This window comes from Streptococcus suis, from assembly GCF_017601095.1.
In the GTDB taxonomy this organism is placed as follows: domain Bacteria; phylum Bacillota; class Bacilli; order Lactobacillales; family Streptococcaceae; genus Streptococcus; species Streptococcus suis_Z.
Map to the genome: position 1 here is coordinate 1 of NZ_JAGFUX010000009.1, position 57,671 is coordinate 57,671.

General features: G+C 44.3%; 49 protein-coding genes and 1 pseudogene (1 of these 50 running past the window's edge). 37 read left to right on the top strand and 13 right to left on the bottom strand.

The genetic code is table 11. The features are described 5' to 3' along the window. The 3 genes and pseudogenes from J5566_RS08140 to J5566_RS08150 all read left to right on the top strand — a co-directional run. A pseudogene (locus tag J5566_RS08140) lies at nucleotides 1-941 on the top strand (hypothetical protein); the annotation flags it as partial. Between the two features lie 195 nt (nucleotides 942-1,136). Then, a complete protein-coding gene (locus J5566_RS08145) occupies nucleotides 1,137-4,916 on the top strand; it encodes a YSIRK-type signal peptide-containing protein (RefSeq protein WP_208562931.1) in 3,780 nt (1,259 codons plus the stop codon). A 318-nt stretch (nucleotides 4,917-5,234) separates the two neighbouring features. Next, nucleotides 5,235-12,101, top strand: coding sequence for a discoidin domain-containing protein (locus tag J5566_RS08150; protein WP_208562872.1), 6,867 nt, complete (start codon nucleotides 5,235-5,237; stop codon nucleotides 12,099-12,101). A gap of 31 nt (nucleotides 12,102-12,132) precedes the next feature. Here the strand turns inward: J5566_RS08150 and J5566_RS08155 are convergent, their stop codons facing one another. From J5566_RS08155 to J5566_RS08175, 5 genes are all read right to left on the bottom strand, one after another. Then, nucleotides 12,133-12,501 carry a DUF956 family protein gene (locus J5566_RS08155; RefSeq protein WP_208562873.1) on the bottom strand — a complete coding sequence of 123 codons (369 nt, stop codon included), beginning with the start codon at nucleotides 12,499-12,501 and terminating at the stop codon, nucleotides 12,133-12,135. Nucleotides 12,502-12,564: 63 nt separating this feature from the next. Then, nucleotides 12,565-13,476, bottom strand: a complete 912-nt coding sequence (locus J5566_RS08160) for a PTS system mannose/fructose/sorbose family transporter subunit IID (RefSeq protein WP_208562874.1) — start codon at nucleotides 13,474-13,476, stop codon at nucleotides 12,565-12,567. A gap of 18 nt (nucleotides 13,477-13,494) precedes the next feature. After that, nucleotides 13,495-14,301 (bottom strand): mannose/fructose/sorbose family PTS transporter subunit IIC, encoded by an 807-nt coding sequence (locus tag J5566_RS08165; RefSeq protein WP_171999765.1) that lies wholly within the window; start codon nucleotides 14,299-14,301, stop codon nucleotides 13,495-13,497. A gap of 29 nt (nucleotides 14,302-14,330) precedes the next feature. Further along, the gene (locus tag J5566_RS08170; protein ID WP_105107246.1) at nucleotides 14,331-15,323 is read right to left on the bottom strand and encodes a PTS sugar transporter subunit IIB; all 993 of its coding nucleotides are present in this window, start codon (nucleotides 15,321-15,323) and stop codon (nucleotides 14,331-14,333) included. A 412-nt stretch (nucleotides 15,324-15,735) separates the two neighbouring features. Next, the gene (locus tag J5566_RS08175; RefSeq protein ID WP_208562875.1) at nucleotides 15,736-16,548 is read right to left on the bottom strand and encodes a Cof-type HAD-IIB family hydrolase; all 813 of its coding nucleotides are present in this window, start codon (nucleotides 16,546-16,548) and stop codon (nucleotides 15,736-15,738) included. 235 nt (nucleotides 16,549-16,783) lie between these two features. Here J5566_RS08175 and J5566_RS08180 point away from each other — a divergent pair, with 235 nt between their 5' ends. The 4 genes from J5566_RS08180 (at nucleotide 16,784) to J5566_RS08195 (ending at nucleotide 20,450) form a co-directional block, all read left to right on the top strand. Next, nucleotides 16,784-18,244, top strand: a complete 1,461-nt coding sequence (locus J5566_RS08180; protein ID WP_208562876.1) for an NCS2 family permease — start codon at nucleotides 16,784-16,786, stop codon at nucleotides 18,242-18,244. 87 nt (nucleotides 18,245-18,331) lie between these two features. Beyond that, nucleotides 18,332-18,772: a tRNA (adenosine(37)-N6)-threonylcarbamoyltransferase complex ATPase subunit type 1 TsaE gene (tsaE, locus tag J5566_RS08185; protein WP_208562877.1), complete on the top strand. Its 441-nt coding sequence runs from the start codon at nucleotides 18,332-18,334 to the stop codon at nucleotides 18,770-18,772. Continuing rightward, entirely contained in the window at nucleotides 18,765-19,283 is a 519-nt protein-coding gene (locus J5566_RS08190; protein WP_208562878.1) for a GNAT family N-acetyltransferase, read from the top strand. Before tsaE ends, J5566_RS08190 begins: the two co-directional genes overlap by 8 nt. 6 nt (nucleotides 19,284-19,289) lie before the next feature. Beyond that, nucleotides 19,290-20,450, top strand: a complete 1,161-nt coding sequence (locus J5566_RS08195; RefSeq protein ID WP_244228995.1) for an LCP family protein — start codon at nucleotides 19,290-19,292, stop codon at nucleotides 20,448-20,450. A 29-nt stretch (nucleotides 20,451-20,479) separates the two neighbouring features. Here J5566_RS08195 and J5566_RS08200 read toward each other — a convergent pair whose 3' ends face one another. Next, nucleotides 20,480-20,770, bottom strand: coding sequence for a chemotaxis protein (locus J5566_RS08200; protein WP_208562879.1), 291 nt, complete (start codon nucleotides 20,768-20,770; stop codon nucleotides 20,480-20,482). Between the two features lies 1 nt (nucleotide 20,771). Beyond that, nucleotides 20,772-21,185, bottom strand: a complete 414-nt coding sequence (locus J5566_RS08205; protein ID WP_208562880.1) for an HIT family protein — start codon at nucleotides 21,183-21,185, stop codon at nucleotides 20,772-20,774. Between the two features lie 61 nt (nucleotides 21,186-21,246). Here J5566_RS08205 and J5566_RS08210 point away from each other — a divergent pair, with 61 nt between their 5' ends. The 17 genes from J5566_RS08210 (at nucleotide 21,247) to J5566_RS08290 (ending at nucleotide 37,752) form a co-directional block, all read left to right on the top strand. After that, entirely contained in the window at nucleotides 21,247-21,981 is a 735-nt protein-coding gene (locus J5566_RS08210; RefSeq protein ID WP_208562881.1) for an ABC transporter ATP-binding protein, read from the top strand. Next, on the top strand, nucleotides 21,978-23,024 hold the full coding sequence (locus J5566_RS08215) for an ABC transporter permease (protein ID WP_208562882.1): 1,047 nt from the start codon (nucleotides 21,978-21,980) through the stop codon (nucleotides 23,022-23,024). Before J5566_RS08210 ends, J5566_RS08215 begins: the two co-directional genes overlap by 4 nt. Before the next feature lie 49 nt (nucleotides 23,025-23,073). Then, complete coding sequence (gene ccrZ / locus J5566_RS08220; RefSeq protein WP_208562883.1) at nucleotides 23,074-23,874, top strand: cell cycle regulator CcrZ; 801 nt, start codon at nucleotides 23,074-23,076, stop codon at nucleotides 23,872-23,874. Further along, nucleotides 23,864-24,502, top strand: a complete 639-nt coding sequence (gene trmB / locus J5566_RS08225) for a tRNA (guanosine(46)-N7)-methyltransferase TrmB (protein WP_172044514.1) — start codon at nucleotides 23,864-23,866, stop codon at nucleotides 24,500-24,502. The genes ccrZ and trmB overlap by 11 nt, the downstream gene beginning before the upstream one ends. Before the next feature lie 55 nt (nucleotides 24,503-24,557). Beyond that, nucleotides 24,558-24,758, top strand: coding sequence for a hypothetical protein (locus J5566_RS08230; protein WP_208562884.1), 201 nt, complete (start codon nucleotides 24,558-24,560; stop codon nucleotides 24,756-24,758). Between the two features lie 16 nt (nucleotides 24,759-24,774). Beyond that, nucleotides 24,775-25,245 carry a ribosome maturation factor RimP gene (rimP, locus tag J5566_RS08235; protein ID WP_208562885.1) on the top strand — a complete coding sequence of 157 codons (471 nt, stop codon included), beginning with the start codon at nucleotides 24,775-24,777 and terminating at the stop codon, nucleotides 25,243-25,245. A gap of 36 nt (nucleotides 25,246-25,281) precedes the next feature. After that, nucleotides 25,282-26,427, top strand: a complete 1,146-nt coding sequence (gene nusA, locus J5566_RS08240; RefSeq protein ID WP_208562886.1) for a transcription termination factor NusA — start codon at nucleotides 25,282-25,284, stop codon at nucleotides 26,425-26,427. An 18-nt stretch (nucleotides 26,428-26,445) separates the two neighbouring features. Then, complete coding sequence (gene rnpM / locus J5566_RS08245; RefSeq protein ID WP_208562887.1) at nucleotides 26,446-26,742, top strand: RNase P modulator RnpM; 297 nt, start codon at nucleotides 26,446-26,448, stop codon at nucleotides 26,740-26,742. Continuing rightward, nucleotides 26,729-27,037 carry a YlxQ-related RNA-binding protein gene (locus tag J5566_RS08250; protein ID WP_208562888.1) on the top strand — a complete coding sequence of 103 codons (309 nt, stop codon included), beginning with the start codon at nucleotides 26,729-26,731 and terminating at the stop codon, nucleotides 27,035-27,037. Before rnpM ends, J5566_RS08250 begins: the two co-directional genes overlap by 14 nt. A 17-nt stretch (nucleotides 27,038-27,054) precedes the next feature. Next, on the top strand, nucleotides 27,055-29,832 hold the full coding sequence (gene infB, locus J5566_RS08255) for a translation initiation factor IF-2 (protein WP_208562889.1): 2,778 nt from the start codon (nucleotides 27,055-27,057) through the stop codon (nucleotides 29,830-29,832). Nucleotides 29,833-29,959: 127 nt separating this feature from the next. Then, entirely contained in the window at nucleotides 29,960-30,310 is a 351-nt protein-coding gene (gene rbfA, locus J5566_RS08260) for a 30S ribosome-binding factor RbfA (RefSeq protein WP_208562890.1), read from the top strand. Between the two features lie 97 nt (nucleotides 30,311-30,407). Beyond that, nucleotides 30,408-32,168: an ABC transporter ATP-binding protein/permease gene (locus J5566_RS08265; protein WP_208562891.1), complete on the top strand. Its 1,761-nt coding sequence runs from the start codon at nucleotides 30,408-30,410 to the stop codon at nucleotides 32,166-32,168. Then, nucleotides 32,161-33,822 carry an amino acid ABC transporter ATP-binding/permease protein gene (locus tag J5566_RS08270; RefSeq protein ID WP_208562892.1) on the top strand — a complete coding sequence of 554 codons (1,662 nt, stop codon included), beginning with the start codon at nucleotides 32,161-32,163 and terminating at the stop codon, nucleotides 33,820-33,822. The genes J5566_RS08265 and J5566_RS08270 overlap by 8 nt, the downstream gene beginning before the upstream one ends. Continuing rightward, nucleotides 33,823-34,416: an MptD family putative ECF transporter S component gene (locus J5566_RS08275; RefSeq protein ID WP_208562893.1), complete on the top strand. Its 594-nt coding sequence runs from the start codon at nucleotides 33,823-33,825 to the stop codon at nucleotides 34,414-34,416. After that, entirely contained in the window at nucleotides 34,413-35,078 is a 666-nt protein-coding gene (locus J5566_RS08280; protein WP_208562894.1) for an energy-coupling factor transporter transmembrane component T family protein, read from the top strand. The genes J5566_RS08275 and J5566_RS08280 overlap by 4 nt, the downstream gene beginning before the upstream one ends. After that, the gene (locus J5566_RS08285; protein WP_208562895.1) at nucleotides 35,036-36,469 is read left to right on the top strand and encodes an ABC transporter ATP-binding protein; all 1,434 of its coding nucleotides are present in this window, start codon (nucleotides 35,036-35,038) and stop codon (nucleotides 36,467-36,469) included. Before J5566_RS08280 ends, J5566_RS08285 begins: the two co-directional genes overlap by 43 nt. Nucleotides 36,470-36,594: 125 nt before the next feature. Beyond that, nucleotides 36,595-37,752: a carbohydrate-binding domain-containing protein gene (locus J5566_RS08290; RefSeq protein ID WP_208562896.1), complete on the top strand. Its 1,158-nt coding sequence runs from the start codon at nucleotides 36,595-36,597 to the stop codon at nucleotides 37,750-37,752. Nucleotides 37,753-37,784: 32 nt separating this feature from the next. On the opposite strand, the gene J5566_RS08295 is transcribed toward J5566_RS08290, so the two are convergent. Beyond that, on the bottom strand, nucleotides 37,785-38,444 hold the full coding sequence (locus J5566_RS08295) for a trimeric intracellular cation channel family protein (RefSeq protein WP_208562897.1): 660 nt from the start codon (nucleotides 38,442-38,444) through the stop codon (nucleotides 37,785-37,787). Nucleotides 38,445-38,673: 229 nt separating this feature from the next. Here J5566_RS08295 and J5566_RS08300 point away from each other — a divergent pair, with 229 nt between their 5' ends. The 4 genes from J5566_RS08300 (at nucleotide 38,674) to lpdA (ending at nucleotide 44,472) form a co-directional block, all read left to right on the top strand. Further along, nucleotides 38,674-39,642, top strand: coding sequence for a thiamine pyrophosphate-dependent dehydrogenase E1 component subunit alpha (locus tag J5566_RS08300; RefSeq protein ID WP_208562898.1), 969 nt, complete (start codon nucleotides 38,674-38,676; stop codon nucleotides 39,640-39,642). Nucleotides 39,643-39,917: 275 nt separating this feature from the next. Beyond that, the gene (locus J5566_RS08305; RefSeq protein ID WP_014638601.1) at nucleotides 39,918-40,913 is read left to right on the top strand and encodes an alpha-ketoacid dehydrogenase subunit beta; all 996 of its coding nucleotides are present in this window, start codon (nucleotides 39,918-39,920) and stop codon (nucleotides 40,911-40,913) included. A 216-nt stretch (nucleotides 40,914-41,129) separates the two neighbouring features. After that, on the top strand, nucleotides 41,130-42,515 hold the full coding sequence (locus J5566_RS08310; RefSeq protein ID WP_208562899.1) for a dihydrolipoamide acetyltransferase: 1,386 nt from the start codon (nucleotides 41,130-41,132) through the stop codon (nucleotides 42,513-42,515). Between the two features lie 196 nt (nucleotides 42,516-42,711). Continuing rightward, on the top strand, nucleotides 42,712-44,472 hold the full coding sequence (lpdA, locus tag J5566_RS08315; protein WP_208562900.1) for a dihydrolipoyl dehydrogenase: 1,761 nt from the start codon (nucleotides 42,712-42,714) through the stop codon (nucleotides 44,470-44,472). Between the two features lie 61 nt (nucleotides 44,473-44,533). Here lpdA and J5566_RS10565 read toward each other — a convergent pair whose 3' ends face one another. After that, a complete protein-coding gene (locus J5566_RS10565) occupies nucleotides 44,534-44,887 on the bottom strand; it encodes a DUF6688 family protein (protein ID WP_348002282.1) in 354 nt (117 codons plus the stop codon). Next, complete coding sequence (locus J5566_RS08320) at nucleotides 44,770-45,717, bottom strand: DUF6688 domain-containing protein (RefSeq protein WP_244228997.1); 948 nt, start codon at nucleotides 45,715-45,717, stop codon at nucleotides 44,770-44,772. The genes J5566_RS10565 and J5566_RS08320 overlap by 118 nt, the downstream gene beginning before the upstream one ends. 129 nt (nucleotides 45,718-45,846) lie before the next feature. Between J5566_RS08320 and J5566_RS08325 the strand changes: the two genes are divergently transcribed. From J5566_RS08325 to J5566_RS08360, 8 genes are all read left to right on the top strand, one after another. Further along, nucleotides 45,847-46,836, top strand: a complete 990-nt coding sequence (locus J5566_RS08325; RefSeq protein ID WP_208562901.1) for a lipoate--protein ligase — start codon at nucleotides 45,847-45,849, stop codon at nucleotides 46,834-46,836. 145 nt (nucleotides 46,837-46,981) lie between these two features. Beyond that, nucleotides 46,982-47,830: an SAM hydrolase/SAM-dependent halogenase family protein gene (locus tag J5566_RS08330; RefSeq protein ID WP_208562902.1), complete on the top strand. Its 849-nt coding sequence runs from the start codon at nucleotides 46,982-46,984 to the stop codon at nucleotides 47,828-47,830. 18 nt (nucleotides 47,831-47,848) lie between these two features. Next, nucleotides 47,849-48,400, top strand: a complete 552-nt coding sequence (locus J5566_RS08335; protein WP_208562903.1) for an ECF-type riboflavin transporter substrate-binding protein — start codon at nucleotides 47,849-47,851, stop codon at nucleotides 48,398-48,400. 96 nt (nucleotides 48,401-48,496) lie between these two features. Next, entirely contained in the window at nucleotides 48,497-49,507 is a 1,011-nt protein-coding gene (locus J5566_RS08340; RefSeq protein WP_208562904.1) for a hypothetical protein, read from the top strand. Between the two features lie 117 nt (nucleotides 49,508-49,624). Next, nucleotides 49,625-50,608 (top strand): rhodanese-related sulfurtransferase, encoded by a 984-nt coding sequence (locus J5566_RS08345; protein ID WP_208562905.1) that lies wholly within the window; start codon nucleotides 49,625-49,627, stop codon nucleotides 50,606-50,608. Between the two features lie 116 nt (nucleotides 50,609-50,724). Next, nucleotides 50,725-51,090, top strand: coding sequence for a VOC family protein (locus J5566_RS08350; protein WP_208562906.1), 366 nt, complete (start codon nucleotides 50,725-50,727; stop codon nucleotides 51,088-51,090). A gap of 129 nt (nucleotides 51,091-51,219) precedes the next feature. Next, complete coding sequence (locus J5566_RS08355) at nucleotides 51,220-52,896, top strand: ABC transporter ATP-binding protein (protein ID WP_208562933.1); 1,677 nt, start codon at nucleotides 51,220-51,222, stop codon at nucleotides 52,894-52,896. Then, nucleotides 52,893-53,723, top strand: a complete 831-nt coding sequence (locus J5566_RS08360; protein WP_208562907.1) for an energy-coupling factor transporter transmembrane component T family protein — start codon at nucleotides 52,893-52,895, stop codon at nucleotides 53,721-53,723. The genes J5566_RS08355 and J5566_RS08360 overlap by 4 nt, the downstream gene beginning before the upstream one ends. Before the next feature lie 28 nt (nucleotides 53,724-53,751). Here J5566_RS08360 and rsmG read toward each other — a convergent pair whose 3' ends face one another. The 3 genes from rsmG to recU form a co-directional block, all read right to left on the bottom strand. Next, nucleotides 53,752-54,465: a 16S rRNA (guanine(527)-N(7))-methyltransferase RsmG gene (rsmG, locus tag J5566_RS08365; protein ID WP_208562908.1), complete on the bottom strand. Its 714-nt coding sequence runs from the start codon at nucleotides 54,463-54,465 to the stop codon at nucleotides 53,752-53,754. A gap of 103 nt (nucleotides 54,466-54,568) precedes the next feature. Continuing rightward, nucleotides 54,569-56,755: a penicillin-binding protein PBP1A gene (gene pbp1a, locus J5566_RS08370; protein ID WP_208562909.1), complete on the bottom strand. Its 2,187-nt coding sequence runs from the start codon at nucleotides 56,753-56,755 to the stop codon at nucleotides 54,569-54,571. Beyond that, nucleotides 56,748-57,356, bottom strand: a complete 609-nt coding sequence (recU, locus tag J5566_RS08375) for a Holliday junction resolvase RecU (protein WP_208562910.1) — start codon at nucleotides 57,354-57,356, stop codon at nucleotides 56,748-56,750. Before recU ends, pbp1a begins: the two co-directional genes overlap by 8 nt. Before the next feature lie 65 nt (nucleotides 57,357-57,421). On the opposite strand from recU, the gene J5566_RS08380 reads away from it, so the two are divergent. Next, nucleotides 57,422-57,671, top strand: partial view of an SLOG family protein gene (locus J5566_RS08380; protein ID WP_208562911.1) — the 5' end (the start) only. Its footprint extends 290 nt past the window's final position; only the first 250 of its 540 coding nucleotides appear in the window; its start codon is at nucleotides 57,422-57,424; the stop codon falls past the right edge of the window.

Consider the following 57,671-nt stretch of genomic DNA (forward strand, 5'->3'; position numbering starts at 1 on the left):
GACCTAAGGGCGAACCAGGTGAACAAGGACCTAAGGGCGAACCAGGTGAACAAGGACCTAAGGGCGAACCAGGTGAACAAGGACCTAAGGGCGAACCAGGTGAACAAGGACCTAAGGGCGAACCAGGTGAACAAGGACCTAAGGGCGAACCAGGCGAACAAGGACCTAAGGGCGAACCAGGCGAACAAGGTCCAGTTGGTCCACGTGGCCCACAAGGTCCGAAAGGAAACAAGGGTGACCGCGGCCCAGCAGGACCGAAAGGCGATAAGGGTGATACAGGAGCTCAAGGCCCACAAGGAGAACGTGGTCCAGTTGGTCCTAAGGGTGAGACCACCGTTCTCTATCAGCCAGTTGTCCTAGTCGATCCGAAGACAAATGTCAGCGTAACTCTTTCAGAAGGTGAAACAAACCGAGCAGTTGCCCTACGTGTCGTTCACAAGGAAACAAATGCTTCAACAACACCTGTTATCCTTTCAAATGTAGACTATGATTTGTTTGACATTGAATTGGTAGATGATGCAGGTGAAATTGTTGACAATAGCATGCCAACAGTTGTACGTTTGCCAGTTGACCCAGGTAAAGAAGTAGCTCGAGTTGTTTACTTGCCAAACTCTGCTTCTGAAGAATCAATTGCATTTAAAGAAATTGCTTCTCCAGATGGAACTGGTGATAAGGAAGTTGAATTTGTAGCAGAACACTTTAGTGAATACGGTATTGTCTATAAAGATGCAACAGTTGCGGATACAAAAGCTGTAGGAACAACTGTTGCTGGACAGTCCGTTAAACCAGTCACTCCTCTTTCTGCATTGGGTGGATTAGCAGAGAAAAAAGCTGAGAAGACCTTGCCAAATACTGGTACTGGAGCAGAATTCCTCCTTCCAAGTTTGGGTGTCCTCAGCCTTGCTGCTGTAGCACGTCTCCGTAGAAAAGAAGAAAAATAAGTATGTTTTAACGAAACAACTTGAAAAAAGGAGCAAAGAAATTTGCTCCTTTTTGTTTGGCTATTAAAAGACAAGCCCAGCCTAGTATAATTTCTTGATTGCCGATTTTGTATATGTTAATATATTGTTAAGCGGATAAAAAAGAAGGAGGTTAATGTGTCGATTGCTATTCATAAAGTAGAAAAGGAGGAAAAAATGAATCGCACCAATCGAAATCATCAATATGCCTTACGGAAAACACGGTTTGGGGTCGGATCAGTCGTAGTCGGAGTCCTGTTAGCTGGTCTCTTACAGGCGCCAGCAGTCCTAGCTTCCGAGACAAGCACTGTTGCTTCCGGAACGGGAATTGTTTCAGAAAGTGAGGCAAGTCGTAGTCTGAGAGAAAAGATTGCAGAATTGACAAGTATAAAAGACCAGATTCGGGATGAGGCAGAACGTACAACAGTTGAACATGCCATTGTCAATGCTCAGGGTGCCTTAGAAACGGATCAGGACGCAGTCATCAATGCTTACTTGAACCATTTACCATCGGTTATCTCACATGCAAGACAGGTCGTAGATGCCCAACCTCCTCTGACCAATACTGAAACTGGGGAAGCGACGCCAGTTGTCCCAGAAGGAAGTGGAGAAACGAGTGGGGCAGCTGAAAGTGGAGAAAGTTCTGAAAACCAAGTGGGAGATGGTGCAGCTAATGATGCTGGGACCGCTCTTCCACCAGCAGATCCCGCTTCAGACAATCCAGTTGAAGACAGCTTTGGTGGTCAGGAAGTTCCTCAAGCTTATTTAGTTGACCGCGATAAGCAGGCTTTGTCTGCAAATCGCGTCATTCATAAAACTGCTCAGAATTTGTCTGAGAGTACAACCTATGAATTTTCAGCTGAGGAAGTGACCACTCTGAAAGATTTGGGTCAGGGTGTTCTCCATCTTGTGGTGAAGATTGATCAGATTGAAGCCGGTCAGCAGGTAGATGTTTTCAAGGTTTTGACAGATGACAATAACTTCTATCGTATTTTTGCCTTCATGGATGGCGAGCAGATGAAGTTTGGTATGGAAGGGAAAAAGAATGGGAATCCCTACCTTGATACGACCTATCTGAACACAGCCCTGCTTCCCAAATTGGGACAATGGTCATCTCTGACTTATTTGAAGACAGCTAACCGTACTCGGTTCTTTGTAAATGGAAGAAACTCGACAACTCGTAACATCTTGCAAGGTGTCAATAAATTGATTGATGCTACGGATCAATCAAGGGTCCTATTTGGTACGACAGATGCCAGCAAGGGTCGGGTGACGATTGGAGAATTGGCAGTTTATAGTAATCCTATTGTTGTGACGGACAGTTCAGGTGTTAGAGATACACCACTATCTATCCGCTATCTAAGAGAATATCCGACTCAGGTTCAGCAACCCTTGACCATTGCTCGCGTAGCACATGCTGGTGAAACCAAGGATAATTTTGTCGAGGTTTTCTTTAATCGTGCGATTGCGGTGATTGGTCAACCAGATTTGGCCTTGGAAAATGGTAGCTATGCTAAGTTTATTTCTCAGACTAGTCATAATTCTGCTATTTATCAGGTCAAAGATACGGATTACGGTCAAAAAATTTCTGGTTTGAGAGAAAAAGATGGGGAACATCTTCTCTACAACTCAAGTGCAGGTACAACACAGTTGGCAGGTGTCTTGCCACGATTGGACAAGGTATCTGTGGATGATAACCATGCAAGTCTGGTATTTACAGGTTCTTGGACCTCGGAGAATGGAACTGGTAAATTTGGAAATACTGGTCGCTACACCTCTGGAACCAATGCACGTGCGGTTACCCTTTATTTTGAAGGAACTGGTGTAGACATGTATGCGGAGCGCCATAATGCCCATGCAGATTTCCTAGTAGAATTAGATGGTAAAGTTGTAGAATACAATGAACAGCTTGGTCTTGGTCGAGAGGGCAAGTTCAGTCTCTATATCCCTGCTGATCAAACGCGACAAAGACAGGAACGGATTTTCACTTTGGATCAGTTGCAAGCAGGCAAGCATGCCTTGACGCTGTCTGTAGATCCTGCCAATGCCAATAAGCAATTGTATCTTGATGTTTTTGATTTGTTCGGCGAAAACGCCCGTATCTTGACCAAGGATGAGTATTTCAGCGATCTTATCGCAGAAAAAGAGCGTTTAGTTGGTCTTGCTGCGGATAGCTCAAAAGTGACCGATGCGGATGCCTTTGGCATCAAACGGACTTCGTTTGAGACAGAGTTAGCTAAGGCTGTCCCATCAATTACCATCGTCAAGCAAACCTTGGCTGAGATGGCAGCCTTGATTGTGGAAGAAAACCAGGATACTCCTGGCTCGACTGAGGGTGGCGAGTCAGGTTCAGGCGAGACTACGACTCCAGCACCAACAGAGGGTGGCGCAGAAGAAATTTCTTCTGCTGAAGCAAGAAGGTTGCTAGCGGAGTATACGGATGAATTAGCAGGTTACTTGGCAGGATTAGATGCAAACAGTCAAGAATGGATTGACTACTTGACGGAATTCAATGACTATTCCCTTGCATTATTGGCAGAAAGTGATAATGATGCAGAAGTGATTGAACAGTATAAGGAAGCCAAAATCAATGTAGATATGTTCAGGGACTTGGTTAATGGTGGTGGAACCAATCAACCAGGCTCTGGTACAGATGCAGGGGCAGGAGAGAACACTACTCCAACGCCAAGTGAAGGTGGTGAGCCAGATACAGGCGAATCTACCACACCAGGTTCAACAGAGGGTGGTGAATCAGGTTCAGGCGACACTTCTACCGTAGCACCAACTGAAGGTGGCGAATCCGGCACTCCATCTGAACAACCAGGACAGGGTGCTGGTTTGGTTCTGGCAGCTCTGGAAGAAGTCATTGCAACAGCCCTAGCTTTGGAAGAGGAAAATCTATCTGAAGCTCAAGCTGGACAACTGGCTGAATTACTCGAAACAGCAGCAGCAGCTCGAACAGCTGAGAGCCAGGAACAAGTAGATGAAGTTGTAGCCTTGTTTGAAGAATGGTTATCAGGCTTGAATACTCTGGAGGAACCAGCAAGCCCAGGTACCTCAGAAGGTACTGGCAGCCAGCCAGGTTCAGGTGCCTCAGAAGGTACTGGCAGCCAGCCAGGTTCAAGTGCCTCAGAAGATACTGGCAGCCAGCTAGGTTCAGGTGCCTCAGACGGCACTGGTAGCCAACCAGGAAGCGGTACCTCAGAGGGTAACGGGATCCAAGATGGATCAGCATCTTCAGACAGTCAATCTGGGAACGAAAATCCGGGAACCGCAGCGGAGCAGCCTAGTCTGGATGCGACTTCAGTCGCTCGCTTACGTGAAATCGTCAGTGAGTTAGAGGGCTATATCCCACGACTAGCTGGGGAAGAATGGCCTGCTTATTTGAATCAATTCCGTGACATTGCCAATCGTATTGTGACATCTGGAACTCCAACTCAGTTGGCGACTCATTTGGCAGAAGGCGAAGAATTGATTGAATTGCTTCGTGGCGTATTTGCAGAAGCGGAGCAAGGCAACCAGCCAGATCTAGTGACTGAAAAAGGGAAGGGACTTCTTAACGAAGGACCGAAAGCCTTCGAAGGTGGCTTGACACTCAATGAAAACCTGACTCATGAGCTTCCAGCTTTCGATGGTGGCTTGAGTTTGAACGAAAATCTGACGTATGAAGTTCCAAGCTTTGGGGGTGGTTTGACACTCAACAAAAACTTGACTCATCAGGTTCCGGCTTTTGAAGGCAGCTTGGTACCAAACTATGCGCCAACTCATCACTTACCAAGTGTGAATCCTGCTATTCTGAAGCCAGCAACAAGTGCCAAGGCGTCAGTCAAAACCGATAAGGTAAAATCAGACGCCAAAGTACTGCCGAATACAGCAGGTACAGAGAGTCTATTGCTAATAGGTATGGGATTGTTGACACTTGGGGCAGCAGTCGCTCTTCGTCGTCGAAAAACATAATCGAATAGTAGAATGTCGTTCGCACTCCAAACTGGTTGAGTTTATTCAGCCCTTGGAGTGCTTTTTACATATTCAAGTCACTAATTGACAAGTATGGTTCAAATTTTTCCTGTTTTTTGATACAAAAATTGAAAAAATCTATTCCGCAATCTTGCAAACGCTTACCTATTCTGTTATTATATTGTTAGGATAATATATAATAAAATATAGTGTGGTGGGAGGTATCATATATCGACAAAAAATACTGATGTAGTTAGAAAAGATGAAGTACATGGTGTACGAAGCTTTATCTTTTCAGAAAAATAAATGGAGGAACATATGAATAGACAAGATAAAAATTATCAAAAACTGTATCATTATTCGATTCGTAAACGGAATTGGGGTGTTGGTTCAGTTGTCGTTGGTGTATTTTTAGCAGGTATCTTGCAAGCACCAACTGTTTTAGCAAACTCTGAGGTAGCTGAAGGAACAGCAAATTCAGTCGTTTTGGAGCAACCACAGTCAAATCCAGATACTGCTGTCTCAGAAACTGCACCGACAGTAACCCCAGAGGCAGTTGCGAATGGAAATGAAGTCCTGCCATCTTCTGATGGAGATGCAAATTCAAGTACAGAAGTCAACAATACAGTTGAGGCTGCTCAAGAGCTGGTTAATGTTCGAGTAGCAGTAGATCAATCTTTTGTAGAGGCAACTTCTACCCAAACTAGTGAAAGTGGAGTAAAAGCCTCCAATGCAGTTGACAATAATGCTGCAACTTTTTGGAGTTCAAATCACTCTCAACCTAACCAAGAGTCATCTCGCCAGACTTTGACTGTAAAACTACAAGAGACAGCAACTGTTTCTAAGGTTTTATATACACCTAGACAGGATGGAGATGCGGCTGTTGGTAATGTTGTTAAAGGTAAGATTCAGTACAGCTTAGACAATGTAGAGTGGCAGGATGCTGCTCCATCAGCTGTGAAGCGCATTGTAGATAGTGTTGCAGAAGGTAGTGTGGATAGTGCAGCCAATACATTTACCTTAAATGCCAACATGTATCCAAAATATATTGAAATCACACCTGTTGAGGCGCTTTATGTCCGCTTGGTTGGTTTAGAAACAAAACACTGGAACTCCAGTGAGGTGAACAAGGTTGTGTCAGCAGCTGAGTTCATGCCTTATGCTGAAAAACAAGTTCCACGTGATAGTGTCGTCTATCTGGACCCAGCCTTGACTTCAGCACCTTCATTCAATGAGACAGATGGTGGCGGGCGTAATGTAGCTTATGCAACAGATGGCAATAAAGCGACACTTTGGGCAAGTGCAGATACCTCTGCGAACTGGAACAGAACAACTATCCAGCCTCTGACCGTGGGCTTGACAGAGGTTGCTCGCGTTAGCAGTATTGATATTACTCCTCGCCAGGATGGGCCAAACTATCGGATTCACTATACTGGTGATTTGATCAGTGGGTATATTGAGTATCTGAATGCAGAAGATGTTTGGACCAGGGTTTCTATCATTGGTGGAAATCAACAAAATGAATTTGTTTTTGGTGGTTCGCATGATACAAAAACAGTGGCATTTACCCCAGTAGAAGCTCAGAAATTCAGAATTGTTGCGACCAACACCCATCATTGGAGTTCTGGCAACAATAATACAGTCGTTGCGATTGCGGAAGTATATCTCACAGGTACTAAGATTGAAACTCCTCCTAGTACCGATCCTGTTGCTCCTCCTTCAGAAGAGCCAATTACTCCACCAGCTCCAGATACTGGTAATCCAGAACAACCAGGTCAACCAGATTTGCCAATTGAAACACCAGAACAACCAGGTCAGCCAGATACACCGATTGAAACTCCAGAAGTACCTGGAACTCCTGCAGAAACTCCACAGACCACCCCTGCAACGGTGGAAGATCAAGAAGTGACACTCGAAAATGATCATTTCAGCCGTCGAATGGTGGTGGAAGATGGAAAACTTCGTACAGTTTCTATTTCCAATAAACTGACAACTAAGGATGACGATATTGTCTTCCTAGAAGATTCCAAAGAGTTTGTCATTCAGTTTAAGCCTTTAGCTGACGATAGTGATCAAGCTCCAACTCGCCCGGCTTATGAAGCAGAAGCTGCAGACCGTGCGGATTGGACTGTTGAAACAAACACACAGGCTAATGCTGGTAGCAGAGAAGGAAATGTCAACTTTGTAGTGGATGGTGATCCAAATACAATCTGGCACAGCAACTACCATAGTGCAGGTAGTGGTCCTCAAAGACACTTGCCAGCCTATGTGGACTTGACCTTCCAAGAGCCAAAAGAAGTTCGGACCTTTATCTATGTTCCACGCCAGGATGGTCCTGCAAATGTTAACGGTTTGACAAAAGGGTATAAAGTCTATGTCAAAGAAGGAGATGCTGCGGAGTTCACCCTCTTAACTCAGGGTACAATTACTGAAAATCCAAAAGCTATCCAATACATTGACTTTGGTGAAGTTAAGCAAAATATCAAGGCCATCCGCTTTGAGACAACTTCTTCACAAAATGGTCAGCCTTTTGCAGCGGCAGCAGAGCTGGATGTATCTAATCTAGCTCCAGATGCGATTAGAGCCAAACAGTTGGCAAGAGAAGCTGACTATCAAAAACGAGTGGAAGCTTTCCTTACTCGCACACAAATCTCACTGGACAAGTTGACGCTAGCTGAAAATGGTATTCAAAAGGTTGTGACTGATACAGATCAAACCATTACCTATACCTTCCAACCATACACATACAAAAACGTACCAGTTACCATCAAGTATGTGATGAATTTGAAAAAAGATGCTAAGTTCAGTCAAAGTCACTTAGTTATTTCAGTTCCTGAAGAGCATCGGGCGACACTTGCTATTGATACCATCGACCTTCAAAACTTCAAGTTGCCAGAAGGTCAAGCCTATGAAGAGTTCTCAAGACAAGAGCCAATCGCTGAAATGGCTAACTTTGACGGCTTCCATGCTGGTCTTGGTCAACCTGTTTACATGGGAAGTTTCTATACAGGTTCTGAATTCCCAATTTCTTGGAACTCAGTTGATGCATCAAGCAACCAACTCTTCTCTCGTTACTACTCTGGTAAAACCCTTGCTGAGTTGGATCTAGATGCAGAAGGCAACTACCATACATGGAACACTGTTATTGGTGTAGCTCGTTCAGAAGATTATAGTGTTGTACAACAAGATTTCTATGACTATATTGCCAAGATTGGTACTAAAACTTACTTCCGTAAACAATACAACTCTTGGTATGACTTGATGAAGACCATTACAGCGGAAAATATTCAATCTAGTTTCAATGAGATTGACCGCGGCTTTACCAATGGTGGAGTTTCACCACTAGATTCATTTGTAGTGGATGATGGTTGGCAAAATATCGAGTCAGTTTGGGATTTCAATGAAAAATTCCCTAACAAGCTATATGATTCAAGTAAACAAGTGAAACGCTTTGGATCAGACTTTGGACTTTGGATGGGTCCTCGTGGTGGTTACGGCACTGAAGGTCGTATGGCGACTCATCTAGCCAACAATGGTTTGGGGTCTAAGACGCCAGCTGGCGATGTTTACATCGGTGATAAACGCTATGTTGATGCGCTGAAAGAATTGTTTGAACACTATGGACAAGAGTTCGACATCAACTACTGGAAACTCGATGGTATGCTTCGTTATCCGCAACATACTACGGATACAGCGGGCAATTATATCGGTGGTGGATACAAAAATATGTATTCCATGACAGAGACTCATGAGCGTTGGATTGAATTGTATAACTTCATCCGAGAAAATGCTCCAACATTGGAAGATGCTTGGATAAACTTGACTTCCTACATCCCGCCATCACCTTGGTTCTTGCAGTGGGTGAATTCAATTTGGATGCAAAATACTGCTGACGTTGATTACCAAGATGGTGTGAAGCGTGCACCATATGACCAGTTGGATTTTGGTAATGATGCCAACGAAGCTCTGTCTTACCGTGATGATTCCTATGAAAAATTGATTCGTCAACGGAAGTGGCAAATTCCATTCTCTAATATCTATAACCATGACCCAGTTTATGGTGCAACAGCACACTCAAGCAAGAGAATTAGCCCACTAGGTCCTGCTCGTAGTCAAATTCAATTTTCAACAGAAGACTTCCGGACCTATCTGTACATGCTGGGAACACGTGGAACTGGTTTCTGGGAATTCTATTACAGTCCAAGCATGTTGGATGATGCCAAGTGGCAAGTCAACGGTGAAGCTGTCAAGTGGATTGAATCTAATTTCGAAACACTTCGTAACTCAGTTTTCCATGGTGGTCAGCCACGTGCAGGTCATGTCTATGGTTACTCTGCCTGGGATGCTGAAAATGGTATCGTGTCCATTCGTAACCCTATTAATACCGTACAAACTTACGAATTGAAATTAGACCGCATTGTTGGTATGCGTGAAGGGACAGAAAATCTCTACCGTGTGACAGTTCTGGGTGATAAACGCCATGATACACATGAAGTTACCAACTATGGTGATACGCTTAGCATTACACTTCAACCGTACGAGGCTGTTGTCTTCCAGTATTCGACCAAACAAGATACACGTGCTGCGGAGGTATTTGAAGCGAAAGCTACCGCAGCTAACACGATTACTGTGGAATTTGATGAACGAGTTATCATCGATGAAGCGACAACATTTACAGTTTCAGGACATACAGTAAGTACTGTTCAATTGAATGATAATTTGAGAACAGTAACCCTTACTTTGGCAGATAATCTGATTGACCGTGAAAAAGTAACCGTTACCTATGCAAATGTCAAAGATAATGCTGGACAAGCTAATCTATCTACCGGAACAGTTGCTCTAACAGCCTATAGTGGTGGAATTATTCAAGATATCAGTCAAGTTGATCCTAGCCAGACCCTTGCAAATGAAGGCGTGGAAGGCCGCGGAGTATTCTCTGTAACTGCAAAAGTATCGCTTGATCGCTTGGAACAAACGATTGCTGAACAAGAAGGCCAATGGAAACTTTCTGTTGATGCTAGTGGTCGTGCTGTCTTCGAAGTGAAGGGTGAAGTTGTTAAATCAGCACCATTTACGAACTTGAGCGAAGAAGACAACGGTCGTCCTGACAAATTGATCGCTGCAAATGAAGAAGTCGTTATTACTGCAGTTCGTGTTCCGAATGGTAGCTTGCGTATCTACATCAACGGTGAACTACATAATAGTCATTACAATCCTGAGAAATTGAATGAACGACTAGAGCGTTCAACCATTAAACTAGCAGAAGGTAATTTTGCAGGTAACTTGGATCGCTTTATCCTTGAAAATGGTGCGAGAGACTTCGAAACAGCTCTTGAATTGGCTAGGGAGTTGTCACCAGTAGAAGAGATGCGTCCAGCTGTCATGAATACCAATGGTACTCAAGCAACCTCACATGATCCAAATGATGGTGGTCCTCGACCAGCAGGTTCAGCAACCGATGGTAATACAAGCTCTTACTGGGCAAGTAGTCCGACAGCCGATAATAGAACTACTCCTCAAACCTTGACCATTGAAATGGCTCAAGCGCAATCAGTAGGAGAAGTTCGTTATGTCCCTCGCTTGCAAAACTTGCAAGCAACTGGCGACATTCGTAGAGCAACTCTTGAATACAGTCTGAATGGTCAAGACTGGACAAGGGTGCCACTGAAACAAGCTACCCCAGATGGGACCATCACCTTTATTCCAGGTAAGCCGTATCATTCTATCTTATTTGAACCAGTTCAGGCCAAGTATTTCCGCCTGACGGCTCATGAAACTTATCATTGGCAAAATGGTAGCAACGGTAACCCAGATAATCGTAATAAGATTGTCGCTGTAGCAGAATTGACACCAGTTGTTCAATTTGTACCAGAAGTAACAGAAAGTTTAACAACTGGCTACTTACTAAATGCAATAGATTTGGCTAACAGTATTGTTCCAACTGAATACTCTGAAGCAGCATTGACAGCGATTGAGAGTGAGTTGAGAGCAGCTCATACAGCATTGGCTGGAGACAGTCAAGAAGCTATTAACCAGGCAAATACACGTTTGCGTGCCTTGTTAGCTGGTGAAGAAGTAGCTCCGGTTGAAAATCCAGATTCTCAACCTGCTGAAGGTAGCTCACTAGATTTAGCAGCCCTGGAAGAAATTCTAGCAACAGCCTTGGCATTGGAAGAAGGTTCATTGTCTGAAGCACAGGCTGGACAATTGGCTGAGTTGGTCGAAGCAGCAAATGTAGCAAAAACTGGTGATAGCCAAGACCAAGTGGATGAAATTGTAGCCTTGTTTGAGGAATGGCTAGCTGCTTTAGATTCTTCTAATAATCAAGAAGGTTCAGGTAGCCAAGAAGGCTCAGGAACAGCAGAAGGTTCAGGTAGTCAAGAAGGCTCAGGAACAACAGAAGGTTCAGGTAGTCAAGAAGGCACAGGAACAACAGAAGGTTCAGGTAGTCAAGAAGGCACAGGAACAACAGAAGGTTCAGGTAGCCAAGAAGGCACAGGAACAACAGAAGGTTCAGGTAGCCAAGAAGGCACAGGAACAACAGAAGGTTCAGGTAGCCAAGAAGGCACAGGAACAGTAGAAGGTTCAGGTAGTCAAGAAGGCACAGGAACAACAGAAGGTTCAGGTAGCCAAGAAGGCACAGGAACAGCAGAAGGTTCAGGTAGTCAAGAAGGCACAGGAACAACAGAAGGTTCTGGTAGCCAAGAAGGCACAGGAACAACAGAAGGTTCAGGTAGCCAAGAAGGCTCAGGAACAGCAGAAGGTTCAGGTAGTCAAGAAGGGACAGGAACAACAGAAGGTTCAGGCACTACAGATGGTACAGATAACCATGAAGGTTCTGGAACAGAAAGTCAACCAGAAGAGGTAACTGCCAAAGGGGAAAGTCTCTTAAATGAAGGACCACCAGCCTTCGAAGGTGGTTTGACACTTAATGAAAACTTGACTCATTACCTTCCAGCTTTTGAGGGAGGCCTCGTACCGAATGATGCACCAACTCTACAACTTCCTAGTCTCAACCCTGCCAGCTTAAAACCAGCAGCAGCTGCTAAGGTTGTGCAGAAAGAAGATGTGACTGACGCCAAGGTACTGCCAAATACTGCGGGTGTGGAGAGTGTCTTGCTGACAGGCATGGGCTTGATGACACTTGGAGCAGCAGTAGCCCTTCGTCGTCGGAAAGAAAAATAATAAAAAAAGAAGAATCAATATGATTCTTCTTTTACTTTTTGAAAATAGAAGTCAGTTTCTGGCTGATTAGTTGTATTAGGGTTGGTAGTTTGACAACACGGTCATTACCAATATGCTGACGAGCTACTTTTAATATTTTCCCTGAGTCTGATGAGGCAAAGAGGAAGCGACTTTTCTCAGTGTAGATTTCAAAATGCCGACTAACTTTTTTTTGGTGTACATTGGCTCCGATAGTTTGGATTGAATCCCAGGGAATCTGAATATAGCGCTCGACGTTGCTATCAGGATAAAATTCGATTGCTTTGTCTCCGACTAAGAATTTTCCAACTTTACCACCAAAGCCCATGTAGGAAACACCGGTTGTTTGAACTTCTACTCGTGAATTTAAGGATTGTGCCATAGTTTTTTCTCTCTTTTCTAGGCTTTATTATACCATAAAACCCCGCGGGTGCGGGGTTATTGATTACATAATTCCGAAGAAACGAGCGATGATACCTACGATGAAGAGACCGATAATCATTGTGATTGGTGTTACTTTCTTCTTAAGCAAGTGCATGCAGAGGAAAGTAAGGAGGAGTCCCATCAAACCTGGAATCAAGCTGTTCAACTGGCCTTGCAAGGTTTGAGCTTGAGTTGGGTAGAGGCTTAGTCCGCTGAGAGCATCACCCAAGATGCCTTGAAGCTCAGTACCTGTTACGGTGCCTTCAGGGAAGACGATGTAAGCACCTTCTGACAATTGTTTTGCAGGAAGATCAACGGTGAAGTTGATAGATACCCAACGTTGAACAAGAACGGCAAGGATGAACATACCAAGGATAGATGCACCTTTAGTAATATCTTGAAGGATACCACCTGACATATCTTTGGTAATTTCGCTACCAGCTTTGTAACCAAATTCTTGAGTGTACCATAGGAAGGCCATACGAATCGCGTTCCAACCAAAGAAGAAGATGATTGGACCTAGGATGTTGCCGCTCATTGCAAGGGATGCACCAAGAGCACCGAGGATTGGACGAACTGTAAACCAGAAGACTGGGTCACCGATACCAGCAAGTGGTCCCATCATACCGATTTTTACACCTTGAATAGCTGTGTCATCGATGGCAGCACCATTTGCGCGCTCTTCTTCAAGGGCAAGTGTTACTCCAAGGATTGGTGAAGCAACATATGGGTGAGTGTTGAAGAATTCCAAGTGACGCTCCAAAGCAGCAGCTTGATCTTCTTTTTTCGTGTAGAGTTTTTTGATGGCTGGAATCATTGCATAAGCCCAACCTAAGTTTTGCATACGCTCGTAGTTCCAAGAACCTTGAAGGAAGGTTGAACGCCACCAAACTTTTTTACGATCGCTTACGGAAAGTTGAATTTTTTCTGACATGGTTAAATCTCCCTTCTCTTAGTAGTCTTCAAGGATGTCGCCGATTGGGTCATTTGAAGAAGCGCTGCTGTTTCCTGAACCACCTTGTTTAGACAAGTTGAGGTAGATAAGAGCGATCGCTACACCGATAACACCAAGAGCGATAAGAGTCAATTCGCTGAGGGCAGCAAAGGCAAATCCGAGGGCGAAGAATGGCCATACTTCACGAGTTGCCATCATGTTGATAACCATAGCGTAACCTACGGCAACAACCATACCACCGCCGACAGCCATACCGCCTTTGAGCCATTCTGGCATTGCTTCAAGAACACCTTGAACAGCTTCAGCTGGCATTGCAAGTAGGAGTGCTGCAGGGATTGCAATACGCAAACCTTGAAGGAGAAGAGCGAACAAGTGGTAACGTTCCACAGCAGCGAAGTCTGCAGATTTTGCTGCATTGTCTGCACCGTGGACCAAACCAACTGAGATAGTACGAACGATCATTGTCAGGAAAAGACCAGCTACGGCAAGAGGGATAGCAGTTGTTGTTGCAACGGCAATACCTTCTGCTGAGAAGTCGCCACCTTTGATCATGATGATAGCAGCAGCTACAGATGCAAGTGCTGCGTCTGGTGCAACGGCTGCACCGATGTTCGCCCAACCAAGAGCGATCATTTGTAGGGAACCACCGAGCATAACGCCTGCAGCCAAGTTACCAGTTACAAGACCGATAAGGGTACAAGCTACCAATGGTTGATGGAATTGAAATTCGTCAAGGATACCTTCAAGACCTGCGAAGAAGGCAACGATGACAACAAGAATTGCGGAAATAAGTGTAATATCCATGTTGAAATCCTTTCTTAAATCAGATTGTATTATTGAACGTTTGCCTTGTTGATTAACTCAAACAAGTCTTTCTTTGAATCGTTTGGTACTTTACGCACATCAAATTCAACGCCAAGGTCACGCAATTTTTCAAAGGTTGCAACATCATCTTTGTCCATTGACAATACGTTGTTAACCATTGTTTTACCAGTTGAGTGAGCCATAGAACCGACGTTCAATTCTTTGATTTCTACGCCACCTTCGATTGCTTCAAGAGCTTCCTGTGGTGTTTCGAAGAGAATCAAGGCATGTGTGTTACCAAAGCGAGGGTCTTTAGAAACCTCAATCAATTTTTTGATTGGGACAACGTTCGCTTTCACGTTACCAGGTGCAGCTTGCTTGATGAGTTGTTTGCGCAATTCATCTTTAGCAACTGTATCTGAAGCAACGATGATACGATCTGCCTTAGAAGCAGGAGTCCAACCAGTCGCAACTTGACCATGCAAGAGACGAGTGTCGATACGAGCCAAGTTGATTTTCAGCTTGCCATCTCCGATAACAGTCCCCGGCGGGATTGCACCTTGTGGAGCGGCTGGTGCTGCTTCAGCTACTGGAGCAGCTTCTGCAGGTTGAAGTTCTTCTGGAAGAACTTTCACACCTTCCTTGGCTTCTTTAATAATGTTTGCCGCAACTTCTTCCACGCCTGCGTCAGCGTTAATCATACGCTCTGTATAGGCTTGGATTAACATTGGCAAGTTGAGGCCTGTGATGATGGCAAACTTACGATCTGGGTTTTCACCAGCTACGCGGCTTGCTTGGTTAAATGGTGACCCACTCCAAAGGTCAGCCAATACCAAAACCTCATCATCGGCATCGAATGCGTCCACGGCAGCATTGAGCTTGGCATATAAATCATCTGGTCCTTCACTTGGCATGAAAGTAACAACCTGTACTTTATCCTGTTCGCCAAAAATCATTGAACCTGACTGATGAATACCAGCAGCAAATTCGCCATGACTTGCAATAATGATTCCAATACTCATTATTGTTCCCCCTAAATTTTTTCTAGTTCTTTGAAATGCAAGGTTTTGAATAGGCTTACATTTTCGAACTTGTCTATTATAAAACGTTTTCAAGGAATTTGTCAAGCAATTTTGTGACATCCGAGGGAAAACTTTCTGAAACATTGCGCGAGAAATGTGTAATTTTTGCTTATTTGCGTTGAAAATCGTAGCATTCGAGATTTTTTTTGAAAGGTGAGGAGAGGGAACGAAAATAATAAAATGTATGGTTTTGTCATCCTGGTGGAAATCTAAGATGGGCAAACTGATATCATATTTGTTGATGACCAATCTTTAATAGTGATCGTAGATTTGAAATCAGAATACTAAAAAAAGCAGCAATTAGCCTCTTCTTGAAAGAATCAAGAGTGTGACTGAGCTGCTTTTTCTCTATTTATAGAAATAGAGCTTCCAATTCTCTTGCGACACCGTCTTGGTCGTTGGTGTAGCTTGTTTGGTAGTCGGCATGAGGAAGCAAGGTCTGACTACAATTTTTCATGGCATAGCCTCTGCCAGCTAGCTGGAGCATTTGAACATCGTTGTGCTCGTCTCCAAAGGCAATCAGGTCCTTGGCATCCATCTGGAAGATATCGAGCAAGTAGGACAGAGCGGTTGCCTTACTGACACCCTTTGCACAGGTTTCAAGGATGTTGAGAGGACCACCCCAGGTATTGATTTCGAGTTCGTGGTTGAAGAAGGACTTCATCTCTTCAGCTAAGGCAAATTTATCCTCTGCGCGGGTCTGCATCAAGATAGAATGAGGGTCTTCTGTGACGAGTTCAGGTTTGATAAGGGTCTCAGGTGTGATTTGGTCGACACCTAGAAGTCCTGGATCAATTTTGTCTAAGTGGCTTTGGGTGATGTAGAATTTATTCTTGTATTCGCCAGCGATGAAATCGGCCTGGAAGCGTTCTTCTTCTTTTAGAAAGGTCAGCAAGTAGGACTTGTCGATAAGGATATTTTTTTCCCATTGCCATTTTTTCTGTGGGAGATGGACCAGGGAACCGTTGAAATTAATCATTGGAGTGTCCAACTCTAATTGCCGGTAATAGTGTTCTGCCATGCGGTAGGGACGACCTGTAGCGATAAGAACCTTATGTCCTGCTTTTTTTACTTTCTTAATAGTAGAAATCGTAAAGTCGGATAACTGGCTGTCTTTGTTAAGTAGGGTACCATCTAAATCGAGGGCTATTAGTTTCTGTTTCATGTCTCTTGCCTTTCAAAATCATTCCTTTCAGTATATCAAAATTTAGGAATCGGGGCAAAAATTGACCATATAAACTAGTTTTTATGCAAGAACGTTCGTGTTTTACTCGCGAAAAATCATTATTTTCTTGTTTTTTATATAAATCAAACGTTTTCATCAAAAAATCACTTGAAAGGCTATCGTTTTTCGTATATAATACAAGTATCGTTCGTAAATTAAAGGAGAAAATTGAAAAATGGATTCATTTTTTAAGTTAAAAGAACACGGTACGACCGTTTCGACTGAAATCATGGCGGGTCTTACGACTTTCTTCGCTATGTCCTATATTTTATTTGTCAACCCAAGCATCTTGAGTGTTGCAGGGATGCCCTCTCAAGCTGTCTTCTTGGCAACTATTATTGCTAGTGCAGTTTCAACGCTCGTTATGGGTCTCTTTGCCAATGTGCCTTATGCATTGGCACCAGGGATGGGACTAAACGCCTTCTTTACCTATACAGTTGTCATCGGTCTTGAATTTACTTGGCAAGAAGCCCTGGCAATGGTCTTCCTCTGTGGTTTATTTAACGTGTTTATCACGGTTACAAAGGTTCGTAAGAGCATTATCAAGGCGATACCTGTTAGTTTACAACATGCAATCGGTGGTGGTATCGGTGTATTCGTTGCCTACCTTGGTTTCAAGAACTCTAACTTGATTACCTTCTTGACTTCTGGTTCTGACATTATTACAGTGAACGGGGTTGCTCCTGCGGATGCGACTGCTGAAACCTTCTCAAATGGGGTCTTCTCAGTTTTCGCTGGCGGTGGTGTCGTACCTGGTATTTCAACCTTTACTGATCCAAGTGTTCTCTTGACTGTTTTCGGTCTTCTCTTGACAGCAGTTTTGGTCATTAAAAATGTTCGTGGAGCGATTTTGATCGGTATCCTTGCGACAACCTTGGCAGGTATTCCAGCAGGTGTTGTAGACCTTTCTACCATTGATTTGGCCAATAACAATATTGGAACTGCGTTTTCTGAATTGGGCACAACTTTCTTAGCTGCCTTTGGTGGCTTGTCCTCCCTCTTTGCTGATTCAAGTCGTCTGCCTCTTGTCTTGATGACCATCTTTGCCTTCAGCTTGTCTGATACCTTTGACACACTGGGTACCTTTATTGGTACAGGCCGTAAGACAGGTATCTTCTCAGAAGAAGATGAGAAAGCACTTGAAAATGGGACTGGTTTCAACTCTAAGATGGATAAGGCGCTCTTCGCAGATGCGATTGGTACCTCAATCGGTGCCCTCTTTGGTACATCAAATACCACAACCTATGTGGAGTCAGCTGCAGGTATCTCTGCGGGAGGTCGTACGGGTCTAACAGCTGTTACAACTGCCGTTCTCTTCTTGCTTTCAATCCTTATCTTGCCATTTATCGGCATTGTCCCAGCAGCAGCAACCTCTCCAGCCTTGATTATCGTTGGTGTGATGATGGTTTCATCCTTCTTGGATGTTGACTGGAGCCACTTTGAAGATGCCCTTCCAGCCTTCTTTGCAGCCTTCTTTATGGCTCTTTGCTTCTCTATCTCATACGGTATTGCGGCAGCCTTCATCTTCTACTGCTTGGTGAAAGTATCGACAGGTAAGGCTAAAGAAATTCACCCAATCCTTTGGGGAGCAACTGGTCTCTTTATCCTCAACTTTATCATCCTTGCAATTTTGTAAGCAATATTCTTGACAAACTGGGCTTGTCCCAGTTTTTCTTTTGGGAAGAAAATGACAAAAAGGGTCTCTTGTGGTATAATGATGGGTATGTATAGTCAAAATGAAGAGACACTAGTGGCAATTGGAGAGAAGCTCGGTCGAGCCCTTCAGCCCAATCAGGTATTGGTTTTATCTGGTGAATTGGGGGCTGGAAAAACAACCTTTACCAAGGGATTGGCCCTAGGGCTTGATATTAAACAGATGATTAAAAGTCCGACCTATACCATCGTGAGGGAATACGAGGGACGTCTACCTCTCTATCACCTAGATGTTTACCGCATTGGAGATGATCCTGATTCGATTGATTTGGATGACTTTCTCTATGGGAATGGCGTTACGGTCATTGAGTGGGGGGATTTGCTTGATTCGAGCTTGTTGGATGACTACCTCTTTATTCGCATCGAGAAAGAAGGGGACGGTCGTAGATTAAATTTCCAACCACATGGTCCAAAGAGTGAGCGTCTAGCAGAGGCGGTTCAGTATGATTAAGAAAGAAATCTATTTTAGTGAGGCAGAACCGGCAGATGCAGCAGCTTTTATTGAGTTTATGAATCAGGTTGCTGTAGAGACGGATTTTTTGGTGATGGATGAGACAGGTTTTGGCTTTAGTCAAGAGCAGACGGAGACTATTTTTGAGGCAGGAATTGAAAATCCTCGTGAACTCTGTCTCTTGGCAAAGGTTGGTTCAGAAGTGATTGGTGCCATTTCTGTCAAATCCTTTCGTCAGTTTCGGGTCAGCCATATTGGGACTATCTTTATTGCGATAAAAAAAGAGTATTGGGGTCACGGCATTGGTTCCATACTCTTAGATGAAGTTTGCCAATGGGCCAAAGAAATGGGCTTGTTGAGTCGGTTGGAGTTGACCGTTCAGATCAGAAACCAGGCGGCTGTCCAGTTGTATCAAAAATTTGGCTTTGAAATTGAAGGCACTCAAAAACGAGGTGCCAGAACAGATGAAGGAGAATGGCTTGACCTCTATTACATGGGCAAGCTCCTATAAATCTTTATGAATAAAATTGGATTCAAAATTGCTGGAATGTTGGGCTTGATAATTGCTTTGACAGTTGGAGCAGGGGCCCTTTATGGAACCACCTTGTTGAATTATTCGACAGATGCTATCTCAAAAACGTTTAAATTACTTAGTAACTCTGATGAAGAATACGACGTTATCGAAGCGACGGAACCTCTGACCATTCTCTTGATGGGGGTTGACATGGACCAGGCCACTCGAGGAGGCAACTGGGAAGAGGGGCGTAGTGATTCCATGATTCTCTTGACAGTTAATCCCCAGACTAAAACAACGACCATGATGAGTTTGACGCGTGATATCATGGTTGAAATTGCAAATGGTGATGGAACATCGAGCGGAGCGATTGAAAAACTCAACCATTCGTATAGCTATGGTCAGGCAGAAATGGCTGTGGCGACCATAGAAAAAATGATGGACATTAACATCAATCGCTATGTGGAAATAAACATGGACGGTTTGGTGGAATTGGTTGATGCAGTCGGAGGCATTACAGTCAACAATACTTTGGGTTTTACGATTACAATTGATGAATACGAGCCAGCATATACTGCAACTGTTCCCCCAGGTGTGCAGCTGGTAAATGGTGACCAGGCCTTGGTCTATGCCCGGATGCGTTACGATGATCCTGATGGAGACTACGGTCGGCAGAAGCGTCAGCGGGAAGTTATCATGGCAATTGTAAAAAAATTGCTTAAACTAGAAGGGTTTACCCAATATGAGAAGATTTTGGACGCTATTTCCAACAACATGCGAACAGATATTGAAATCTCCACTGCGACCATCCCAAGCCTCTTAGGCTACCGGGATTCGCTAACAACTATTGAGTCCTATCAGTTGACGGGGCAAGATGCGATGATAGATGGCGTTTCTTACCAAATTCCAACCAGTGAGCATGTCTATGAAATGCAAAATATCCTTAGAAAATCACTAGGACTATCAACAGTGACAGAAGTTGTGACCAATATTCAGGTCTATGAAGAGATGAATTGGTTGCCAAGTCCAGTAACCGTCGTGGATGCTTACACCAATGAAATTGTCTTGGAAGGCTATGGTCTTTCTGCTGAGACGGAAGCTAGCTCGACAAGCGGTACAGATACCAGCAGTAGTGAAGAGACGACAGAATCAAGTTCAGAATAAGAAAAACCTTGTCATTGGACAAGGTTTTCTTAGTTTTCGCTTGTTGCGGGGAGATGTTTCTTGATTTCTTCCAGGTTTCCGGCAATGCTTTGCTGGTAGGTCCGTAACTTGTAGGTTAAGTCCTGGGACATGTCTTGCAAGGGTTGGCGGTAGGATAAAATGGTGTTTAGGTGCTGTTGGATGGCTTCTTTTTCTTGTGTCAACTCGGCTACCAAATCCAAGGTTTCTTTTGCTTCAGCCTGGATTTTTTTGCGGTTGGACACAAGTTGGAAGGCGATGCTTGCAGCGCCGATTCCTGCGATAAGGTGAGATAGTTTCATGTTACTCTCCAATCTGTAAGAGCTGGGACAAGCGACCTAATTCGTCGAAATCAGGTTGATTGGTTGCAAATGTGATTGCCAGGCCATCTTGTTCATCAAACCGTGGCAGAAGGTGGAAATGGGTGTGGAAGACGGTTTGTCCCGCAGCTTCTTCGCTGTTATTAATAAGATTGATACCATTGGCACCAAGCTTGTCCTTCAATTGATTGGCAATGAGAGGAATTTTGCTGAAAATGGCTGTGCTGGTTTGGTTATCCAGGTCTAAAAGATTGCGGAAATGTTTTTTGGGAATAACCAGGGTATGGCCAGGGGTGACTTGGGTGATGTCCAAGAAAGCAAGTACCTCTTGGTCTTCGTAAACTTTGGCAGACGGAATCTCTCCAGCAACAATCTTACAAAAAATACAATCTGACATAAACAAACCTCTTTCAGGAATTTTTGGTATAATAATTATATCAAATTACGGGAAGAAATGTATGTTAGAAGTAAAAAATCTCACTGGCGGTTACGCCAATATTCCAGTCTTAAAAGATGTTAGTTTTCAGGTAGGCGACGGTGAATTGGTTGGCTTGATTGGGTTAAATGGTGCAGGGAAATCAACGACGATTAAGGAGATTATTGGTCTCTTGCAACCCTATGGTGGCACCATCAAGGTCAATGATTTGGAATTGGCGTCAGATTTAAAAGCCTATCGCAAGCAAATTGCCTATATACCAGAGAGTCCAGTTTTGTATGAGGAATTGACCTTGCGGGAGCATATTGATCTGCTGGCTTTGGCTTACGAATTAGATAAAGAAGCCATGTGGAAAAAAGCGGCTGGTTTGTTGCAACTCTTTCGATTGCAGGATAAGTTGGACTGGTTCCCATCTACCTTTTCAAAAGGGATGATGCAGAAGGTGATGATCATCTGTGCGCTCTTGCTAGAAGCCTCTCTCTTAATTGTGGATGAGCCGTTTTTAGGTTTGGATCCTTTGGCGATTGCGGACTTGGTCAACTTGTTGGAAAAAGAGAAGGCGCTGGGGCGGTCGATTCTAATGTCAACCCACGTCCTTGACTCTGCTGAGAGACTGTGTGATCGATTTGTCGTGCTCCATGGTGGGCAAGTCATTGCAGATGGGGATTTGGGTAGCCTTCGGCAGCAATTTGACATGCCAGACGCTAGCTTGAATGACATTTATTTGAGCATTACAGCGAGTGGGGTGACAAGATGAAGCAAGTCTTTGCTGGGAGACGGAGGAAATTTTGGAAGCAAATTTCTTCTTACATCCCTTATGTGCTCAATGATCACTTTGTATTAGCCCTACTGTTTTTGCTCGGTTTTGCATCTCTTCAGTATCGTAGCTTGATGCTGTCTGAAGCAGTTCCAGCTTTGTGGATTTTTTTAGGGATTTTGGGAATCAGTCTCTTGTTGCTCTTTTCAGGTAGAATCGCAAGCTATATTGAAGCGGCGGACCGACACTATCTCTTGGTTGAAGAGGAGACCTTGGTTCAAGAAGTCAGAGAAGCGAGTCATCGAGCGAGTTTGGTTTGGGGAAGTGTATTTGTCCTGGGTCAGTTGTTGCTTGTTCCCTTGTTATTGAAAATTTCTTGGCCAATCTGGGCTGTGGTGCTTTGGATTCTTTTCTTTTTAGGGGCAAAGGTTGGCTATCACAATTGGCAAGCTAGTCGGTTGCTGCAAGGTCGGGGCTTGGATTGGATAGCGGCTATTTCCAGTGAAAGAGGGAGAAAACAAGCAGTTTTAGCATTTTTCTCAAACTTTACCCATGTAAAAGGCCTGATATCTTCTGTAAAACCGCGGAAAATACTGGTGGCTTGGCTCAAAAAATGGACGGGTCTAGATCGGTCAGGTTGGGGCTTTCTCTTTTTGAGGGCTTTTGTTCGCCAGGGTGATTTTCTGGTGATTAGCTTGCGCTTAGTCTTGCTAGGGGTGTTGGCTTTGGTCTTTGTTAGTCCTTCTTGGTTGGCAGTTGGACTAGCCTTGCTCTTTCACTATCTCCTATTGTTCCAGCTGCTAGCCCTCTATCATAGTTACGATTACCACCCCTTAACCAGTCTTTTTCCCTTGGATCATAGCCAAAAAGCTAGTGCATTTCGACAATTGGTAAGTTTGGTTTTGAATGTCTTGATGGGGATCAATAGTTTGGTCTTTCTGCTTGTACAAAGAGATTGGACTATGTTTGCTGTCTTACTCTTGGGGGGATTGTTCTTAAACTATTTCTATCTGACGATAAAAACGAAGAAATTGATTGACTAACCGCATGAAAACTAGTAAAATAATAAAGAATTTTTGAAGGAGGAATGGCATGCAGTTTGATACGAGTGGTCTTCAACTACAATCTATTGCAGGCAATAGTGGAAAAGCATTTAAGGGCCTACGGTCAGACGGAACGCCTGTTTTTGTAAAATACGAAATGCCTCCCATTGTGACTGCCTTGGCTAGAGAGCAGATTACCCCACCTGTTATTTCTACCAATCGTGAGGTTGGATTTGGAAATCGAGTGGAGCAGGAATGGTTGACAGGCCGCACCCTTGAAAGACAAGATATGTCTAGTAAGCAGGTTCGGCAGATTTTGGTGCGCTTGCATTATTCACGCATTTTGCTCAACCAAGCCTTGCAGCTCAATTATAGCTACCAAAGCCCGAGAGATTTGGTGGAAAAATGGCAGAAGGAGGCACCAGCCCGTCTGTCTAAGAACAGCTACTTGCAGTCTATCTGCCGTGAACTCTTGGCGAATCTACCAGCCTTCCATCAGGAAGTGGCAACTTTTGTTCATGGAGATCTCCATCATAAGAACTGGGTTGAGACCACGAGTGGTTTGGTCTATTTAACAGACTGGGAGACAGCCTGTGTCACTGACCGCATGATGGATGTGGCCTATCTCTTGACCCATTATGTGCCACGTCAGGCTTGGAAAGAATGGTTGAAGTCCTACGGTTATAAATACAACAAGACCGTTTTGGCAAAGGTATATTGGTATGGTCAGTTGGGCTATCTCAATCAAATCACCAAACACGTAGAAAGTTATAATATGGAAGCGGCTAACAAGGAAATCTATGCGCTTCGTATGTTTAAAGAAGGGTATTTCATAGAAGATGAGAGTTAGAAACCGCAAAGGGGCACCGGAATTATTGGCCCAGTATCCTCAGTATGTTATCCTAAATCCAGAGGACTGCAAGGGAAAATGGGCTGATATTTTTGGCAATGATCATCCGATTCATATTGAAGTTGGCTCGGGAAAGGGGCGTTTCATTACAGGAATGGCTGCTCAAAACCCAGATATCAACTATATTGGGATTGATATTCAGTTGACAGTTTTGTCCTATGCCTTGGACCGTGTCGTAGAAGCAGGTTTGCCCAATATCAAACTCTTGCAGGTGGATGGTTCAAGTTTGACCAATTACTTTAATCCTGCAGAGATTGACCGTCTTTATCTGAATTTCTCAGATCCATGGCCCAAGAAACGCCATGAAAAGCGTCGGTTGACGTACAAGTCTTTCTTGGATACCTATAAGGAAATCTTGCCTGATAAGGGTGAAATTCATTTTAAAACAGATAACCGAGGCTTGTTTGAATACAGTTTAGCAAGTTTCTCACAATACGGCATGATCCTCAATCAAGTTTGGTTGGATTTGCACGCCAGTGATTTTGAAGGAAATGTCATGACCGAGTACGAAGAGAAATTCTCCAAAAAAGGTCAGGTCATCTACCGAGTTGAAGCACAATTTCAATAAAAGGATTCCTTAGAGAATCCTTTTCGTCTTTATTGCTAGATGAGGAAAATGGAAAGTGGAACTGTTTGGAAAGGATATGACTGTAGCGCATCTTGGAGTTGAGGTTTTGTTAGATAAGCATGCAAAAAATTCAGGAAAAAACGTTTACAGCTTGGAGATTTATCGTTTTCCTTTACAGTTCGTCGCTTTTGTGGTAAAATTTGGAATAGAAATAAAGTGGAAAGGGGTTGACGTCAGTCAGCCCTTTATGTGTTAAGAAAAAGGAGGTAAAGATGACCAGTATTGTAGAAATCGTTACCCAAACCATAGAGCCGGTGATTCAGGCGCCCTATGAACTAGTGGATGTTGAGTACGGCAAGATGGGTGGTGACTATGTGCTATCCATCTTTATAGACAAGGAAGGTGGCATTAGTTTGCAGGACACGGCGGATTTATCAGAGTTGATTAGTCCCCTCTTGGATACCATCCAACCAGATCCCTTCCCTGATCAGTATATGTTGGAAGTGACTAGTCCAGGTTTGGAACGTCCCCTAAAAACGGCTGCAGCTCTTGAGCAGGCTGTTGGGAAATATATCCATGTTAAACTGTATCAGGCTATTGATAAGGTTAAGATTTTTGAAGGGACACTCCAGTCATTTGATGGCGAGCAGCTAGAGTTAGAATACCTAGATAAGACGCGTAAGAAACAAGTGACCATCCCTTATTCAACAGTTGCTAAGGCTCGTTTGGCCGTAAAAATTTAAGTAAGAAAGGACCTTTTGATACAAAAGGAAATCATCATGAGTAAAGAAATGCTAGAAGCCTTCCGCGTTCTCGAGGAAGACATGGGTATTAACAAAGCAGACATTGTGGAAGCAGTTATGGAGTCTTTGCGCTCTGCTTACAAACGCCGTTATGGCCAGTCTGAATCAGCAGCCATCGAGTTTGATGAGAAAAAAGGAGACTTCCAAGTCTATACAGTTCGTGAAGTTGTGGATGAAGTCTTTGATAGCCGCCTGGAAATCAGTTTAAAAGATGCCCTAGCGATTTCATCAGCCTATGAATTGGGAGATAAAATCAAATTTGCGGAATCTCCAGCTGAATTTGGTCGTGTTGCAGCCCAGTCTGCCAAACAGACCATCATGGAAAAAATGCGCAAGCAAAAACGTGCCATTACTTACAATACTTATAAGGCACACGAAAGTGAAATCATGTCTGGAACCGTAGAACGTTTTGATAACCGCTTCATCTACGTAAATTTGGGGACGATCGAAGCACAATTGTCCAAGCAAGACCAAATTCCAGGCGAAGTTTTCCAATCGCATGACCGTATCGAAGTTTATGTCTATAAAGTAGAGGACAATGGTCGCGGTGTCAATGTCTTCGTAAGCCGTAGCCATCCAGAGATGATCAAACGTCTTATGGAACAGGAAATTCCAGAAGTCTATGACGGAACGGTTGAAATCATGAGTGTTTCGCGTGAGGCAGGTGACCGCACCAAGGTCGCTGTACGAAGCCACAATCCAAACGTCGATGCCATTGGTACCATTGTCGGCCGTGGCGGTGCCAACATCAAGAAAATCACCAGCAAGTTCCACCCAGCTCGCTACGATGCTAAGAACGATCGTATGGTTCCAACCGAGGAAAACATCGATGTTATCGAGTGGGTAGCAGACGAAGCCGAGTTCATTTACAATGCTTTGGCGCCAGCAGAAGTGGATCAGGTTATCTTCGATACAGAAGATGGCAAACATGCCACAGTCGTTGTTCCAGACGACAAACTATCACTTGCCATTGGTCGTCGTGGACAAAACGTTCGCCTCGCGGCTCACTTGACTGGCTTCCGTATCGACATCAAGTCTGCGACCGAGTACGAAGCTATCGAAGCAGCCTTGTACGGAGATGCAGGGCAGGCAGAATTTGAAGAAGCCGACGCAGCAGAATAGTCTAAGCAGGAGGTAGCCATGGCAAAAGCTAGAAAGATACCTTTACGAAAATCAGTTGTATCAGGAGAAATCATTGACAAACGTGATTTACTCCGCATCGTTAAAAACAAGGAAGGCCAAGTCTTTATTGACCCAACAGGCAAGGCCAATGGCCGCGGAGCCTACATCAAGTTGGACAATGACGAGGCGGCTCAAGCCAAGAAGAAACAGGTTTTCAACCGTGCTTTTAGCATGGAAGTAACTCCTGAATTCTACGATGAATTGATTGCCTACGTTGACCACAAGGTCAAAAGGAGAGAGCTTGGACTCGAATAAAACACAGAAAATCCTCAACCTGCTGGGCTTAGCCCAGCGAGCCGGTCGTTTGATTTCAGGTGAAGAATTGGTTGTGGAAGCCATTCAGAAAAAACAGGCCAGACTCGTCTTTTTAGCCGAGGATGCTGGCCCTAATCTAAGAAAAAAAATTACTGACAAAAGTCAGACTTATCAAGTAGAAGTTGTAACCGCGTTTTCAACGCTGGAATTAAGCGTAGCTGTTGGAAAGAGTCGCAAGGTTCTTGCTGTAACAGACGCTGGATTTACTAAGAAGATGAGGTCTATTATGGAATAGAACAGGAGGACAAGATATTGTCTAAGAAGAGATTGTACGAAATTGCCAAAGAACTTGGCAAAGAAAGTAAAGAAATCGTCGCCAAGGCTAAGGAACTTGGGGCGGATGTAAAAAGTCATTCTTCAAGTGTTGAAGCTGACATTGCTCAAAAAATTGTTGCCAGCTTTTCAGCTACAAAAGCAAGTAGCACAGCACCGGAGAAAGAGGTAGCAGAGCCAGCACCGGTCGCTACCGTTGCACCTAAGGTTTCTGAAGAAAAAACTGCCGTAGCTCCGAAAGAAGCGGCACCTGTACAAGCTGTACAAAGACCGAAAAGTCGTAACTTTAAGGCGGAACGGGAGGCAAAGGCAAAAGAACAGGCTGAACGTCGCCAACAAGGTCGACCTGCCCATCAAGGACAGCAGGACAGACGTGGTGGACAAGACCGTCGTGATCAACAAGGTCGCAAGGAACGTCGAGATCAAGTGATAGGAGATCGTCGTGAGTTTCAAGGACGTGATCGCCGTCAAGATCAAGGCAGAGACCGTCGCCAAGATCAGGGACGCGATCGTCGTTCACAAGGTGATAAGCCAGGTTTTGGTCGTCAGACCAATCAGCGCCCTGTTGAACCGGCAGCACCGAAAATTGATTTCAAAGCTAGGGCAGCAGCATTAAAAGCTGAGCAAAATGCAGAATATGCTCGTAGCAGTGAGGAACGTTTCAAACAGGCTCAAGAAGCCAAGAAAAAAGTCGTGAAGCAAAAAGAAATCAAATTTGAAGAGCCGGTTTTGGAAACAAAGCCATTTGTTAAACCAGAGGCTGCTTCAATCGAAACGGCAAATGCTGATACCCGTCGCAAGAAACAAGCTCGACCAGACAAGAAACGTGACTTTACTAGTGACGAAGAAGATGGTCCACGGAAACAACAAAGAAATCGAAATAGTCAAAATCAAGTGAGAAATCAAAAAAATAGTAACTGGAATAGTAACAAGAAAAATAAAAAAGGCAAGAATAACCAACCTGCCAAACCTGTCACAGAACGCAAGTTCCACGAATTGCCGACTGAATTTGAATACACTGCGGGCATGACGGTGGCAGAAATCGCCAAACGCATCAAGCGTGAACCTGCTGAAATCGTTAAGAAACTCTTCATGATGGGCGTTATGGCCACTCAGAACCAATCTCTTGATGGAGATACCATCGAACTCCTCATGGTTGATTATGGTATTGAAGCCAAGGAAAAGGTTGAGGTTGACAATGCAGATATCGAGCGTTTCTTCGTCGAAGAAGGCTACCTCAATGAAGAGGAAATGGTAGAGCGTCCGCCAGTTGTAACCATCATGGGACACGTTGACCATGGTAAGACAACCCTTTTGGATACCCTTCGTAATTCCCGTGTCGCAACAGGCGAAGCGGGTGGTATAACCCAGCATATTGGTGCCTACCAAATCGAAGAAAATGGCAAGAAAATTACCTTCTTGGATACGCCTGGACACGCGGCCTTTACATCTATGCGTGCCCGCGGTGCATCAGTCACAGACTTGACAATCTTGGTTGTTGCCGCAGATGACGGTGTTATGCCACAGACCATTGAGGCTATCAACCACTCCAAAGCCGCCAACGTTCCAATCATCGTTGCTATCAACAAGATTGACAAACCAGGTGCCAACCCAGAGCGCGTCATCGGTGAATTGGCAGAACACGGCGTTATCTCAACTGCCTGGGGAGGTGAGTCTGAATTCGTAGAAATTTCTGCTAAGTTCAACCAAAACATTGATGAGTTGCTGGAAACAGTCCTTCTTGTTGCTGAGATTCAAGAACTCAAGGCAGATCCAACTGTTCGTGCAATCGGAACGGTTATCGAAGCTCACTTGGACAAAGGAAAAGGTGCGGTTGCAACTCTCCTCGTTCAACAAGGTACTTTGAATGTTCAAGACCCAATCGTTGTCGGAAATACCTTCGGTCGTGTCCGTGCTATGACAAACGACCTCGGTCGTCGTGTCAAGGTTGCTGGACCTTCTACACCAGTATCCATTACAGGTCTCAATGAAGCCCCAATGGCTGGTGATCATTTCGCGGTCTATGAAGATGAAAAATCTGCCCGTGCAGCAGGTGAAGAGCGTGCTAAACGTGCCCTTCTCAAACAACGTCAGGCAACGCAACGTGTCAGCCTTGAAAACCTCTTTGATACCCTTAAAGCTGGTGAAGTTAAGTCTGTTAATGTAATCATCAAGGCAGATGTACAAGGTTCCGTTGAAGCCCTTGCTTCATCCCTTCAAAAGATTGAAGTAGAAGGTGTGCGTGTCAATATCGTTCACTCAGCAGTTGGTGCCATTAATGAATCAGATATCACACTTGCAGAAGCATCCAATGCGCTCGTTATTGGTTTCAACGTTCGTCCAACTGCTGAAGCTCGTAGTCAAGCAGAAGCGGATGATGTAGAAGTACGTCTCCATAGCATCATATATAAGGTGATTGAAGAGATGGAAGACGCCATGAAAGGGATGTTGGATCCTGAATACGAAGAAAAAATCATCGGTGAAGCAATCATCCGTGAAACCTTCAAAGTGTCTAAAGTTGGCACAATCGGTGGTTTCATGGTTGTACGTGGTAAGGTTACCCGTGATTCAAGTGTCCGTGTTATCCGAGACGGTGTGGTAATCTTTGATGGTAAATTGGGAAGCTTGAAGCGTTACAAAGATGACGTGAAAGAAGTCGGTAATGCCCAAGAAGGTGGTTTGATGATTGAAAACTATAACGACATTCGTGTAGATGATACCATCGAAGCCTACATCATGGAAGAAATCAAGAAATAGCAGCTTTTTAAAAAGCAAAAGTACGGGTGTCATGGGAATGGAGATGTTCCTTCTACCGATGCCCTCTTATGAACTAATGTCAAGCTGAGGAAACTCAGCTTTTCTATCATGTAAGAAAGGAAAGAATATGGCAAACCATTTTCGAACAGACCGTGTGGGTATGGAAATCAAGCGTGAAGTCAATGAGATTTTGCAAAAGAAAGTCCGGGATCCTCGTGTGCAAGGTGTGACCATCACCGATGTCCAGATGGTTGGGGATTTGTCGATGGCCAAAGTTTGCTATACGATTATGAGTAACCTGGCTTCTGACAACCAAAAAGCCCAAACAGGGCTTGAAAAAGCAACAGGAACCATTAAGAGAGAACTAGGTCGTAAACTGACTCTCTATAAAATTCCTGATTTGGTCTTTGAAAAAGACCAATCCATTGAGTACGGCAACAAAATTGACCAAATGCTGCGTGCTCTAGAACAAAAATAGAAAAGCTGGTTTATCCAGTTTTTTCTTTTTAATTAAAATTTACAGACAATTCAAAGAATGGTATACTAGATGTAAATACTTGTAGATGAGGTGGAGTATGGCGCAGGAACAGGAGAAAATCTCCAGAGAAAAGAAAAAAGCCCTCTTGAAGCGGCTCAAAGAACGCATCAAACCTAAGATGAAGCTGGTTTATTTGGCAGCCTTTCTGTCCTGGGTGCAATTTTTGATGCGGATTATTTCCTTCTATCTGATTGCTAAGGGTTTTGTGACCTACTTTGAGGGTGGTCAGGTTAATTTGGGACGCTTTGTCCTCATCTTGTTGGGGCTCAATGCCTTTGGCTATGGTGTGGCTTTGATTGCCAAGCGTTTGCAGGGACTGGGCTCTCAGTTTGCACGGGATTCGCTCAAGCAGTCCTTCTTTGAGGCCCTTTTGGCCAAGGATGGTCAGTTCGAGTCAAAAGCGACAGCAGCGGATGTCTTTAATATCGCTTCACAGGGGATTGATAGTCTGGATACTTATTATTCCTACTATATGGCTTCTTCCTTGCGGACCCAGTTCAACTGTGCGACCGTTCTCTTGCTAGTTTTTCTGATTTTCCCGCTGGGTGCGGTCATCTTCATCTTAGCTCTGCCTCTGATTCCGATTTCCATCATTGCCATGCAGAAGCGGTCCAAGCGGATCATGAATCGCTATTGGGGCTCCTACATGGATGTGGGCAATCTTTTCTTGGACGACCTCAAGGGGCTCAACACCCTCTATTCCTATCAGGCGGACGCGACTTATGAGAAAACCTTCAATGAGCAGGCCGAGGACTTCCGCGATGCCACTATGGAGTTGCTCAGTTTTCAGCTGCAAGCGGTGGGCTACATGGATGCGGTCATGTATCTGGGGATTGGCTTGTCTGGTTTTGTGGCGGTCAATAGCCTAGCGGCAGGCAATTTGTCCCTCTTTAGTATGCTCTTCTTTGTCCTCATTGCGACGGAGTTTTTTGCACCCATACGGGAGCAGGGCTACGGTATGCACTTGGTTATGATGAATACCAAGATGGCGGATCGCATTTTTGGTTTCTTGGACAGCATGACAGCGGAGCAGGAAATCGATTCTGTCCATGTGCCTGCTTTTGACAGTCTAAAACTAGAAGCTCTGGCCTTTGCCTACGGAGAAAAGCCAGTCTTAAAAGATATTTCCATGACCATGACAGCTGGAAAGGTCTATGCCTTGGCGGGTGAGTCAGGCCAGGGGAAAACCACCTTGGCCCAGCTGCTCTTGAGACGCTTGCGGGCGGATAAGGGAGCTATTTACTTGGGTGAGCAGGAGATTGCTGGTATCAGTCAGCTTTCTCTGAATGAGCAAGTCCTCTATGTGTCGGGTCAATCCACCTTGCTCAACCAGTCTATCTATGAAAATTTACGCATGGCTTGTGATTTGTCCAAGGAGGACATCTTGGCTTGGGCAGATCAGCAGGGGGTCTTGCAGTTTGTCAAGAATCTGCCAGACGGTTTGGATACGATTGTGGGTGATGACGGTGCTTTCTTGTCGCCTGGTCAACGCCAGCAGGTTATCTGTGCCCGTGCGGTCTTGGCAAAACGTTTCCTTTATATCTTTGACGAGGTGACGTCCAGCGTCGATCAGGACAATGAAGGCTTGATTTACGACCTGATTAACCTGGTGGCAAAGGATGCCATTGTCATCATCATTACCCATAAGATGAAGCAGGTGGAGCAGGCAGATGACATTCTCTTCCTGTCTGCCGAAGGGGTTGTGACAGGCAATCATGATATGCTTTATCAGACTAGCTTGGCTTATGGTCAGCTGGTCGATCAACAAAGAGAATTGGAGGAAGCCGTTTATGGATAAGAAAGAAATACCAACAAATGTGCTGATTCCGAGACTCTTGCAGTCCATGAAGCACCTCTTGCCACGGATTGCGGTGGCGGTCTGCTTTGCGGTCTTGGGACAGGTGGTGACCATTGCTATTCCAGTCATGCTGGTCTATCTGGCTTTTGATGCCCTTACTGGCAATCCTGCTTCGCTATGGACCTTGGGGATCCTCATTCTCCTAGCTCTTTTACGTGGTGCCTTCCGCTATGGCGAGCATTACTTTGGTCATTATGTGGCCTTTCATACGTTGGCGGCTTACCGTCGCTTGATTTTCGCAAAATTGCGGGCCCTGGCTCCTGGGAAATTGGATCGGCAGGACAGCGGTAGCCTGCTTAAGATGATTGGGGAGGACATTGAGGCCTTGGAGGTTTTCTTTGCCCATACTATTGCTCCCATTTGCACAGGGATTCTGGTGGCACTTGGTCTGACAGTCTATTTCGGTCTATCCAGCTGGGGTTTGGCTTTGCTGGCTCTGGTGACCTATGCTCTGTTGGCGATTGCTATTCCAAATCAGTTTGCCAAGCAGCTGCAGCCCTTGCTCAAGGAACAAAATGCCAGTCGTAAGGGCTATGTGTCCTACTTTATTGAAAGTCTTAGGAGCATGAAGGATCTCATGCAGTTCCAGCAGACAAATGAACGCTTTGCCAGTCTGACCCAGAGAAGCCAAGAGGTCAATGGTCAGGAGCGAAAGGTCGCTCAAACTAACTTTATGCAGTATGCCGTTTCCTTCTTGGTGGTGGGCTTGTCTATCATGGGCTTTGCCTGGCTGACCTTCGACTTAGTCGGCAGTCAGAGCTTGGATTTGGCGACAGGAGTAGCCCTTTTGGTTTCCTTTACCAGTTCCTTTGCTCCCTTCTTGGAACTCAGCCGTCTGCCTCTTGGTTTCAAGCGGGCTATGAATGCTGGTCGCAACATCTATGCTCTTTTGGATGAAAAAGAAGCAGAGCGAACAGGTGAGCTGGTCGAGGTCAGCGTGACAGACATTACCATTGAGCAACTGGACTTCGACTATGATGACCGAGAAACAGGACTTTACCGCAACCTGTCTGTTCAGTTTGAACAAGATGGAATTATTGGCTTGGTTGGGGAATCAGGTGCAGGAAAATCCACCTTGATGAAATTGATCATGCGCTGGTATGATTGGCAAAAAGGTCAAATCCGCCTGTCTGGCTTGGATAGTCGGCAGGTAGATAAGGCACATTTGCAGGGGTCTTTTGCCTATGTACCACAGGTGCCACAAATCTTCCGCCAGACCATTCGGGAAAATCTTGTCTTGGGACGGACAGATGTGTCGGACGAAACCATCATGGACTTGGCAGAAAAATGCCACATGAAAAAACGGATTTTGGCAGCACCGCAGGGCTTGGATACGCTTGTGGAAGCCAGTGACTTTTCAGCAGGAGAAGGGCAACGTTTGGAACTCATGCGGGCCCTGCTCAAAAATGCGGACTGCTATATCTTTGATGAGCCAACTAGTAACCTAGATTCGCTCAATGAAGCCCGCTTTATCCAGCTGGTCAAGGAACACTGTCAGGGCATGGTCTTCTTGATTTCCCATAGAAGCTCGACCATGGCCTGTGCGGATGTTATTTTCCGCTTGGAAGACGGGCAATTAGTAAAGGAAAAATAAATGAAACAATTAAAAATCAAGGACCTCATGGTGACGGGTGCCTTTGCTGGTTTGTATTTTCTGTGTGTGGGTCTGGGGACCTTGATCGGTGTCTTTTTTGACCGGTCTGGTAATATGATGTATGCTCCAGCTTTTGCAGCCCTCTTGGCTGGTCCAGTCTATATGCTCTTGATTGCCAAGGTTGGCAAGTTTGGCTCCATTAGTTTGGTTGGTGCGGTCATGGCCTGCTTCTTTTTCCTGTCAGGCTATATGACAGCGGCCTTTCTGCCTAGTTTGACCTTTGGTCTGCTGGGAGATTTGGTGGCCAAGTTCGGTGCCTATAAGAACAAATGGAGTAATCTCCTCAGCTTTGTGGTCTTCTCTTTTGGCAACCTCGGACCTATTATTCTTATGTGGTTCATGCGAGATGCCTATGAAGCTAGCCTATTGGCTCGTGGTAAATCAGCAGAGTATGTGGCCAGAGTTATGCTAGACTTTACACCGGGAAATGTCCTCTGGTTATCCTTTACCATTACCTTGACAGCTAGTCTGAGTGGCCTTTTTGGACAATACATGGTCAAACGCTATTTTGACCGTTCAGGTTTGGTCGGATGAAACTCGATGCACGCAGTAAAATTCTCTTGGTCGTCTTCACCAGTTTTACCTATGGTATGCGGCTGAGCGGACTGGAAAATGCAGTCTTGGTCTGTGGACTAAGCCTGCTTTTCTGGTTTTCTGGCAAGCCTAGGATGACGGTTGTCGGACTTCTTGGCTACGGATTCTTTTTAGGGCTATCCTATTGGTCAATCCTTCCAGCTTGGTTAACACACTTGTTTGTTGTGATAGGATACATTTGGCCACCGCTTCTGGCAGGGCATTTGCTTCTTATGACCACCAGCAGCTATGACCTTATTCATGGCCTGCGGAAATGGCGGTTTCCTGAAACCTTCCTTTTGACCTTGGGTGTCATGTTTCGCTTTTTGCCAGCTATTAAGTCGGACGCCAGGCATATCCAGGCATCCTTGAAGGTCAGAGGAATATTTCTCAGCGGATGGGCTCTGCTTATCCAACCGCTACGCTATCTGGAATACTTTTTAGTTCCCCTTATGCTTTCTCTCTTGGCAACCGCCCAAGATTTGACGGTGGCAACCTTGACCAAGGGAATGGCTATGAATGGACGTCCCAGTGAATTTGTCAAGTCGCGTTGGACTTGGCTAGATTGGAGTCTCTGCCTATGTTGTCTGATTTTTCTTCTATGGACACGGCTATCACAATAAAACATCTCCAAGTGACCTATGCAGGTACTAACAAGCCAGCCCTGGAGATTGCAGACTTGGCTATTCCAGCAGGGCAGTGTGTGGTCCTTTGTGGTCCCAGTGGTTCTGGCAAATCTAGCCTGCTCAAGTTGCTCAATGGTCTGATTCCAGAATATTATCCTGCCCAGGTCAAAGGACAGGTACAGATTGGTGGTCAGGACATCAGACAAGCCAGCGTGGAAGACCTATCCTACCATGTGGCTTCGGTCTTTCAGAATCCCGCTACCCAGTTTTTCCATACCCAAGTCCTACATGAGCTGGTCTTTCCCTGTGAAAATCAGGGACTGACGACGGAGGAAATTGCGGCTCGCTTGGAGGAGGTCAATAGTCTCTTTCAACTGGAAGATTTCTATAACAAGCCAATTTTTCAGCTGTCAGGTGGTCAGAAGCAGTTGATTGCTCTGGCAACGGCGACCATGCAGGGCAGTCCCATCTTACTCTTGGACGAGCCGACAGCCAATCTGGATCAGGAGGCAGTCCACAAGGTTCGAGAAGCCCTACATAAACTGAAAAAAGAAGGCAAGACCATTATCATCGCCGAGCATCTCTTGGCCTATCTGAGCGACTTGGCAGACCGCTACCTCTACTTTCAGGAGGGGCAGCTGGTGGAGGATTATCCAGCTAGCGACTTCCTGCATCGGACAGAGGAGTGCCGTCAGGATATGGGTTTGCGGTGCTACGATGCCGAGCCTTATCGGCAGGCAATAGCAGAGCTGGCCAGTCAGTTTGTGTCTGACAAAGAAGGCTTGTCTGTTGCTAACTTATCAGTTAGTTCAGCTGGCAAATTTTTCTATCAGGTAGAGCAGCTCTGTCTGGCGCCAGGGCAGGTAGTGGGGCTTGTCGGCCCAAATGGCTCTGGCAAAACCAGTCTGGCCAACTATCTGGTGGGACTGGTAGAAGATAAGAAGGCCAATATTTCTTGGCAGGGGCAAGAACTAACAGCCCGCAAGCGTCTGGAAAAAACAGCCTTTGTCATGCAGGATGTCCACCTGCAGCTCTTTGCCGAAACAGTTCGCAGGGAATTGACTCTGGGGCAAAAAGGCAAGCAGCTCGATGAGGAGTTAATCAGCCGTTTTCGCTTGGCGGATTTGCTAGACAGGCACCCAGTCAGCTTGTCAGGCGGTGAGCAGCAACGTGTGATGATAGTAGCCAACTTATTGGCGGATAAGGATATCCTCATCTTTGACGAGCCTTCTAGCGGATTGGATCTGGCTCAGATGAAGGAAGTGGCTAGGGTACTGGCCTTGTTAAAAAAAGAAAAGAAGCTGGTCCTTCTCATCTCGCATGATGAGGAGCTCTTGGCGACGGTCTGTGATAAAATCATCGCTATCGAATCTCTAAAAACTGTCTGAGGGCAGTTTTTTTATTTTAAGGTTTCTTTTGGTTATCTTTAACCTTTCTTTTAGGAAGGAGCTGTAAACTAAGAGCATACAAGGGAGGGCGAATTGTCCACCTGATAGAAAAAGAGGTAGAAATAATGAAACAACAATCACTTAAAAAATGGATTTACTCGGCTGTAACGATTATGAGTATCGGAGTATTGGCTGCTTGCTCATCCACGACAAGTTCGACAACTTCAAGTTCGACTTCTGGCCAAGTGTCAACTGCAAGTTCGTCAAGTTCAACATCTTCATCTAGTTCAGAGTCAACTTCAAGTATTGACTGGTCAGCACTTCCAACGACAGAAGTTAGCTTGACTGATGAAGGTTTAACTATCACAGAAGGTGGAACCTATGTCTTGACAGGTTCTACAACAGGTGGTGTGACGGTTGAAACAGATGCTAATGTCCGTATCATCTTGGCTGGTGCAACCATTTCAAGCTCCGATACAGCAGCCATCAATGTTATTTCGGCAGACAATGTTGAAATTGAGTTGCAAGACGGTACAGAAAATACTGTTAAGGATTCAAGTACTCACTCTGATACCAATATCGAAGGGGCAATTCATGTAGAAGCAGACTTAACCATTACAGGTAATGGTAGCCTGACTGTAGAAGGGAACTTCCAAGATGGTATCGTATCGACAGATGACATGGTAATCAATGCAGGTAATATCAAGGTTACTGCAGTAGATGATGGTATTCGCGGTAAGGATTCAATGACGATCAATGGTGGAACGATTGATGTAACAGCTGGTGGTGATGGAATTAAGTCAACCAATGACACAGATACAACCAAAGGCTATACAACTATCACAGGCGGAACGATTTCAGTTGCTGCTGGTGACGACGGCATTAAAGCAGAAATGGCTTTGACAATTGATGGTGGAGATATTACTGTGTCAGAATCCCTGGAAGCCCTTGAAGGCACCAATATCACCATTAATGGTGGTACTTTGGATGTCTATGGTGCAGATGATGCCATCAATGCAGCGAGCACGATTTCTACGGATATCTTTATCAAGGTAACAGGCGGAGACTTGACAGTTGCTGTTGGTAGCGGTGATACAGATGCCTTTGATGCCAATGGTGACATTTATATCTCTGGTGGTAGCATTGCAGTAACTGCGCCAACATCTTCCTTCGACTTTGATGGCACAGCAGAATTGACAGGTGGAACGGTCACTGTTAACGGAGAACAGATTACGCAAATCACAGCAACAGGACCAGGCGCTGGTGGTCACGGTGGCTGGTAAAAATAGAAAAACCATGAGTTTTAAAAGAAGACTCATGGTTTTTTTGACGATTCCATATTGGGGAGATTGATTTGGTATTTGATAATGAGCAGGCGGAGGATGAAGAAGATTAAAAAGAGACAGGAGAAGGTTGGGATACGAGAAAATCCTAGTTCTACAACGAGAAGGTGGTAAGACAATCCGGTAAAAAAGGCCAGTAAGGCATAGACATCTTCCTTGAGAACAGAAGGGGTTTCATTTACCAATAGGTCACGAATAATTCCACCGCCGACACCAGTTAAACTAGCTAAAATACCGGTTGCCATTGGATTGAGACTTGCCTCAATCCCAGTACTGGCACCCAAGAGGGCAAAAATCACTAGTCCAATAGCATCAAAGAGCAAGTTGATGCGCGCCAAATAGAAATAGAATTTTCGATCTAATGGATGCTCACTTTTGGCATTGGTAACCACTACATACATAATGAGAGAGACAGCGATGGATAAGTAAATCGGTGAAGGTTCAACCAAGGCAGCAGGAATGCGTCCGACCAAACTGTCCCGAATCATTCCACCTCCGACAGCAGTCACAATGGCTAACAAGGTAATGCCAAAAATATCTAGTTTTTTCTTAAAGCCTTTGACCACCCCAGAGACGGCAAAGGCAATGGTACCAATATAGTTGGAAACCAGCAAAAATGTCTCAAAATCCATAGAATCCTCCTTTTTCATAGTAGCACATTTGGGTAGTGGAAGCAAGATGAAAAGTTTGTGAAAATTAACTTTGTTTTCATTTCAAGCTAACAGATTAGACATTGTGAAGAACTGCACGAAACAAGAGTTTTTAGACTTATTTTTACTTTAAGAAAACGGTTCAAAAATTTGCCATTTGTGAAAGATTAGTCTATCATAGAAAGGTAAGAGAAAACCTTTGGAGGAAATTATGGTATCTATCTCAAAAGAACAACATTTGGACATGTTTCTAAAAATGCAACAAATCCGTGATGTTGACATGAAATTGAACAAATTGGTGCGTCGTGGCTTCGTACAAGGTATGACTCACTTCTCAGTTGGTGAAGAAGCTGCGGCTGTTGGCCCAATCGCTGGTTTGACAGAGCAAGACATCATCTTCTCACACCACCGTGGTCACGGTCACGTTATCGCGAAAGGGATTGACATCAACGGTATGATGGCGGAGCTTGCTGGTAAGGCAACTGGTACATCAAAAGGTCGTGGTGGATCAATGCACTTGGCCAACGTTGAAAAAGGGAACTTCGGTTCAAACGGTATCGTAGGTGGTGGTTACGCCCTTGCAGTTGGTGCAGCCCTTACCCAACAATACCTTGGTACAGATAACATCGTTATCGCCTTCTCAGGTGACTCAGCGACGAACGAAGGGTCATTCCACGAGTCAATGAACTTGGCAGCTGTTTGGAACTTGCCAGTTATCTTCTTCATTACCAACAACCGTTACGGTATCTCAACAGACATTTCTTATTCGACGAAGATTCCTCACCTCTACCAACGTGCAGCAGCCTACGGTATGCCAGGTCACTATGTAGAAGATGGAAATGACGTTGTTGTAGTTTATGAGAAAATGCAAGAAGTTATCGAGTACGTTCGTGCAGGTAACGGCCCAGCCATGGTCGAAGTTGAATCATACCGCTGGTTTGGACACTCGACTGCCGACGCAGGTGTTTACCGTACCAAAGAAGAAGTCAACGAGTGGAAAGCAAAAGACCCACTTAAGAAATACCGCAAATACTTGACAGAAAACAAGATTGCGACTGACGAAGAATTGGATGCCATCGAAGCACAGGTTGCAGAACAAGTAGAAGCATCTGTGAAATTCGCACAAGAAAGCCCAGATCCAGACATCTCAGTAGCTTACGAAGACGTGTTTGTAGATTAACGTAAGAAGTTTGACTACGCTCTAAAGAGCAAGTCAAACTACGGTAGCCACTATGGTGGACTACCTACTTACCTCACTAACTTCGCCTATTCAGCAATATCGGCTGAATAGTCTCCGTGTCGTAAGTGACGTAATCAGTTTGACTACGCTCTAAAGAGCAAGTCAAACTAGGGTAGCTCGAGTAGCTATGACGTTTGATTACAATGAAGTAATTGATTAGATTTCTACATTTTACTTGTTACAGTAAAGATAAATTGATATATTAGGAGTAAAAAATGGCTGAAACAAAAGTAATGGCCTTGCGTGAAGCGATTAACTTGGCTCAAAGCGAAGAAATGCGTAAGGATGAAAAAGTATTCTTGATGGGTGAAGACGTCGGTATCTACGGCGGTGACTTCGGTACATCTGTTGGTATGTTGGACGAATTTGGTCCAAAACGCGTTCGCGACACGCCTATCTCTGAGGCGGCAATCGCTGGTTCTGCGGTTGGTGCGGCTCAAACAGGTCTTCGTCCAATCGTTGACTTGACTTTCATGGACTTCGTGACAATTGCACTTGACGCGATTGTTAACCAAGCTGCCAAAACTAACTACATGTTTGGTGGTGGTTTGAAAACGCCTGTAACCTTCCGTGTGGCTTCAGGCTCAGGTATCGGTTCTGCGGCTCAGCACTCACAATCTCTTGAAGCTTGGTTGACTCACATCCCAGGTATCAAGGTGGTTGCACCAGGTACTGCTAATGATGCAAAAGGTCTATTGAAATCATCTATCCTTGATAACAACCCAGTTATCTTCTTGGAGCCAAAAGCTCTTTATGGTAAAAAAGAAGAAGTTAACTTGGATCCTGATTTCTACATTCCACTTGGTAAAGGTGAAATCAAACGTGAAGGTACTGATGTAACCATTATTTCATACGGTCGTATGTTGGAACGTGCCTTGAAAGCGGCTGAAGAAGTAGCTGCAGAAGGCATCAGCGTAGAAGTGGTTGACCCACGTACCCTTATCCCATTGGATAAAGAATTGATCATCGAATCTGTGAAGAAAACTGGTAAGGTTATCTTGGTTAACGATGCTTACAAAACAGGTGGTTTCATCGGTGAAATCGCATCAATCATCACAGAAAGCGAAGCTTTTGACTACTTGGATGCACCAATCATCCGTATCGCTTCAGACGATGTACCAGTTCCTTACGCAAACATTCTTGAAAACGCAGTATTGCCAAACGTAGAGAAAATCAAAGCGGCAATTTATAAGCAAGTAAACAAGGGTTAAGAATCATGAAAGGACGGGCAACCGTCCTAGCCCTGTTTGAAAGAGTGTAGCCAGAATTTGACTCGACTTGATAAAACGGTCTGGTTTATTGGTTACGTAAGAAACTGAAAGAAAGGAATTGACCCGTCCGGAAAACTCGGAAAAGAGATAATTCGCTACGAAAATGAGGATTTTCTATTTTTCAATCGTTTTCTGTTCGGACTTGGTATCTTAAAAATGGCTATTGAAATCATTATGCCTAAGCTCGGTGTGGACATGCAAGAAGGTGAAATCATCGAGTGGAAAAAACAAGAGGGCGATTTCGTCAATGAAGGCGACGTCATCTTGGAAATGATGTCCGACAAGACCAGCATGGAGCTGGAAGCAGAAGAGTCAGGCGTCCTATTAAAAATTGTTCATGGAAACGGTGCTACCGTCCCTGTTACCGAAGTTATTGCTTACTTGGGTGCTGAAGGTGAGACAGTTGACGCAGGGGCTTCATCTGCTCCAGTTGCTCCTGCAGCAGCAATCGAAGAAGTGCCTGCAGGTCGTACACCAGTAATCGTTGCTCCTGTAGCTGCTGCCAAACCACAAGGTGGTGGCAAGGTTCGTGCGACTCCTGCAGCACGTAAATTGGCGCGTAAGCTTGGAATTGACTTGGGTCTTGTTCCAGGAACAGGTGCTAACGGTCGTGTCCACAAGGCTGACGTTGAAGACTTCAAGGGAGCAGCTCCAAAAGCAACTCCGCTTGCAGCCCGTATTGCAGCAGACCAAGGTGTTGACCTGTCAACCCTTACTGGTTCAGGTGTCAATGGTAAGATTGTCAAGGACGACGTTCTTGCAGTACTTGCTCCTGCAGCTGTAGAAACTACTGCTCCAGCACCGAAAGCTGAAGAGAAACCAGCTAAAGAATTGCCAGAAGGCGTTGAAATCATCAAGATGAGCCCAATGCGTAAGGCGATTTCAAAAGGTATGGTCAACTCATACTTGACAGCTCCAACCTTTACGCTTAACTACGATATCGACATGACCAATCTCATGGCACTTCGTAAGCAGGTCCTTGAGCCAATCATGAACAAGACTGGTTTGAAAGTAACATTTACTGACTTGATCGGTCTTGCAGTGGTTCGTACCTTGATGAAGGAAGAACACCGCTACATGAACGCATCTTTGATCAACGATGCTCAAGAAATTGAGTTGCACAAGTTTGTCAACCTCGGTATCGCGGTAGGTTTGGATGAAGGCTTGGTGGTGCCAGTTGTTCATGGTGCAGATAAGATGAGCTTGTCTGACTTTGTGGTGGCTTCGAAAGATGTCATCAAGAAGGCTCAATCTGGTAAGTTGAAGGGTGCAGAAATGTCAGGATCTACCTTCTCTATCACCAACTTGGGTATGTTCGGTACTAAGACCTTCAACCCTATCATCAACCAACCAAACTCAGCCATCCTTGGTGTTGCAGCTACTGTTCAAACACCAGTTGTTATTGACGGTGAGATCAAGATCCGTCCAATCATGGCGCTCTGCTTGACCATTGACCACCGTATTGTTGATGGTATGAATGGTGCTAAGTTCATGGTTGACTTGAAGAACTTGTTGGAAAACCCATTGGAATTGTTGATCTGATAAGACCTCCATTGGTTTAAACTAGAGAATTAGATTTCTGAATAGAAAATAAAGAAAGGGAATAAGAGCGAGAGAATTTTAGCAACTGAACCCGAGCGGAAAGCTCGGAAAAATAGATAAATCGTTTAGAAAATCAGGATTTTCTACGATTTCCTAATTTTTCAGTCGCTTTCTCTTCGCTCTTGGTATCTTAATCATGGCAATTGAAATTATTATGCCTAAACTTGGTGTAGATATGCAAGAAGGCGAAATCATCGAGTGGAAAAAACAAGAAGGTGATTTTGTCAACGAAGGTGACGTTATCTTGGAGATGATGTCAGACAAGACAAGTATGGAATTGGAAGCGGAAGAGTCAGGTGTACTCTTGAAAATCGTTCACGGTAACGGTGCAACAGTTCCTGTAACAGAAGTCATTGCTTACCTTGGTGCAGAAGGTGAAACCGTTGAAGTTGGCAACGCACCTGCTCCAGCTGAGGTTGCTCAAGCAACTGCTGACTTGAAAGCAGCTGGTTTGGAAGTACCAGCTGCTCCTGCAGCAGCTCCACAGGCGCCTAAGGCTGAATTGGCAGCTGACGAGTATGACATGGTTGTTGTCGGTGGTGGTCCTGCAGGTTACTACGCAGCCATTCGCGGTGCTCAATTGGGCGGTAAAATCGCTATCGTTGAGAAATCAGAATTTGGTGGTACCTGCTTGAACAAGGGATGTATCCCAACGAAGACCTACCTCAAAAACGCGGAAATCCTTGACGGCTTGAAGATTGCGGCTGAGCGTGGTATCAACCTTGCTTCAACTAACTACACAGTTGATATGGACAAGACAGTTGACTTCAAGAACAAGGTTGTGAAGACCTTGACAGGCGGTGTAGCAGGTCTCTTGAAAGCCAATAAGGTAACCATCTTCAACGGTCTTGGTCAAGTAAACCCTGACAAGACTGTTGTCATCGGCGACAAGGTTATCAAAGGTCGTAGCATCGTTCTTGCAACAGGTTCTAAGGTATCCCGCATCAATATCCCAGGTATCGATTCTAAGTTGGTATTGACGTCTGATGATATCCTTGACTTGCGTGAAATTCCTAAGTCACTCACTGTTATGGGTGGCGGCGTAGTCGGTGTAGAACTTGGTTTGGTTTACGCATCATACGGCACAGAAGTAACAGTTGTTGAGATGGCAGACCGTATCATTCCAGGTATGGACCGCGAAGTGTCTGTTGAATTGCAAAAAGTCCTTTCTAAGAAAGGTATGAAATTCTTGACCTCAGTTGGTGTATCTGAAATCGTTGAAGCTAACAACCAGTTGACCATCAAATTGAACGACGGCTCAGAAATCGTTTCTGAAAAAGCCCTTCTTTCAATCGGTCGTGTACCACAATTGGCTGGTCTTGAAAATCTTAACCTTGAACTAGACCGCGGTCGTATCAAGGTTAACGAGTACCAAGAAACATCTATCCCAGGTATCTACGCACCAGGTGATGTCAACGGTACTAAGATGTTGGCCCACGCTGCTTACCGTATGGGTGAAGTGGCAGCTGAAAATGCCATCCATGGTAACCACCACAAGGCTAAATTGGATTTCACACCAGCAGCGGTTTACACACACCCAGAAATCGCTATGGTTGGTTTGACAGAAGACCAGGCTATCGAGAAATACGGTAAAGAAAACATCCTTATCGGTCGCAACAGCTTCACTGGTAACGGTCGTGCCATCGCTTCTAATGAAGCACATGGTTTCGTAAAAGTGATTGCTGATAAGAAATACCATGAAATCCTTGGTGTTCATATCATCGGTCCAGTTGCAGCTGAAATGATCAACGAAGCAGCAACTATCATGGAATCTGAGTTGACAGTTGATGACGTGGCAGCATCCATCCACGGTCACCCAACCTTCTCAGAAGTGATGTACGAAGCCTTCCTTGATGTGCTTGGTGTTGCGATCCACAACCCACCAAAACGTAAATAATCAGATAAGCAAAAAGAAAGCCGTGTGGCTTTCTTTTTTTTTTCAGATAAGTGGCTGCCTACTAGTATTTATTGGCAGTGCTAGATTTTTTTGAAAGTGGCAAATACTGAACTGCAATGCGATTTTCTGGCTGACAATCATGCAGATAGATGACGAAGAGGAAGAACCACTCGGCTGGTTTCATAATCAGGTAAATCAGATCTGCCTGCCAGGCATTGCGAATATGTTTGGAAATGGGATAGCCATACCGGTCGTAGATGGAACGAATGCGGCCATGCAAGCGTGGATATCTTTCTTCTAAAATCTGTTCAAAAGCATTGGCAATTTGTAGCTGACGATTGACCACCACACGATGTCCATGGCGTTCCCCCATACGAATGGGTTTGACCAGTTTACGGTGACCAGCAGCCCCCACTGTACAAAGATAGTGTTCATCATAGAATGCGTTTGGTGGGGAGATTTTTCCGACAAGGCCCAATCACTGGTTTCTGTCCACATCTGAAGCAGCTGGTCAGGTTTTTGACCAAATAGAATGAGATAGGAGCCAAGAACTGCAAGATAGGGAAGACTGAAGAAGAGGAGCCAGATGGGCAGAGAAAGACTTTTTTGCAGGAGAGCAAAAAGTCTAGGAAAGCGCGGGGTGCTCTGCTTGGCTAATTCTGCTTGCCACAGTTGAATGGTTTGTAAAATTGTCCGACTGTAAATGAGACAAATATTAAAAGGAACCAAACACAGGTAGCAGTAGGTGAAGAAATCTGTTTCAATCAAAGTAGAAAGTTGTATGGTCCACAAAACAGCAAAGACAAAACTTGGATACAGGCAGCTGATGAGTAGGACGGTTAGGAGAGGGGGGAGGAGCCTGGTTTGGTAGATGTTTAGCACCAAATAAGCTAAAACCCCCATAAGAAGCAGGAAGAACTGTCCCGACCAGGCTTCTGTCTGCATTGGGCTATGGAGTTGGTTGTTCACAAGGGTTTCTGGCCAATCGACGTAAACAACTTGAGCTCCTTCAAGTGCCAACCAACTCAGTCCGATTCCAAAAAAGAAGATCAAGCCATCGTTAATCCAAAAACTATACTCTTTTAACTGTTTTTTCAAAAGTGCCATAAAATGGCGGATGTTTTTCCAAGTCAGATAAAGAGGAAGTACAAAGCAGATAAGTGGCGCATTAATAAACCACATAAATGGAAGACAGATGCTTGCGGCTAGATAAAAGATTGAAAATGATTTTAAGTGTTTGCTCATGAAAACCTCCTTTTCTAGCCTACCATCATTTTTGAGAAAATTCAAGAATGGACAAGAAGAGTTTCAATACTTGCCTTTTGTTATCGTTTCCACTATAATAAAAATTAGTTAACAATAAAGGAGTTTTGCATGAAATATATCGTAAACAACAGCAATGACCCAGCTTATAACATTGCCCTCGAAGCCTACGCTTTTAAGGAATTAACAGATATTGACGAGATTTTTATTCTCTGGATCAATGAGCCTGCCATTATTATCGGTAAGCACCAGAATGCTATTGAAGAAATCAACAAGGAATTCACAGACGAAAAGGGTATCCATGTTGTTCGCCGTCTATCAGGTGGTGGCGCGGTCTATCATGATCTCAACAACCTCAACTACACCATTATTTCAAACAAGGCGGATGAAGGAGCCTTTGACTTCAAAACCTTCTCCAAGCCTGTCATTGATACCCTTGCCACACTGGGTGTAGAGGCCAATTTCACCGGTCGTAATGACCTGGAAATTGATGGCAAGAAAATCTGTGGAAATGCGCAAGCCTATGCCAAAGGTCGTATGATGCACCACGGTTGCTTGCTCTTTGATGTGGATATGTCTGTCCTCGCAAGTGCCCTCAAGGTCAGCAAAGATAAGATTGAGTCTAAAGGCGTCAAGTCAGTCCGTGCCCGCGTGACCAATATCAACAACGAATTACCAGAGAAGATGACCGTTCTGGAGTTCAAGGATTCCATCCTCAACCAAATGAAGCAAGAATACCCAGACATGGATGAGTATGTCTTGTCAGAAGATGATTTGGCTCGTATCCAGGAAATCCGTGATACCCAGTTTGCGACTTGGGACTGGACCTATGGTCAAACACCAGAATACACTGTGGAGCGCAGCGTTCGTTACCCAGCAGGTAAAATCACAACCTACATCAAGGCTGAAAAATCAATCATTGAATCCATCAAGATTTACGGAGATTTCTTCGGAATTGGTGATGTGTCTGATATTGAAAACTTGCTGGTAGGTACTCGTTACGAGTATGCAGATGTGCTTGCAAAATTACAAGAAATCGATACCACTCACTACTTCTCACGCATGACAACAGAAGAAGTGGCAAAAGCGATTGTAGCTTAAGTAAATGACGAGTTTTTCTCGTCTTTTCTTTTGCCAATCGACGGAGAGTATAGTTGTTTGCTATAACTAGTTCCCTTGCAAAAGCAATTTGAAAGTGCCTTGAAAATCTGGTATGATAGTGAAGTACCAATTAGAAGGAGAAAGTATGTCAAATAATCTTTTGGTCCTACAATCAGATTTCGGACTTGTGGACGGTGCCGTATCAGCTATGATCGGTGTTGCCCTTCAAGAATCACGTGACTTGGTTGTACACAACCTAACCCATGATATCACCCCTTATAACATCTTCGAAGGCTCTTACCGTCTTTTCCAGACAGTTGAATATTGGCCAGAAGGAACAACCTTTGTTTCGGTTGTTGATCCAGGTGTTGGTTCCAAACGAAAAAGTGTGGTTGCCTTGACAGAGCAAAACCACTACATTGTGACCCCTGATAACGGAACCCTTTCTTTTATCAAGCAACATGTTGGTATCAAGGCTGTACGAGAAATCTCAGAAGTAGCCAATCGCCGTGCTAATACAGAACATTCTTATACCTTCCACGGTCGTGATGTTTACGCTTATACAGGTGCTAAGCTAGCATCAGGGCATATCAGCTTTGAAGAAGTTGGACCAGAGTTGCATGTTGCAGATATTGTCGAGATTCCAACTGTTCCGACAGAAGTAGGGGCAGACTTTGTCAAAGGGGCAATCGACATTCTGGATGTCCGATTTGGCTCACTTTGGACCTCCATCACGCGCGAAGAGTTTTATAATCTCAATCCAGTCTTTAACGACCGGTTTGAAGTGACCATCTACAATAATGATATGCTGGTTTATCAAAACCAAGTGACCTATGGAAAGTCCTTTGCAGATGTTCGGATTGGTCAACCGCTTCTTTATATCAATTCCCTTTATCGAGTTGGTTTGGCCATTAACCAAGGTTCCTTTGCCAAGGCTTATAACGTTGGTGTCGGACAGAATTGGCATATTGAAATCAAACGCATTGTAAATTAAAATTTTTAGGAGACTATTATGAAAAATAATTCTATCAGAACTGTTGTCGCAACTGGTATCGGTGCTGCTCTTTTTGTGGTCATCGGGATTCTGATCAGCATCCCAACCCTTGTTGTACCTAATACTTCCATCCAGCTTCAATACGCAGTCCAGTCCTTGCTGGCGACTGTTTTCGGACCGATTGTTGGCTTCTTGGTTGGTTTTATCGGTCATGCCTTCAAAGATTCGCTTCAGTATGGTTCACCATGGTGGTCATGGGTCTTGGCATCAGGTGTCTTTGGTCTAGTCTTAGGTGTTGCCAAACGAAGCCTTCGTCTTGATGAAGGAATCTTTGAGAAGAAAGACATCGTCTTTTTCAACGTGACACAGGTAGTTGCCAACGTCGTAGCCTGGGGCCTGATTGCGCCACTTTTGGATATTGTGATTTATAGCGAGCCAGCTAATAAAGTGTTTGCCCAAGGTTTGGTTGCAGGTATTGTCAATAGTGTGACCGTTGCTGTGGCTGGAACTATCTTGCTTTCTATCTATGCTAAAACACAAACACGCTCAAACAGTCTTTCAAAAGACTAGCCAAAGAACCACCTATTTATTGGTGGTTTTTTTGCTGTATTTTTGATAAAATTAATATACTAAGTATTCAATGATATTCAATCTGGGAGGTGTCGTATGACTTGGACCGTTGAAAAGGTTGGTGCGGTGATTGAGTCTATCCTAAACCCTGGAGAAGAATTGATCTATCTCTACCAATCCAAAACCAGCCAATCCATCTATTCCTGTGTCAGCTGTGACCATGTCTATTACAAAGTGTTTCGGATTAGCAACCATCCTAGCCGCTCGCATTACCAACAACCAACTTTTCATGTCGATCATGGGGATTTCTATATGCGGGGGAAAATTCGGAGCTTCTTGTACCAAGATCACGACTGGAGGCGGTTAAAGGAAGGTACTTTTTTCCTGCTCCGCTTTATGCTAAAGGCAGAAAGGATGGGGGCCAAAGTCTATGGGCAACGGCGTAAAGGAAAGCTAGAAGTGTATCTTGAAGAGGTGGAAGGAGAAATCCGATATCTCTATCGCTTCCAGGATAATCAAGTGAAGTTAGTAAAAGAGTTATTGGTAACCGGCTTATTGATTTCTACTTCTATGGGAAATTCTTTTAGCTTTCGCTTTTATCCAACTCCATTTATCGTTCCCTATTTAGAGAGGCTCAAGGAGGTTCAAGCCTTCAATCAAAAGCCAGCTCCCCAAACCCTACGCTGGAAGGTTCGAAAAAAGCTCTTAACTTTGGTCAAGGAAGAGTCTTTGGTTACAGAAGACCCTTTGGTAAAAGTAGATTCCTTGGTCGAGGCGCCAGTTACTCTTGGGGAAAAGCTGGGCTTCTTTGCTTGGTGGCGGAAGATTACCTGTTTTGTTCAAGGTATATGGCGGAAGTATTTTGTAACTAAGGGAGCTTCCGTTAAGGAGTCGGACGCAGACTGTCCTCAAGAGACTAGTCTAGAACAAGTGCCACAACCAGTTGAGAATCAAACAAGTTCTTGTCGAAAAAATGCTCAACCCGATCCGATAAAAGAAGCCTGGAAAGGGCATGTAAAGAAGCGCCATCGTTCGAAAGTCAACCAGGTTCTACCAAGGAACACCTTGGAGCAATTAGAAGAATTAAAACGAAACTTACCAGAATAGGCTTGTATTCTGGGAAACAAATCATTTTGAGAACTAGAATGAAAAGAGTATAATTGAGAGGACTATGCGTTATCGTATAGCTTTAAAATCTATTGCAAAGATTGAAAAGGAGACACTATGTCAAAAGATATTCGCGTTTTACTCTACTATAAATACGTTCCAATTGAGAACGCAGAAGCCTACGCTGCTGAGCACTTGGCTTTCTGTAAGTCTATCGGATTAAAAGGACGTATCTTGATTGCTGATGAAGGCATCAACGGTACTGTTTCCGGTGACTACGAAACAACACAAAAATACATGGACTATGTTCATGCTAACCCATTGTTCAGTGATTTGTGGTTTAAGATTGATGAAGAAAATGAGCAAGCTTTCAAGAAAATGCATGTTCGTTACAAAAAAGAAATTGTTCACCTCGGTTTGGAAGACAACGACTTTGACAGTGACATTGACCCACTTGTGACAACAGGTGCTTACTTGTCACCAAAAGAGTTCAAAGAAGCTCTCTTGGATGAAGATACAGTTGTTTTGGATACCCGTAACGACTACGAGTACGACCTAGGTCACTTCCGCGGAGCTATCCGCCCAGACATCCGCAACTTCCGTGAATTGCCACAATGGGTGCGTGATAACAAAGAGAAATTCATGGACAAGCGCGTGGTGGTTTACTGTACAGGTGGTGTCCGCTGTGAGAAATTCTCAGGCTGGATGGTTCGTGAAGGCTACAAGGATGTTGGTCAGCTTCACGGTGGTATCGCAACCTATGGTAAAGACCCAGAAGTTCGTGGCGAATTGTGGGATGGTAAGATGTATGTCTTTGACGAGCGTATCGCTGTTGATGTCAACCATGTAGACCCCGTTGTTGTTGGTAAGGACTGGTTTGATGGCACACCATGTGAACGTTATGTCAACTGTGGTAACCCATTCTGTAACCGCCGTACCCTCATGTCAGAAGAAAACGAGCACAAGTATGTTCGTGGCTGTTCAGCTGAATGCCGTGCCCACGAGCGTAACCGTTACATCTCTGAAAACGGCTTGACTCGCCAAGAATGGGCAGAACGCCTAGAAGCGCTTGGTGAAAGCCTTGCTCCAGCAAATGCCTAATATCATCAACATTGCATTGAGAACTCACTCAGTGCAATGTTTTTGTGTAATCAGAATACTTGCTATTTTCTCCAGTCAAGACTATACTAATCCTATCAACTAGAAAAGAGAAGAAGATGAAATCATTTTGGATGAACTTAGCAGTAGCAGACCTTGAAAAAGCTGGTCAGTTTTATGAAGCGGTTGGTTTTTCTGTGGCGACTTTTGGAGATACCAAGTCAGCAACCTTGCCAGAAGGTGGTAACTTGATTTTGATGCAGGCAGATACTTTTGCCCAACGCGTACCATTTCAGCTAGCAACTAGTGGCAATGAAGTCTTGATTTCACTTAATGTAGCAACTAAAGAAGAAGTGGACAGCCTTATTGAGCGTGTAGAAGTCAATGGTGGACAAATTACAGGTCGTCCGACAGATGCCTATGGCTTTTATGGTGCCAGCTTTACAGATTTGGATGGACATCATTTCAACGTGATTGTTATGTAAGATGCTCTTGTTTTTTCAATAACGATTTATTTTTAAAGTTTAAATAAGAAAATCGTTCGTCATAGCTTATGGATTGGGAGAATCTGAGGATTCTTCCTTTTTTTCATGCTGGATTTTGATATAATAGGAATTATGAAAAAAGTCATCGAATTCAAGAATTTTTCCTTTAAATACAATGCGCAGACGGATGCGACTTTACATGGTATTGATTTGACCATTTATGAAGGAGAAAAGGTGCTGATTATTGGACCATCTGGTTCAGGCAAGTCCACTCTCGGTCAGGTCTTGAATGGGATTATCCCTGCCATTCATAAGGGAACCCATACAGGGGATTTTGAACTGATGGGGATCCCTGCCTTTGACCAGTCTATTTACCAAAAATCTCTTATGGTCAGCACCGTTTTGCAAGATACGGATGGTCAGTTTATTGGGCTTTCTGTAGCAGAAGATTTGGCCTTTGCCTTGGAAAATGACATGGAAACCTTGGCGACTATGAAGGAGCGAGTTCATGACTGGGCAGAACGCTTGGACTTAAAAGAACTGTTGGACCATCGTCCCCAGGATCTCTCGGGAGGTCAGAAGCAACGGGTTAGCCTAGCAGGAGTCTTGATCGATGAAAGTCCGATTTTGTTGTTTGATGAACCTTTGGCCAATTTGGATCCAAAATCTGGACAGGATACCATTGATTTGATTGACCGGATTCATAATGAAGAAGGAACAACGACCATTATTATCGAGCACCGCTTGGAAGATGTGCTTTACCGCCAGGTGGACCGAATTGTCTTGATCAATGGTGGGCGTCTGGTCTTTAATGGTCATCCTGACCAACTCTTACAATCGGATTTGCTGCAAGAAAATGGTATTCGAGAGCCGCTCTATCTAGCAACTTTACGTGCTCTTGGCTATCAACTTGAGGGAATGAATGGTCTTTCATCCTTAGAAAATATAACCTTGCCTGACCGATCCCTTCCAGTTTTACCGCATATTGAATTGGCTCAGGAAGTTCGCCAACCTTTGTTGGAAATTTCTCACCTACAAGTAGCTTATGGAGATCATCAAGTGATTCCTGGTATGGATTTGACAATTTATCAGGGAGAACGCCTAGCTATCGTCGGAAAAAATGGTGCAGGAAAATCAACCTTGGCAAAGGCCCTCTGTGGTTTTCTACCTGTTAACGGTCAGTTTTTGTGGCAGGGGAAATCCATTGTGGATGATTCGGTCAAAGAAAGGGCTCAACGGATTGGCTATGTGTTGCAAAATCCCAACCAAATGATTAGCCAGACCATGATTTTTGATGAAGTTGCCTTGGGATTGCGCCTCAGAGGAGTGGCAGAAGACTTGATTCAAAGCAAGGTCGAGTCAGTCTTGGAAGTGTGCGGACTCTATCCATTTCGGAAGTGGCCTATTTCAGCTCTCTCGTATGGCCAGAAAAAGCGCGTGACTATCGCCTCTATTTTGGTTTTGGAGCCGGATATTATCCTTTTGGATGAGCCAACAGCAGGTCAGGACCAGCGTCACTACCGTGAAATGATGGACTTTCTAAATCTACTAAATGCACAGGGGCAAACGATTGTGATGATTACACATGACATGCAGCTGATGTTGGATTATTGTGACAGGGCCTTGGTTGTCGTAGATGGACAGATTGTCTATCAGGGACATCCAGCTGAACTTTTGGTGAAACAACCTATTATTAAGCAGGCCAATCTCAAGGAAACCAGCATTTTTCATCTGGCAGAGAAGATGGGCTTGGATCCTCTGGATTTGACAAATTTATACATGAAAACAGAAAGGAGAGAAGCATGAGTCAACACTTAATCGGCTATCAACCTGGCCAAGGATTCATCTACCAGCTGTCAGCAGTAACAAAGATGCTCTTCTTCCTTTTGATTTCCATTATCGCCATGGTCACTTATGACACACGATTGATTCTGGTTATTGCAGTTTTTTCTCTCAGTCTCTTTCGATTGTCAAAAATTCGCCTCAAGGACGTGTCCTTTGTCCTTGTATTTACAACGGTTTTCGCCCTCCTCAATGCCTTGATGGTCTATCTCTTTGCTCCGCAATATGGAGTCAGCCTCTATGGCGCCAAGACTGTTTTATGGGAAGGTATAGGCATTTATACAGTGACTAGTCAGCAACTATTTTACCTGCTTAACATGGTGCTCAAGTATTTTTGTACGGTTCCTCTGGCGGTGGTCTTTCTGATGACAACCCATCCTAGTCAATTTGCCTCTAGTCTAAATCAAATTGGTGTTCCTTATAAGATTGCCTACGCAGTCAGTCTCACCATGCGCTACATTCCAGATATACAGGAAGAGTTTTTTACTATTCGAATGTCTCAAGAAGCACGTGGTTTAGAGTTGTCTAAAAAAGGGAAATTGATGGACCGTATTAAGGGCAATCTTTCCCTAGTTGTTCCCTTGATTTTCAGTTCCTTGGGACGAATTGATACCATCTCAACTGCCATGGAATTGCGCCGATTTGGAAAAAATTCAAAGCGGACCTGGTTTACCTATCAAACGATGCAGAAACAAGACTACCTTGTTTTTCTAGTAATAGCCCTCTTTGCCTGCGCAGCCATTGCCCTATTCATTCTCAATCAAGGGCGATTTTACAATCCTTGGAAATAAGAAAAAGGAGTTCCAGTTGGAACTCCTTTTATAGTGGCCGTTTGGCTGGAATACCCGCCTTACGTGGAAATTTGTTTGGGGTTTCTTTTTTCTTTTCAACGACTGTCAAGGTACGGGGATCACCATTGGGCAATTGGTAATCCAGGTTTTCAATAACCTTTGCAAAGAGTAGGTTGAGGGCGTTCTTTGCAGCTTCCAGCTCGTTTTCAGCATCGGAAGCCTTGAGCGCTATCAAGCGACCATTGAGAGCTAAAAAAGGAATGGTTAACTCAGATAAGACCTGCATGCGGGCAACTGCACGTGCGGTGACCAACTGAAATTGCGCCCGAAAATTCTTGTCATGGGCAAAGTCTTCTGCACGACCATGGTAAAAATGTACTTTTTCCAATTCCAGTTTTTCAGCCAAATGGTTCAAAAAGGTGATACGCTTGTTGAGAGAGTCGATAATCGTCACCTCAAGGTCTGGAAATACAATCTTCATTGGTAAGCTTGGAAAGCCGGCTCCGGCCCCGATGTCCAATAATTTGAGGTCTTGGTTGGTAATGTAGCCCTGTAAAATAGGAGCAAGGGAGTCATAGAAGTGTTTGAGATAGACCTCCTCTTCCTCTGTGATAGCCGTTAGATTGATTTTTTCATTCCACTCTACCAAGAGTTGGAAGTAGTATTGGAATTGTTGTTTCTGTTTGTCTGTTAGGACAATGCCCTTCTGAGCAAGTGTTAGATAAAATTCTTCTGGTTTCATACTTCTATCTTATCACATTCTACAAAAAAAGAAAAACCCAGCCCCTTTTCTGACTTCCATAAGATTTCTCTTATTGGGATTCAGTTCAATGGGCTGAGCTTAATTATTGACCGCTCTCGTTGGATTGATCTTGAGTGGTATTTGTTGTCGTTTCAGATGTTGTTTGACTGGTTTCGGTCGTTGTTTGACTCGATTCAGTCGCTGTAGTTTCTGTCACAACGGTAGTAGATGCAGTAGTTGAAGATTGGTAATTATTGTTGTTGTAATAAGAATTACGATTGTTGTAACTATTGTATAGGAGATTGTTGTAACTGTCGCTACCTTTCAAGTAGAGGTTGCTACCGTATTGGTAGAGGCCCTCAGGCATTTCCCAATCAACTGCTGTTTCAACTGGGTTGAGGTAGGCCATCATGTTACGGAAGACATCTGTTGCGATTTTCATACCGCTATCTAGGACAGGGGTTTTCCTGTTAGTGTAACCTGACCAGACCGCCATAGCGTATTTGGTAGAGTAACCAACGAAGTTTTCATCCGGCACTACCATCAGGCTATAATTGGCCGCTTCATTATTGACAAGAATCTCAGAGTACTCTGCATCAGTATAGTTAGATGTTCCAGTCTTTCCTGCCATAGGAACACCTGCAACAGCCGCATTTAGTCCAGTCCCTAGTGTCATTACACTCTTTAACATATTTGTCATCATGTAGGCAGTTTCAGCTGTCATGACACGGTTGCCCTCTGGTTGGTACTCTTGTTTGGTTCCGTCAGAAAAAATGACCTTGTTGACATATTGCGGTTTATAGTAAGTTCCACCGTTTGCAAATGCTGCATATGCTGCAGCCATTTTCTCACTGCTCGCTCCATATTCACTACTAGACTCTGTTGTATTGCTTGAGATAGCGTTTGAATAGAGGAGTTGTGGGTAATTGATGCCGACGCTGTTCAAGAAGCTGAGGGCCTTGTCCAAACCAGTTTCTTCAAGTGCTTTTACTGCAGATACATTTCGTGAAAACTGAATGGCTGTTTTGACTGAAATTGTGCCATAATAACTTCTATCCCAGTTGTAAACTGGAGTTGTTGTTCCTGGATAGTTATAAGGGCCGTCTAAAGTAGTATCAGCGGTTGAATTATAGACCCCATTTTCAATAGCTGGAGCATAGTCGGTAATGGGTTTCATGGTTGAACCGAAGTCGCGGTTGGTTTCAACTGCTTGGTTGGTTCCAAAGGATACGCTGCTTGATTGATTCCGGCCACCGAGTTGAGCAACTACCTTGCCATTGCTGACATCTACAACTGTTGAGGCTACTTGGAAAGTAGTGTCTGGATAGGTGATATATAGGTCTGTATTATAGATATTCCAGAGCTGTTGTTGTGCCGCAGTATCGACGTTTGTATACACATCCATACCAGTCGTCAAAAGGTTGTAACCTGTCTTTTCTTCCACTTCGGCAATAACCTCTTTGAGATAGTTATCCATGTAAGGTGGATAAGCTGAGGTACTAGTTAATGGTTGTAGGCCATCAGTTACAGGTGTCACGACTGCCTGTTCATATTCTTCCATGGTGATGTAATCCAGTTTCAACATCTGAGAAAGGACCAAGTCACGGCGGTTCTTGGCAACTTCAGGCTGAGTATAAGGATCGTATTGGTTTGGAGCCTGAGGCATGCCAGCCAAAAGTGCTAACTGTGGCAGGGTCAGGTCTTTTAGTTCTTTGCCGTAAAATGCCTGAGCAGCTGTCTTCATCCCGTAGTTTCCGTTGGACATATAGACCTTGTTTACATAGTAGGTCAGGATGTCTTGTTTGGTTTTCATGCGCTCCAGTTTGAGGGCCAGCCAAGCTTCTTGGATCTTACGCTTGATGTTTTGGTCTTCTGTTGAAGTCGAGAAGTAAGTTAATTTAATCAGCTGTTGGTCCAAGGTTGATCCACCTTGCAAGTTTCCACCTCTCAGGTTGTTGAGCAAGGAACCAGCGATACGGATGACATCGACACCGCGGTGACTAAAGTAACGCTGGTCTTCAATGGCGATAATAGCGTTGACCAGATCAGTAGGAATTTCAGATGCATCTGCATTGGAACGCTTTTCTGCCCCTAGGTCAGCGATGAGCGTGCCATCCTTATCATAAATTTTACTTGAAACCGTTGCGGTTAATGTTTCTTCTGTCAATTCAGGAGCAGTAGCGATGTAATAAGCTGATAAACAAGCTCCAACAAGAAAGACAAAGAGAAACAGTCCCATTAGGATATTGGCACCAAGCATTAGGATGCGTTTGGTATTTGGATTATTCAATGGAGTCACCACCTAAAAATTTTTCTTCAACTATTGTTAGATAGGGAAGGCTGGGATAGCCACCCATTTTGATTTCATAGCCATTTTCTCGAATATAGGAAAGTGGCAGGGATTTGCTACCATTATCAAGATCATAGTAGTGAAGTAAGGAGGAAGCAGGTAAGAGATAGGTCTCTCCGATGGTTGAAAAGTGGAGTAAGACAAAGGCAATGCCATCCTGTTGGAGTACCATCCGCATATGTTCCAGCTGGTGTTGGTGAAAGTTCTTCATCGGCATGGCTGTCTTTTGTCTGGTTTCCTTGGCTTCGAAGTCGATGTAGTGGCCCTTGAAGACTCCGGAGTAATCCGTTGTTGAGGCTTGTCTAAAGTAGGCTTCAACTATCTTGGCCCGACTTCGTTGAGGGTAATCAACTTTTACAATCTGAACAGGAGTAGGCTTCTTGTGTATTACCGCAAGGTTTCTGCTTAGATAGTATTGGTTGCTGTCGTTAATGGCCGCTTCAAAGGACATTCCACGATTGGCAAAGGAAATTTTTTCAGCTGGTCGCGTTTGTTCCCGCGGCACTACTTTTCTTCCAATTTGGTGAGGGTATTTGACCATAGCTCCCCTTCTTGATAAAATAGTATCAGCATATTATACCATAAAGAGGAGATTTTCAACAAATAATGACTACTAAAACCGTACTGGTCCAAGGCTACCGAGCTCATGAACTGGGAATATTTGGTCAGAAAGAACCACGATTGGCGATTATCAAAGAGGCCATTCGTAAGGATTTGATTTCCTTGCTAGAAGAGGGGGCGAACTGGTTTATCTTTACAGGTCAAATGGGGTTTGAGTACTGGTGTTTGGAGACCTTGTTGGACTTGAAAAAAGAGGGGTATGAGTTCCAGATTGCCACTATTTTTTTATTTGCCA

Coding starts and splice junctions, on each gene's coding strand:
- J5566_RS08145 (WP_208562931.1), top strand. CDS start 1,137: ATGAATCGCACCAATCGAAATCATCAATATGCCTTACGGAAAACACGG.
- J5566_RS08150 (WP_208562872.1), top strand. CDS start 5,235: ATGAATAGACAAGATAAAAATTATCAAAAACTGTATCATTATTCGATT.
- J5566_RS08155 (WP_208562873.1), bottom strand. CDS start 12,501: ATGGCACAATCCTTAAATTCACGAGTAGAAGTTCAAACAACCGGTGTT.
- J5566_RS08160 (WP_208562874.1), bottom strand. CDS start 13,476: ATGTCAGAAAAAATTCAACTTTCCGTAAGCGATCGTAAAAAAGTTTGG.
- J5566_RS08165 (WP_171999765.1), bottom strand. CDS start 14,301: ATGGATATTACACTTATTTCCGCAATTCTTGTTGTCATCGTTGCCTTC.
- J5566_RS08170 (WP_105107246.1), bottom strand. CDS start 15,323: ATGAGTATTGGAATCATTATTGCAAGTCATGGCGAATTTGCTGCTGGT.
- J5566_RS08175 (WP_208562875.1), bottom strand. CDS start 16,548: ATGAAACAGAAACTAATAGCCCTCGATTTAGATGGTACCCTACTTAAC.
- J5566_RS08180 (WP_208562876.1), top strand. CDS start 16,784: ATGGATTCATTTTTTAAGTTAAAAGAACACGGTACGACCGTTTCGACT.
- tsaE (WP_208562877.1), top strand. CDS start 18,332: ATGTATAGTCAAAATGAAGAGACACTAGTGGCAATTGGAGAGAAGCTC.
- J5566_RS08190 (WP_208562878.1), top strand. CDS start 18,765: ATGATTAAGAAAGAAATCTATTTTAGTGAGGCAGAACCGGCAGATGCA.
- J5566_RS08195 (WP_244228995.1), top strand. CDS start 19,290: ATGAATAAAATTGGATTCAAAATTGCTGGAATGTTGGGCTTGATAATT.
- J5566_RS08200 (WP_208562879.1), bottom strand. CDS start 20,770: ATGAAACTATCTCACCTTATCGCAGGAATCGGCGCTGCAAGCATCGCC.
- J5566_RS08205 (WP_208562880.1), bottom strand. CDS start 21,185: ATGTCAGATTGTATTTTTTGTAAGATTGTTGCTGGAGAGATTCCGTCT.
- J5566_RS08210 (WP_208562881.1), top strand. CDS start 21,247: ATGTTAGAAGTAAAAAATCTCACTGGCGGTTACGCCAATATTCCAGTC.
- J5566_RS08215 (WP_208562882.1), top strand. CDS start 21,978: ATGAAGCAAGTCTTTGCTGGGAGACGGAGGAAATTTTGGAAGCAAATT.
- ccrZ (WP_208562883.1), top strand. CDS start 23,074: ATGCAGTTTGATACGAGTGGTCTTCAACTACAATCTATTGCAGGCAAT.
- trmB (WP_172044514.1), top strand. CDS start 23,864: ATGAGAGTTAGAAACCGCAAAGGGGCACCGGAATTATTGGCCCAGTAT.
- rimP (WP_208562885.1), top strand. CDS start 24,775: ATGACCAGTATTGTAGAAATCGTTACCCAAACCATAGAGCCGGTGATT.
- nusA (WP_208562886.1), top strand. CDS start 25,282: ATGAGTAAAGAAATGCTAGAAGCCTTCCGCGTTCTCGAGGAAGACATG.
- rnpM (WP_208562887.1), top strand. CDS start 26,446: ATGGCAAAAGCTAGAAAGATACCTTTACGAAAATCAGTTGTATCAGGA.
- rbfA (WP_208562890.1), top strand. CDS start 29,960: ATGGCAAACCATTTTCGAACAGACCGTGTGGGTATGGAAATCAAGCGT.
- J5566_RS08265 (WP_208562891.1), top strand. CDS start 30,408: ATGGCGCAGGAACAGGAGAAAATCTCCAGAGAAAAGAAAAAAGCCCTC.
- J5566_RS08270 (WP_208562892.1), top strand. CDS start 32,161: ATGGATAAGAAAGAAATACCAACAAATGTGCTGATTCCGAGACTCTTG.
- J5566_RS08275 (WP_208562893.1), top strand. CDS start 33,823: ATGAAACAATTAAAAATCAAGGACCTCATGGTGACGGGTGCCTTTGCT.
- J5566_RS08280 (WP_208562894.1), top strand. CDS start 34,413: ATGAAACTCGATGCACGCAGTAAAATTCTCTTGGTCGTCTTCACCAGT.
- J5566_RS08285 (WP_208562895.1), top strand. CDS start 35,036: ATGTTGTCTGATTTTTCTTCTATGGACACGGCTATCACAATAAAACAT.
- J5566_RS08290 (WP_208562896.1), top strand. CDS start 36,595: ATGAAACAACAATCACTTAAAAAATGGATTTACTCGGCTGTAACGATT.
- J5566_RS08295 (WP_208562897.1), bottom strand. CDS start 38,444: ATGGATTTTGAGACATTTTTGCTGGTTTCCAACTATATTGGTACCATT.
- J5566_RS08300 (WP_208562898.1), top strand. CDS start 38,674: ATGGTATCTATCTCAAAAGAACAACATTTGGACATGTTTCTAAAAATG.
- J5566_RS08305 (WP_014638601.1), top strand. CDS start 39,918: ATGGCTGAAACAAAAGTAATGGCCTTGCGTGAAGCGATTAACTTGGCT.
- J5566_RS08310 (WP_208562899.1), top strand. CDS start 41,130: ATGGCTATTGAAATCATTATGCCTAAGCTCGGTGTGGACATGCAAGAA.
- lpdA (WP_208562900.1), top strand. CDS start 42,712: ATGGCAATTGAAATTATTATGCCTAAACTTGGTGTAGATATGCAAGAA.
- J5566_RS08320 (WP_244228997.1), bottom strand. CDS start 45,717: ATGAGCAAACACTTAAAATCATTTTCAATCTTTTATCTAGCCGCAAGC.
- J5566_RS08325 (WP_208562901.1), top strand. CDS start 45,847: ATGAAATATATCGTAAACAACAGCAATGACCCAGCTTATAACATTGCC.
- J5566_RS08330 (WP_208562902.1), top strand. CDS start 46,982: ATGTCAAATAATCTTTTGGTCCTACAATCAGATTTCGGACTTGTGGAC.
- J5566_RS08335 (WP_208562903.1), top strand. CDS start 47,849: ATGAAAAATAATTCTATCAGAACTGTTGTCGCAACTGGTATCGGTGCT.
- J5566_RS08340 (WP_208562904.1), top strand. CDS start 48,497: ATGACTTGGACCGTTGAAAAGGTTGGTGCGGTGATTGAGTCTATCCTA.
- J5566_RS08345 (WP_208562905.1), top strand. CDS start 49,625: ATGTCAAAAGATATTCGCGTTTTACTCTACTATAAATACGTTCCAATT.
- J5566_RS08350 (WP_208562906.1), top strand. CDS start 50,725: ATGAAATCATTTTGGATGAACTTAGCAGTAGCAGACCTTGAAAAAGCT.
- J5566_RS08360 (WP_208562907.1), top strand. CDS start 52,893: ATGAGTCAACACTTAATCGGCTATCAACCTGGCCAAGGATTCATCTAC.
- rsmG (WP_208562908.1), bottom strand. CDS start 54,465: ATGAAACCAGAAGAATTTTATCTAACACTTGCTCAGAAGGGCATTGTC.
- recU (WP_208562910.1), bottom strand. CDS start 57,356: ATGGTCAAATACCCTCACCAAATTGGAAGAAAAGTAGTGCCGCGGGAA.